The sequence below is a fragment of the Vibrio sp. HDW18 genome (assembly GCF_011306175.1).
Taxonomy (GTDB): Bacteria; Pseudomonadota; Gammaproteobacteria; order Enterobacterales; family Vibrionaceae; genus Vibrio; species Vibrio chanodichtyis.
The window spans coordinates 1,210,129-1,267,799 of the sequence record NZ_CP049913.1 but is presented as its reverse complement, the minus strand read 5'-3'; the positions used below and the strand labels follow the sequence as shown (position 1 = coordinate 1,267,799).

At 49.6% G+C, this 57,671-nt stretch carries 48 protein-coding genes, 4 tRNA genes, 3 rRNA genes, 2 pseudogenes and 1 riboswitch (2 of these 58 only partly in view); of the genes and pseudogenes, 24 read left to right on the top strand and 33 right to left on the bottom strand.

The window, feature by feature from the left end; all coding sequences use genetic code 11:
* The 6 genes from mioC to rpmH all read right to left on the bottom strand — a co-directional run.
* Positions 1-432, bottom strand: partial view of an FMN-binding protein MioC gene (gene mioC, locus G7083_RS06130; RefSeq protein WP_166014000.1) — the 5' portion only. The gene continues 3 nt to the left of window position 1, outside the view; only the first 432 of its 435 coding nucleotides appear in the window; the start codon lies at positions 430-432; its stop codon lies off the left edge, out of view.
* A gap of 9 nt (positions 433-441) precedes the next feature.
* Positions 442-1,803, bottom strand: coding sequence for a tRNA uridine-5-carboxymethylaminomethyl(34) synthesis GTPase MnmE (mnmE, locus tag G7083_RS06125; RefSeq protein ID WP_166013999.1), 1,362 nt, complete (start codon positions 1,801-1,803; stop codon positions 442-444).
* A gap of 93 nt (positions 1,804-1,896) precedes the next feature.
* The gene (gene yidC, locus G7083_RS06120; protein ID WP_166013998.1) at positions 1,897-3,522 is read right to left on the bottom strand and encodes a membrane protein insertase YidC; all 1,626 of its coding nucleotides are present in this window, start codon (positions 3,520-3,522) and stop codon (positions 1,897-1,899) included.
* 2 nt (positions 3,523-3,524) lie between these two features.
* A complete protein-coding gene (yidD, locus tag G7083_RS06115) occupies positions 3,525-3,782 on the bottom strand; it encodes a membrane protein insertion efficiency factor YidD (RefSeq protein ID WP_166013997.1) in 258 nt (85 codons plus the stop codon).
* Positions 3,749-4,072 carry a ribonuclease P protein component gene (gene rnpA, locus G7083_RS06110; protein WP_240911933.1) on the bottom strand — a complete coding sequence of 108 codons (324 nt, stop codon included), beginning with the start codon at positions 4,070-4,072 and terminating at the stop codon, positions 3,749-3,751. The genes yidD and rnpA overlap by 34 nt, the downstream gene beginning before the upstream one ends.
* Positions 4,073-4,117: 45 nt before the next feature.
* On the bottom strand, positions 4,118-4,255 hold the full coding sequence (gene rpmH / locus G7083_RS06105) for a 50S ribosomal protein L34 (RefSeq protein ID WP_166013995.1): 138 nt from the start codon (positions 4,253-4,255) through the stop codon (positions 4,118-4,120).
* A 573-nt stretch (positions 4,256-4,828) separates the two neighbouring features.
* On the opposite strand from rpmH, the gene dnaA reads away from it, so the two are divergent.
* Genes dnaA through gyrB form a run of 4 tightly spaced genes read left to right on the top strand, consistent with a single transcriptional unit; the run spans position 4,829 to position 10,933 of the window.
* On the top strand, positions 4,829-6,232 hold the full coding sequence (gene dnaA / locus G7083_RS06100; protein WP_166013994.1) for a chromosomal replication initiator protein DnaA: 1,404 nt from the start codon (positions 4,829-4,831) through the stop codon (positions 6,230-6,232).
* A gap of 52 nt (positions 6,233-6,284) precedes the next feature.
* On the top strand, positions 6,285-7,385 hold the full coding sequence (dnaN, locus tag G7083_RS06095; RefSeq protein WP_166013993.1) for a DNA polymerase III subunit beta: 1,101 nt from the start codon (positions 6,285-6,287) through the stop codon (positions 7,383-7,385).
* Positions 7,386-7,403: 18 nt separating this feature from the next.
* On the top strand, positions 7,404-8,504 hold the full coding sequence (gene recF / locus G7083_RS06090) for a DNA replication/repair protein RecF (RefSeq protein ID WP_166013992.1): 1,101 nt from the start codon (positions 7,404-7,406) through the stop codon (positions 8,502-8,504).
* An 11-nt stretch (positions 8,505-8,515) separates the two neighbouring features.
* The gene (gene gyrB / locus G7083_RS06085; protein WP_166013991.1) at positions 8,516-10,933 is read left to right on the top strand and encodes a DNA topoisomerase (ATP-hydrolyzing) subunit B; all 2,418 of its coding nucleotides are present in this window, start codon (positions 8,516-8,518) and stop codon (positions 10,931-10,933) included.
* A 73-nt stretch (positions 10,934-11,006) separates the two neighbouring features.
* Here the strand turns inward: gyrB and G7083_RS06080 are convergent, their stop codons facing one another.
* The 3 genes from G7083_RS06080 to glyQ all read right to left on the bottom strand — a co-directional run bounded on the left by G7083_RS06080 (position 11,007) and on the right by glyQ (position 15,588).
* Positions 11,007-12,263, bottom strand: coding sequence for a valine--pyruvate transaminase (locus G7083_RS06080; RefSeq protein ID WP_166013990.1), 1,257 nt, complete (start codon positions 12,261-12,263; stop codon positions 11,007-11,009).
* A gap of 311 nt (positions 12,264-12,574) precedes the next feature.
* Positions 12,575-14,656 (bottom strand): glycine--tRNA ligase subunit beta, encoded by a 2,082-nt coding sequence (gene glyS, locus G7083_RS06075; RefSeq protein ID WP_166013989.1) that lies wholly within the window; start codon positions 14,654-14,656, stop codon positions 12,575-12,577.
* Between the two features lie 14 nt (positions 14,657-14,670).
* Entirely contained in the window at positions 14,671-15,588 is a 918-nt protein-coding gene (gene glyQ, locus G7083_RS06070; protein WP_166013988.1) for a glycine--tRNA ligase subunit alpha, read from the bottom strand.
* A gap of 204 nt (positions 15,589-15,792) precedes the next feature.
* Positions 15,793-15,902, top strand: a riboswitch (yybP-ykoY riboswitch).
* 91 nt (positions 15,903-15,993) lie between these two features.
* Between glyQ and G7083_RS06065 the strand changes: the two genes are divergently transcribed.
* Together G7083_RS06065 and G7083_RS06060 are read left to right on the top strand one after the other, a co-directional pair.
* Complete coding sequence (locus G7083_RS06065; protein WP_166013987.1) at positions 15,994-16,548, top strand: TMEM165/GDT1 family protein; 555 nt, start codon at positions 15,994-15,996, stop codon at positions 16,546-16,548.
* A gap of 132 nt (positions 16,549-16,680) precedes the next feature.
* The gene (locus G7083_RS06060) at positions 16,681-16,932 is read left to right on the top strand and encodes a hypothetical protein (RefSeq protein WP_166013986.1); all 252 of its coding nucleotides are present in this window, start codon (positions 16,681-16,683) and stop codon (positions 16,930-16,932) included.
* Between the two features lie 88 nt (positions 16,933-17,020).
* Here the strand turns inward: G7083_RS06060 and tusA are convergent, their stop codons facing one another.
* The 7 genes and pseudogenes from tusA to ilvG form a co-directional block, all read right to left on the bottom strand.
* Positions 17,021-17,272 (bottom strand): sulfurtransferase TusA, encoded by a 252-nt coding sequence (tusA, locus tag G7083_RS06055; RefSeq protein ID WP_166013985.1) that lies wholly within the window; start codon positions 17,270-17,272, stop codon positions 17,021-17,023.
* Positions 17,273-17,362: 90 nt separating this feature from the next.
* Positions 17,363-18,343, bottom strand: a complete 981-nt coding sequence (locus tag G7083_RS06050) for an MDR family oxidoreductase (protein ID WP_166013984.1) — start codon at positions 18,341-18,343, stop codon at positions 17,363-17,365.
* Between the two features lie 167 nt (positions 18,344-18,510).
* On the bottom strand, positions 18,511-20,043 hold the full coding sequence (ilvA, locus tag G7083_RS06045; protein ID WP_166013983.1) for a threonine ammonia-lyase, biosynthetic: 1,533 nt from the start codon (positions 20,041-20,043) through the stop codon (positions 18,511-18,513).
* 3 nt (positions 20,044-20,046) lie between these two features.
* Positions 20,047-21,888: a dihydroxy-acid dehydratase gene (gene ilvD / locus G7083_RS06040; RefSeq protein ID WP_166013982.1), complete on the bottom strand. Its 1,842-nt coding sequence runs from the start codon at positions 21,886-21,888 to the stop codon at positions 20,047-20,049.
* 9 nt (positions 21,889-21,897) lie between these two features.
* Positions 21,898-22,835 (bottom strand): annotated as a pseudogene (gene ilvE / locus G7083_RS06035) (branched-chain-amino-acid transaminase).
* Positions 22,836-22,846: 11 nt separating this feature from the next.
* Positions 22,847-23,131, bottom strand: coding sequence for an acetolactate synthase 2 small subunit (ilvM, locus tag G7083_RS06030; RefSeq protein WP_166013981.1), 285 nt, complete (start codon positions 23,129-23,131; stop codon positions 22,847-22,849).
* 11 nt (positions 23,132-23,142) lie between these two features.
* Positions 23,143-24,789, bottom strand: a complete 1,647-nt coding sequence (gene ilvG, locus G7083_RS06025; RefSeq protein WP_166015001.1) for an acetolactate synthase 2 catalytic subunit — start codon at positions 24,787-24,789, stop codon at positions 23,143-23,145.
* Between the two features lie 651 nt (positions 24,790-25,440).
* On the opposite strand from ilvG, the gene G7083_RS06020 reads away from it, so the two are divergent.
* A complete protein-coding gene (locus G7083_RS06020; protein ID WP_166013980.1) occupies positions 25,441-26,964 on the top strand; it encodes a YifB family Mg chelatase-like AAA ATPase in 1,524 nt (507 codons plus the stop codon).
* Positions 26,965-27,056: 92 nt separating this feature from the next.
* Here the strand turns inward: G7083_RS06020 and G7083_RS06015 are convergent, their stop codons facing one another.
* From G7083_RS06015 to G7083_RS06000, 4 genes are all read right to left on the bottom strand, one after another.
* Positions 27,057-27,662 carry a thiol:disulfide interchange protein DsbA/DsbL gene (locus G7083_RS06015; protein WP_166013979.1) on the bottom strand — a complete coding sequence of 202 codons (606 nt, stop codon included), beginning with the start codon at positions 27,660-27,662 and terminating at the stop codon, positions 27,057-27,059.
* Between the two features lie 45 nt (positions 27,663-27,707).
* The gene (locus G7083_RS06010) at positions 27,708-28,694 is read right to left on the bottom strand and encodes a serine/threonine protein kinase (protein WP_166015000.1); all 987 of its coding nucleotides are present in this window, start codon (positions 28,692-28,694) and stop codon (positions 27,708-27,710) included.
* Positions 28,695-28,741: 47 nt separating this feature from the next.
* The gene (gene ccoG / locus G7083_RS06005; RefSeq protein WP_166013978.1) at positions 28,742-30,163 is read right to left on the bottom strand and encodes a cytochrome c oxidase accessory protein CcoG; all 1,422 of its coding nucleotides are present in this window, start codon (positions 30,161-30,163) and stop codon (positions 28,742-28,744) included.
* 301 nt (positions 30,164-30,464) lie between these two features.
* Positions 30,465-30,731 (bottom strand): DUF1040 family protein, encoded by a 267-nt coding sequence (locus G7083_RS06000; protein WP_166013977.1) that lies wholly within the window; start codon positions 30,729-30,731, stop codon positions 30,465-30,467.
* 624 nt (positions 30,732-31,355) lie between these two features.
* Here G7083_RS06000 and G7083_RS05995 point away from each other — a divergent pair.
* Positions 31,356-32,006, top strand: a complete 651-nt coding sequence (locus tag G7083_RS05995; protein ID WP_166013976.1) for a hemolysin III family protein — start codon at positions 31,356-31,358, stop codon at positions 32,004-32,006.
* Between the two features lie 20 nt (positions 32,007-32,026).
* On the opposite strand, the gene G7083_RS05990 is transcribed toward G7083_RS05995, so the two are convergent.
* The 5 genes from G7083_RS05990 to def are packed head-to-tail and all read right to left on the bottom strand — an operon-like array spanning position 32,027 to position 37,732.
* On the bottom strand, positions 32,027-33,472 hold the full coding sequence (locus G7083_RS05990; protein WP_166013975.1) for a TrkH family potassium uptake protein: 1,446 nt from the start codon (positions 33,470-33,472) through the stop codon (positions 32,027-32,029).
* 15 nt (positions 33,473-33,487) lie between these two features.
* Positions 33,488-34,864 (bottom strand): Trk system potassium transporter TrkA, encoded by a 1,377-nt coding sequence (gene trkA / locus G7083_RS05985; RefSeq protein WP_166013974.1) that lies wholly within the window; start codon positions 34,862-34,864, stop codon positions 33,488-33,490.
* Between the two features lie 58 nt (positions 34,865-34,922).
* Positions 34,923-36,203: a 16S rRNA (cytosine(967)-C(5))-methyltransferase RsmB gene (gene rsmB, locus G7083_RS05980; protein WP_166014999.1), complete on the bottom strand. Its 1,281-nt coding sequence runs from the start codon at positions 36,201-36,203 to the stop codon at positions 34,923-34,925.
* A gap of 54 nt (positions 36,204-36,257) precedes the next feature.
* On the bottom strand, positions 36,258-37,205 hold the full coding sequence (gene fmt / locus G7083_RS05975) for a methionyl-tRNA formyltransferase (protein ID WP_166013973.1): 948 nt from the start codon (positions 37,203-37,205) through the stop codon (positions 36,258-36,260).
* A 17-nt stretch (positions 37,206-37,222) separates the two neighbouring features.
* Complete coding sequence (def, locus tag G7083_RS05970) at positions 37,223-37,732, bottom strand: peptide deformylase (RefSeq protein ID WP_206212121.1); 510 nt, start codon at positions 37,730-37,732, stop codon at positions 37,223-37,225.
* A 138-nt stretch (positions 37,733-37,870) separates the two neighbouring features.
* Between def and G7083_RS05965 the strand changes: the two genes are divergently transcribed.
* Genes G7083_RS05965 through G7083_RS05950 form a run of 4 tightly spaced genes read left to right on the top strand, consistent with a single transcriptional unit; the run spans position 37,871 to position 41,161 of the window.
* Positions 37,871-38,971: a LysM peptidoglycan-binding domain-containing protein gene (locus G7083_RS05965; RefSeq protein WP_166013971.1), complete on the top strand. Its 1,101-nt coding sequence runs from the start codon at positions 37,871-37,873 to the stop codon at positions 38,969-38,971.
* Positions 38,971-40,086 (top strand): DNA-processing protein DprA, encoded by a 1,116-nt coding sequence (dprA, locus tag G7083_RS05960; protein WP_166013970.1) that lies wholly within the window; start codon positions 38,971-38,973, stop codon positions 40,084-40,086. Before G7083_RS05965 ends, dprA begins: the two co-directional genes overlap by 1 nt.
* A 2-nt stretch (positions 40,087-40,088) precedes the next feature.
* Complete coding sequence (locus tag G7083_RS05955) at positions 40,089-40,565, top strand: DUF494 family protein (RefSeq protein WP_166013969.1); 477 nt, start codon at positions 40,089-40,091, stop codon at positions 40,563-40,565.
* A gap of 11 nt (positions 40,566-40,576) precedes the next feature.
* Entirely contained in the window at positions 40,577-41,161 is a 585-nt protein-coding gene (locus G7083_RS05950; RefSeq protein WP_166013968.1) for a type I DNA topoisomerase, read from the top strand.
* 88 nt (positions 41,162-41,249) lie between these two features.
* On the opposite strand, the gene G7083_RS05945 is transcribed toward G7083_RS05950, so the two are convergent.
* On the bottom strand, positions 41,250-42,383 hold the full coding sequence (locus G7083_RS05945; RefSeq protein WP_166013967.1) for a 5-(carboxyamino)imidazole ribonucleotide synthase: 1,134 nt from the start codon (positions 42,381-42,383) through the stop codon (positions 41,250-41,252).
* 3 nt (positions 42,384-42,386) lie between these two features.
* Positions 42,387-42,872, bottom strand: a complete 486-nt coding sequence (gene purE / locus G7083_RS05940) for a 5-(carboxyamino)imidazole ribonucleotide mutase (RefSeq protein ID WP_166013966.1) — start codon at positions 42,870-42,872, stop codon at positions 42,387-42,389.
* A 169-nt stretch (positions 42,873-43,041) separates the two neighbouring features.
* Between purE and G7083_RS05935 the strand changes: the two genes are divergently transcribed.
* From G7083_RS05935 to G7083_RS05920, 4 genes are read left to right on the top strand one after another with little or no spacing between them, the layout of a single operon-like run.
* The gene (locus G7083_RS05935) at positions 43,042-43,599 is read left to right on the top strand and encodes an L-threonylcarbamoyladenylate synthase (protein WP_166013965.1); all 558 of its coding nucleotides are present in this window, start codon (positions 43,042-43,044) and stop codon (positions 43,597-43,599) included.
* Positions 43,600-43,629: 30 nt separating this feature from the next.
* Positions 43,630-44,550, top strand: coding sequence for an oxygen-dependent coproporphyrinogen oxidase (gene hemF / locus G7083_RS05930; protein WP_166014998.1), 921 nt, complete (start codon positions 43,630-43,632; stop codon positions 44,548-44,550).
* 60 nt (positions 44,551-44,610) lie between these two features.
* On the top strand, positions 44,611-45,447 hold the full coding sequence (gene aroE / locus G7083_RS05925; RefSeq protein WP_166013964.1) for a shikimate dehydrogenase: 837 nt from the start codon (positions 44,611-44,613) through the stop codon (positions 45,445-45,447).
* Positions 45,444-45,719 (top strand): DUF1488 domain-containing protein, encoded by a 276-nt coding sequence (locus tag G7083_RS05920; RefSeq protein WP_166013963.1) that lies wholly within the window; start codon positions 45,444-45,446, stop codon positions 45,717-45,719. The genes aroE and G7083_RS05920 overlap by 4 nt, the downstream gene beginning before the upstream one ends.
* Here G7083_RS05920 and G7083_RS05915 read toward each other — a convergent pair.
* Positions 45,700-46,251 (bottom strand): gamma carbonic anhydrase family protein, encoded by a 552-nt coding sequence (locus G7083_RS05915; RefSeq protein WP_166013962.1) that lies wholly within the window; start codon positions 46,249-46,251, stop codon positions 45,700-45,702. The two genes, G7083_RS05920 and G7083_RS05915, sit on opposite strands and share 20 nt — an antisense overlap.
* Before the next feature lie 508 nt (positions 46,252-46,759).
* Here G7083_RS05915 and G7083_RS05910 point away from each other — a divergent pair.
* The 7 genes from G7083_RS05910 to G7083_RS05880 all read left to right on the top strand — a co-directional run bounded on the left by G7083_RS05910 (position 46,760) and on the right by G7083_RS05880 (position 52,158).
* A 16S ribosomal RNA gene (locus G7083_RS05910) occupies positions 46,760-48,317 on the top strand.
* 62 nt (positions 48,318-48,379) lie between these two features.
* Positions 48,380-48,456, top strand: a tRNA-Ile gene (locus G7083_RS05905).
* 8 nt (positions 48,457-48,464) lie between these two features.
* Positions 48,465-48,540, top strand: a tRNA-Ala gene (locus G7083_RS05900).
* 286 nt (positions 48,541-48,826) lie between these two features.
* Positions 48,827-51,713, top strand: a 23S ribosomal RNA gene (locus tag G7083_RS05895).
* 111 nt (positions 51,714-51,824) lie between these two features.
* Positions 51,825-51,940 (top strand): 5S ribosomal RNA (gene rrf / locus G7083_RS05890).
* The 16S, 23S and 5S rRNA genes sit together here with 4 tRNA genes alongside, the layout of an rRNA operon.
* A 33-nt stretch (positions 51,941-51,973) precedes the next feature.
* Positions 51,974-52,050, top strand: a tRNA-Asp gene (locus G7083_RS05885).
* A gap of 31 nt (positions 52,051-52,081) precedes the next feature.
* Positions 52,082-52,158, top strand: a tRNA-Trp gene (locus G7083_RS05880).
* Between the two features lie 53 nt (positions 52,159-52,211).
* Here G7083_RS05880 and G7083_RS05875 read toward each other — a convergent pair.
* The 3 genes and pseudogenes from G7083_RS05875 to ilvY form a co-directional block, all read right to left on the bottom strand.
* Positions 52,212-52,781 (bottom strand): annotated as a pseudogene (locus G7083_RS05875) (IS630 family transposase); the annotation flags it as partial.
* Positions 52,782-52,794: 13 nt separating this feature from the next.
* A protein-coding gene (locus G7083_RS15095) for an IS630 family transposase (protein ID WP_240911899.1) occupies positions 52,795-53,830 on the bottom strand; the annotation gives its coding sequence in 2 pieces (ribosomal slippage) (positions 52,795-53,370 and positions 53,372-53,830; 1,035 coding nt in all).
* Between the two features lie 80 nt (positions 53,831-53,910).
* Positions 53,911-54,804, bottom strand: a complete 894-nt coding sequence (gene ilvY / locus G7083_RS05855) for an HTH-type transcriptional activator IlvY (protein ID WP_166013960.1) — start codon at positions 54,802-54,804, stop codon at positions 53,911-53,913.
* A gap of 138 nt (positions 54,805-54,942) precedes the next feature.
* On the opposite strand from ilvY, the gene ilvC reads away from it, so the two are divergent.
* Positions 54,943-56,427, top strand: coding sequence for a ketol-acid reductoisomerase (ilvC, locus tag G7083_RS05850; protein WP_166013959.1), 1,485 nt, complete (start codon positions 54,943-54,945; stop codon positions 56,425-56,427).
* Positions 56,428-56,554: 127 nt separating this feature from the next.
* Here ilvC and G7083_RS05845 read toward each other — a convergent pair whose 3' ends face one another.
* Both G7083_RS05845 and vexB read right to left on the bottom strand, forming a co-directional pair.
* Positions 56,555-56,806 (bottom strand): accessory factor UbiK family protein, encoded by a 252-nt coding sequence (locus tag G7083_RS05845; RefSeq protein ID WP_166013958.1) that lies wholly within the window; start codon positions 56,804-56,806, stop codon positions 56,555-56,557.
* A gap of 119 nt (positions 56,807-56,925) precedes the next feature.
* Positions 56,926-57,671: the end of a multidrug efflux RND transporter permease subunit VexB gene (gene vexB / locus G7083_RS05840; protein WP_166013957.1), read on the bottom strand. It continues 2,365 nt past the right edge of the window; 746 of the gene's 3,111 nt are visible here — the last part of the coding sequence; its start codon lies off the right edge, out of view; the stop codon is at positions 56,926-56,928.

The following is a 57,671-nucleotide window of genomic DNA, read 5'->3' as shown; positions in this document are numbered from 1 at the left end:
AAAACGATTGATCACCCGCTTGAGCCAAGCCTCAGCAGCATCTTCTGGTACTGAGTGCTGTTGAATATCGATACTAAAGCAGTTGGCTAGGGGCTTCGCACCAATGTCACTCAGTAGTTGGTAAGCATGTTTACCGGCAGCACAGAAGGTATCATAGCTGGAGTCACCAATCGCTACCACGGCATAGCGCAGGGCAGCGGTATTCGGTGGGGTATCCTGCAATGCTTGAATAAATGGCTGAATATTATCGGGGTATGCCCCGGCACCATGAGTTGAGGTTATCAGCAGCCAAGTGCCTGTGGTAGGGATATTATTCAAGCTTGGCTGATTATGAATTTGCGTTTCAAATCCCTGTTGTTGTAAAAGATCACTGAGGTGGTCACCCACATATTCCGCACCGCCTAGGGTGCTACCGGTAATGATATGAATCATAGCGTTACTCTATTTACCAATACAGAATGATGAAAAAATGCGCCCCAGTAGATCATCAGAACTGAACTCGCCGGTAATCTCATTGAGGTGCTGTTGGGTGATTCGTAGCTCTTCAGCCAGTATCTCACCCGCCATAAAGCCTTCTAATTGTTGTTGGCCAATCTCTAAATGCTCAGCGGCGCGTTCAAGAGCATCAAGATGGCGACGACGTGCCATAAAGCCGCCTTCTTGGTTACCCGCAAAGCCCATGCACTGTTTGAGGTGTTCGCGTAGCGCATCCACGCCCTGACCGGTTTTGGCGGATAGACGGATCAAGGTCGGTTGATTGACATGGCAGATCCCAAGTGGTTCACCGGTTTGATCGGCTTTATTACGGATCACGGTGATGCCAATATTCTCCGGTAGCTTATCGACAAACTCTGGCCAAATATCTTCGGGAGTACTTGCTTGTGTGGTCGTGCCATCGACCATAAACAGTACGCGATCAGCTTGTTGGATTTCTTGCCAAGCACGTTCAATACCAATTTTTTCTACCGCATCCGCCGCATCGCGTAGTCCAGCCGTGTCGATAATGTGCAGTGGCATTCCATCAATATGGATATGTTCACGCAGCACATCGCGGGTGGTTCCGGCAATATCGGTGACGATAGCGGATTCCTTACCTGACAGCGCGTTGAGTAGGCTGGATTTACCGGCATTCGGGCGACCGGCAATCACCACCTTCATGCCTTCGCGCATAATCGCCCCTTGATTTGCTTCACGACGAACAGCAGCCAAGTTATCGATGATGGTTTGTAGATCGGCGGAAACTTTACCATCGGCGAGAAAATCGATCTCTTCCTCAGGGAAGTCGATAGCGGCTTCAACATAAATTCGTAAATGGATCAGTGATTCAACCAGCTTATGGATCCGTTTGGAAAACTCACCTTGTAGCGATTGCAGCGCGGATTTTGCGGCTTGCTCTGAGCTGGCATCAATCAAGTCTGCAATCGCTTCGGCTTGGGTTAAATCCAGTTTATCGTTAAGGAAAGCGCGCTCGGAGAATTCTCCAGGTCGGGCTGGACGCACCCCATTAATCTGCAAAATCCGTCGGATCAGCATATCCATCACCACAGGTCCGCCATGACCTTGCAGTTCCAATACGTCTTCACCAGTAAACGAATGAGGGTTTGGGAAAAAGAGTGCGATGCCCTGATCGATCTGCTGAGCATGCTGATCTATAAATGGTAAGTATTCGGCGTAACGCGGGCGCAGGGTGCGCCCAGTTACGGTTTGTGCTACGTGGGCTGCCAGTGGGCCTGATACACGGATAATGCCGACCCCACCACGGCCGGGGGCCGTAGCTTGCGCGACAATGGTATCTGTTGTCATAGTGTTACCTAAACCGGAGTGAATTAGCGTTATTGTAATCAGCGCTCAACAAAAAGGCGACCTTTTGGCCGCCTCTTTATTACTTAATCAAACTTACTTGGTGTGTAAGCCTTTCTTCTCCAGCGCTTTATAAATCAGCGTTTGCTGGATCAGCGTTACGATGTTGGATACCAGCCAGTACAGTACCAGACCTGATGGGAACCACAGGAAGAAGAAGGTGAACATCACAGGCATGAAGGTCATGATCTTCTGCTGCATTGGGTCGGTGATCGTGGTTGGGCTCATTTTTTGGATAACGAACATACTTGCGCCCATCAGCAGTGGCAAGATGTAGTAAGGATCTTGCGCTGATAAGTCATGAATCCAGCCAAAGAAAGGTGAATGGCGTAGCTCAACCGATTCCATTAGTGCCCAGTATAGCGCGATGAAAATCGGCATTTGTAGAAGGATAGGTAGGCAGCCACCGAGTGGGTTAACCTTCTCTTTCTTGTACAGCTCCATCATCTCTTGGCTCATGCGTTGGCGATCATCACCAATTCGCTCACGCATCGCTTGCAGTTTAGGTTGCAGCATGCGCATTTTGGCCATGGAAGTGTATTGGGCTTTGGTCAGTGGGTACATCGCACCACGCACAATAAAGGTGAGGCAGATAATCGCCACGCCCCAGTTGCTGACAAAGCTCTGGATCACCGATAGTAACCAGTGCAGTGGTTTGGCAATAAACCACAGCCAACCGTAATCAACCACTAAGTCTAAGTTAGGCGCAACAGCGGCCATTTGGTCTTGTAGCTTTGGACCGACCCATAGACTGGCTTTGAACTCGGCCTGCTCGCCATCGGCAATGGTTTTATTTGGTGTGCGGATCCCCATGTCGCCTAAATTATTAATCACACGTGAATAAAGTTGAGCTTGTGGCTCATCACGTGGGATCCAAGCGGCAGCAAAGTAGTGCTGGATCATCGCGACCCAGTTAACCGAGACATTATTCGGTGCGCTCAGATTGCGATCTTTCATATCGTCAAAGCTGTATTTCTTATAACGCACATCGCTGGTCGAGTAGGCACCACCACGGTAAGTTGGCATCGCTAAGTTACCACCAGAATCAAGCAGATTTTGGCGCAAATGAGCATACATACCTAAACTAGCAGGGTTACCAGAGTGGTTTGCGACATCAAACACCACATCCACCGCATAACTGCCACGCTTAAGGATGAAGGTTTTGGTGTAATCAATACCATTGGCTTGATAAGTCATTGGAATGCGTAGCTCATCTTGACCTTCGGCCAAGGTAAAGCTATCGGCACTGATTTGGTAAGCAGGGCGGTTATTGCTGGTGACATCAATCCCTTGCGGGCCAACTAAACCACTCTGTGCTACAAATTGATGCCCTTGGCCGCTTTCTAGCAGCACAAAATATTCAGGCTCATCAAGCTCTTGAGTATATTGATTCAACTGTGCATTGACGATATCACCGCCAAGCGTATCAATAGACAGAGTTAGCACGTCATTGGTCACTGTAATGATCTTTGCTTGTGCCGCGACATTCTGGGTAGGCGCTGGATCTAACTCATCTGAATATGAAGGAGCAGAAGCTGCGCCAGTGGATTGAGCCTGTTGTGTCGCTTGTGGTAGCGGATTCTTCGCTGCTTGCCATTGTTGGAATAGCAGGAAAGAAACTAACGCCAGAGCGATTAACAAGATATTACGTTGAGAATCCATCGTTATTTATCTCTGTCTTGTTTTTGAACTGGAGGAACGGGGTCAAAACCCCCTTCATGCAAAGGGTGGCATTTTAATAGACGTTGAGTGGATAACCAACATCCTTTTATAAAACCGTGAGCTCGCAACGCTTCTATTGCATAGGTAGAGCAAGTCGGAGTGAATCGACAGCGTGGGCCGATAAGAGGGCTAATGAACCACTGGTAAAGTTTTACAATACCAATGGCTAACCACGAGAAGGGCGAGAGAGGCGTTGCCATAGTTTATCAAGCAAGTTAAACAGTTGTTCATTGCTCAAATCTTGCGCGCTCTTTTTCGCAATGACAACAAAATCTTTATTAGGTAGCTGATTTTGATGTAAACGAAAGCTTTCCCTACATATCCGTTTGAATCGGTTACGGCCTACAGCAGTTTTAATCTGCTTTTTCGGAACTGCAAGTCCCAAACGTGGATGAGCAAGAGAATTAGTGCGAGCGATAATCGTGAGATGAGGCGAACCAGCACTGTGAGCTTGCTGGAAGACTGTTTGATAATGTTCGGGAGTTAACAGACGTAACTCCCGATTGAATGCGTACGTACTCAAAATAATTCGGAATTATTTTGACAGGCGCTTACGGCCTTTTGCACGACGTGCATTCAGAACTTTACGACCGTTCGCAGTCGCCATGCGAGCACGGAAACCGTGGTTACGCTTGCGCTTCAGAACTGAAGGTTGAAAAGTGCGTTTAGACATGTTGTTACCTTTACTGATCAGTAGTTTTAGGTTCTTAGTTAACCCGGCGTGGGCATTATGGTCTTCACTGAAGACGCCGACGCCTCTCAACAAAGAGGCGGAATTGTAATCACTGTCACAAAAGCTGTCAATGATTGGCTTTCCCCAGTCTGAACCGACGCTATAAGCGAATTCATTCTGGTTGCCGCTTTATTTGCGGTTGGCCGATTATACGGGCAAACCACAAAATCTCAAGGATCCTTAACGGATCCAAATGTAATAAAGCGATTTAGGCTTCAGCTCACGCAATATAATAGAGGAAGAATTTCGCGATCAAACCAATAAATAGTCAGTTATTAACAACAATCGAACAGGAATAGAAAAGTGGGGATAACTCGTTAGGATCCTAAGCAATGTGGATCATTATGTGGGTAGTGCGAGTAAAATGTGTGAGGATCTCACCGATTTACCCGAAAACAATGTGAATAACTTAGATCTTATTCACTGGATCATCGATCCAGCGCTGGCGATCTGAGTTATCAACAGGTAGAATCGACCCTCTTTACCGATCGTTGATTTTTGAGTGAGGGAATCGTGTCATCTTCGCTATGGTTGCAATGTTTGCAACGGCTTCAGGAAGAGCTACCTGCCGCAGAATTTAGTATGTGGGTGCGTCCGCTCCAAGCGGAGCTCAATGACAATACTCTCACTTTATTTGCGCCTAACCGCTTTGTATTAGATTGGGTGCGCGATAAGTATCTCAATAGTATCAATCGCTTGCTGCTAGAATTTAGTGGTAACGATGTGCCTAGCCTGCGCTTTGAAGTGGGTAGTCGCCGCGTGGTAGCAGTAAAGCCTGCTCCGGTGCGCACTGCCGCCGATGTGGCTGCAGAGTCTTCAGCTCCGGCCCAGCTTGCTCAGCGTAAACCGATCCATAAAACGTGGGATGACGACAGCGCAGCGGCCGATATTACTCACCGCTCGAATGTGAACCCGAAACACAAGTTCAATAACTTCGTGGAAGGTAAATCTAACCAGCTCGGTTTAGCGGCAGCGCGTCAAGTATCCGATAACCCTGGCGCGGCTTATAACCCACTATTTTTGTACGGTGGTACGGGTTTAGGTAAAACGCACTTGCTGCACGCGGTGGGCAATGCGATTGTCGATAACAACCCGAACGCTAAAGTGGTGTACATGCACTCCGAGCGTTTCGTACAAGATATGGTAAAAGCATTGCAAAACAATGCGATTGAAGAATTCAAGCGCTACTACCGCAGTGTTGATGCCTTGCTGATCGATGATATTCAATTTTTTGCTAATAAAGAGCGCTCGCAGGAAGAGTTCTTCCACACCTTTAATGCGCTGCTGGAAGGCAACCAACAGATCATTTTGACGTCTGATCGCTATCCAAAAGAGATCAATGGTGTAGAAGATCGTCTCAAATCACGTTTTGGCTGGGGTTTAACGGTAGCGATCGAGCCTCCGGAGCTAGAAACTCGCGTCGCGATTTTGATGAAAAAGGCCGAAGATCACCAAATTCATCTGCCTGACGAAGTGGCCTTCTTTATTGCTAAACGTCTGCGCTCTAATGTGCGCGAGTTGGAAGGAGCACTCAATCGGGTGATCGCTAACGCCAATTTTACCGGTCGACCGATTACGATTGATTTTGTACGTGAAGCGTTGCGGGATTTACTCGCACTGCAAGAAAAGCTGGTCACCATTGATAATATTCAGAAAACGGTGGCCGAATACTACAAAATCAAAGTCGCCGATCTGCTCTCAAAACGTCGTTCGCGTTCCGTAGCGCGCCCGCGTCAATTAGCCATGGCACTGGCTAAAGAGTTAACTAACCACAGCTTGCCAGAAATTGGTGATGCTTTTGGTGGGCGTGACCACACCACAGTATTACACGCATGCCGTAAAATTGAACAATTGCGCGAAGAAAGCCACGATATCAAAGAAGATTACTCGAACCTGATCCGTACGCTTTCCTCTTAATTGGCGCTATGGTTTAGTGTACTTTGCTTTCACTTTCGTTGAAGAGAAGACGATGAAATTTACCATTGAACGTAGCCACTTAATTAAACCATTGCAGCAAGTATCTGGCACTTTGGGTGGCCGTGCTAGCTTGCCGATCTTGGGTAATTTGTTGCTCAAGGTGGAAGATAATCAACTATCAATGACCGCGACGGATCTGGAAGTTGAATTGCTAAGCCGCGTCACCCTAGAAGGTGAATTTGAAGCCGGTAGCATTACCGTGCCAGCCCGTAAGTTTTTAGATATTTGCCGTGGTTTGCCAGATAGCGCAGTGATTACTGTGCTGCTCGAAGGCGATCGCATTCAAGTGCGCTCAGGTCGTAGCCGTTTCTCGCTGGCCACGCTACCAGCCAGTGATTTTCCAAATATCGAAGATTGGCAAAGTGAAGTGCAAGTGTCACTCACCCAGGCCGAGCTACGTGGTCTGATTGAAAAAACCCAGTTTTCAATGGCTAATCAAGATGTACGCTATTACTTAAATGGTATGCTATTTGAGATTGAAGGATCGACTTTGCGTTCCGTAGCAACCGATGGTCATCGTATGGCGGTGGCGCAAGCTCAGCTTGGTGCGGATTTTGCGCAAAAACAGATCATTGTGCCGCGTAAAGGGGTACTCGAGCTGGTCAAATTGCTTGATGCGCCAGAGCAGCCAGTGGTACTGCAAATCGGCAATGCTAACTTGCGAGCAGAAGTGAACCACTTTGTTTTCACTTCTAAGCTGGTTGATGGCCGTTTCCCGGATTATCGCCGTGTATTACCGCAACATACCAGTAAAACGCTTGAAGCGGGGTGTGATGAATTACGCCAAGCTTTTTCGCGTGCCGCGATCCTGTCCAATGAAAAATTCCGTGGCGTGCGGGTCAATTTAGCCGATAACGAAATGCGGATTACCGCCAACAACCCAGAGCAGGAAGAAGCTGAAGAGTTGCTGGATGTGAACTTTGATGGCGATTCGATCGAGATTGGCTTTAACGTCAGCTACATTTTGGATGTGCTCAATACCTTGCGTTGCGACCAAGTGCGTGTGTCAATGTCGGACGCGAATGCCAGCGCTTTGGTGGAAAATGTCGTGGATGACAGTGCCATGTATGTGGTGATGCCGATCCGTCTTTAAAGGTGTAATCCAGTTGCCATGCCGCTTTCTCGGTTAGTGATCCAACAGTTTCGTAATATTAAAGCCTGTGATATTCGCCTATCAGCAGGCTTTAACTTTCTTATTGGGCCAAACGGCAGCGGTAAAACCAGTGTGCTTGAGGCGATTTATCTGCTTGGTCATGGCCGCTCTTTTAAAACCGCACTGACGGGGCGGATCATTCAAAACGAGTGCCGAGAACTGTTTATCCATGGTCGAATTTGTGAGCATGGTTTGAGCTCTGATCAATTTGAGCTACCGGTTGGCATTAATAAGCAGCGTGATGGCTCAACAGAGGTTAAAATAGGCGGCCAAACTGGGCAGAAGCTGGCGCAATTAGCGCAAATTTTGCCATTGCAACTGATTCATCCGGAAGGCTTTGAGCTGCTGACCGATGGACCGAAACAGCGCCGTGCTTTTATCGATTGGGGGGTGTTTCATACTGAACCCGCCTTTTATGAAGCATGGGGGCGGTTTAAGCGGCTGACCAAGCAGCGCAATGCGCTATTGAAAAGCGCGCACAGCTACCGTGAACTGAGTTATTGGGATCAAGAATTAGCCAATTTGGCGGAGCAGATTGACCAGTGGCGAGCCCATTATGTCAATCAATTGAAAAATGTGGCAGAGCAGTTATGTCGCGCATTTTTGCCAGAATTTGAGATTGATTTAAAGTACTATCGAGGTTGGGAAAAAGATCAGCCTTATCAATCAATTCTGCAAAAAAACTTCGAAAGAGATCAGCAATTAGGCTACACCTTTAGCGGCCCTAATAAAGCCGATTTGCGGATCAAGGTCAACGCAACCCCAGTCGAAGATGTGTTATCACGGGGGCAATTGAAATTAATGGTGTGTGCGTTGCGAGTTGCGCAAGGTCAGCACCTTACTGAGTTAACCGGCAAGCAATGCATTTATCTTATCGATGATTTTGCTTCCGAATTGGATAGCCTACGTCGCCAACGTTTGGCAGATAGCCTTAAAGGGACGGGGGCGCAGGTTTTTGTAAGTTCTATTACCGAAAGCCAAGTGGCGGATATGTTGGATGAGTCCAGTAAAACTTTTCATGTTGCCCATGGTGTAATAGAGCAAGGATCAATAGAGTGAGAGAGTAACTCATGTCGAACAATTACGATTCATCGAGTATTAAGGTACTGAAGGGGCTGGATGCAGTACGTAAGCGTCCGGGTATGTACATCGGCGACACGGATGATGGCACCGGTCTGCACCACATGGTTTTTGAGGTGGTGGATAACTCAATTGATGAAGCGTTGGCAGGTTACTGTAAAGACATCGTGGTGACTATCCACGAAGACAACTCAGTGTCAGTCAGCGATGACGGTCGTGGTATTCCGACTGAAATGCATCCTGAAGAGCAAGTTTCGGCGGCAGAAGTGATCATGACCGTACTGCACGCCGGCGGTAAATTTGATGATAACTCCTATAAAGTCTCCGGCGGTCTGCATGGGGTTGGGGTTTCGGTGGTTAACGCCTTGTCGGAAAAAGTCCAACTGACGATTTATCGTGGTGGCAAAATCCATTCACAAATCTATCACCATGGTGTGCCACAAGCGCCACTCGCCGCAGTCGGTGAGAGTGAGCGTACCGGTACTACGGTACGTTTCTGGCCAAGTGCTCAAACCTTTACCAATATTGAATTCCATTATGACATTCTTGCCAAGCGCTTGCGTGAGCTGTCATTCCTCAACTCTGGCGTGTCGATCAAGTTGGCCGATGAGCGTGAACAAGATAAAAAAGACCACTTTATGTATGAAGGTGGTATTCAAGCGTTTGTTTCTCACTTAAACCGCAATAAAACCCCAATCCATGAAAAGGTATTCCACTTCAATCAAGAGCGTGAAGATGGTATCAGTGTCGAAGTGGCGATGCAGTGGAACGATGGTTTCCAAGAGAACATTTACTGCTTTACCAACAATATTCCACAGCGTGATGGTGGTACCCACTTAGCCGGCTTCCGTGGAGCTTTGACCCGTACGTTGAACAACTACATGGACAAAGAAGGTTTCTCGAAGAAAGCGCAAGCCGCGACTTCCGGTGATGATGCCCGTGAAGGTTTGACGGCGGTCGTGTCGGTCAAAGTGCCAGATCCTAAATTCTCTAGCCAAACCAAAGACAAATTGGTTTCTTCTGAAGTGAAATCAGCGGTTGAATCGGCGATGAATGAGAAACTGGCGGACTTCTTGGCGGAAAACCCGAGCGAAGCGAAACACGTCTGCTCCAAGATTATTGATGCGGCGCGCGCACGTGAAGCGGCACGTAAAGCCCGTGAGATGACTCGTCGTAAAGGTGCGCTTGATTTAGCCGGCTTGCCGGGCAAATTGGCCGATTGTCAGGAAAAAGACCCAGCATTATCTGAACTGTATATTGTGGAAGGAGACTCTGCGGGTGGTTCAGCTAAGCAAGGCCGTAACCGTAAGAATCAAGCGATTCTGCCGCTGAAAGGTAAAATTCTTAACGTAGAAAAAGCGCGTTTTGACAAAATGCTCTCTTCGCAAGAGGTCGCGACACTGATCACCGCGCTGGGTTGTGGTATTGGCCGTGACGAGTACAACCCAGATAAACTGCGTTATCACAACATCATCATCATGACCGATGCGGACGTCGACGGCTCGCACATTCGTACCTTGCTGTTGACCTTCTTTTACCGCCAAATGCCAGAGCTGATTGAACGTGGTTACATTTACATCGCGCAGCCACCACTCTACAAAGTGAAAAAAGGCAAGCAAGAGCAGTACATCAAAGATGAAGATGCGATGAACCAGTACCAAGTAGCACTAGCAATGGATGGCGCAGCTTTGCACGTTAATCCGGATGCTCCTGCGTTAGCGGGTGAGCCGCTTGAGAAGCTGGTGCAGCAATACAATGCCGCGATCAAGTTGGTGGAACGTATGAGTCGCCGTTACCCGTATGCGCTATTGCATGAATTGCTGTACGTACCACGTATCAGTGCTGGGTTGTGTGTTGACCAAACGGCGGTGCAAGCTTGGACCGAGCGTCTGGTTGAGCAACTGAATGCCAAAGAAGTGGGTGCCAGCCAATACAGTGTACTGGTTGAGCACAATGCTGAGCTGAATGTGTATCTGCCAAAAATTCAGGTGCGTACTCACGGTGTGACCCATGAATACTTATTGAGTGCTGATCTGATCAACTCGAAAGAGTACGCCAAACTGGCTGATCTGTCACAAGCGTTAGATGGCCTGATTGAAGCGGGCGCATTCATTAAGCGTGGCGAGCGCGTGCAACCGATCACCAGCTTTGCTGCAGCACTGGAGTGGCTGATCAAAGAGTCACGCCGTGGCCTGTCGATCCAACGCTATAAAGGTCTGGGTGAAATGAATCCAGATCAGCTGTGGGAAACCACGATGGATCCAGATACGCGACGTATGATGCAAGTGACGATTGAAGATGCGGTGGGCGCAGATGAACTGTTCACCACTTTGATGGGCGATCAAGTTGAGCCACGCCGTGCGTTTATCGAAACCAACGCCTTGAAAGTGGCTAACCTCGACGTCTAATCCAGCGCCCGTTAAGTGCTATAAATTAAGCCCGCGAAATTCGCGGGCTTTTTGCATTGCTCAGTTTGGGTGTTTAGACGTTGGCCTGTTGATACGCTTTTTGTACTTCTTCAGCGATGATCGCGATGCCTTGTGCCATTTCGGCTTCATTTTGCACATAGTTCATGCGCAAACATTGATGGGCGTGTGGCCACTCTTGTGGTTGGCCGATAAAGAAGTATTCGCCCGGTACGATCAGCACCCCACGCGCTTTCAAACGTTGGTACAGCTCCATGGTGGTGATCGGCAGCTCATCAAACCACAGCCAGAGGAAGATCGCCCCTTCCGGTTTATGGATGCGAAAACGCGGATCATCAATCGCACTTTGCAGCAGTTCTAGCGCATGTTGCGCTTTTTGGCGATAAAACGGTTTGATCACCTGCTCGCTAAGTCTTAGCAGATCGTCTTTTTCTATCATTTGTTGTACCAGTGCAGGGCCCATACTACCCGGCGCGAGGCTAATGATACCATTCATGTTGGTCAGCGCTTGGGTGACCGCTTGATTGGCGATCACAATCCCACAGCGCAGGCCGGGTAAGCCCAGCTTGGACAAGCTCATGCACAAGATGGTGTTGTCATTCCAAAACGGTTCAACGTCTTCAAAAATGATATTGGGGAAGGGCACGCCGTAAGCATTGTCGATGATTAACGGCACACCGTATTCACGCGCTAATTGGTCGAGTTTGTGGATTTCCTCTTCGGTTAACACATTACCGGTTGGGTTGGTGGGGCGTGAGACACAGATAGCTGCGACCGACTCATCGACTTTCAGCTCAGAAAAATCCACATGGTATTTGAACAGTCCTTGATCAAGCCGCTCAATCTCTGGGCGGTAGGAGACAAAAATATTTTCATCAATGCCCGCATCTGCGTAGCCAATGTATTCGGGTGCCAGTGGTAGCAGTATTTTTTTGTGTGAACCATCGGGCTGTTTACCCGCCAGCAAGTTAAATAGGTAGAAAAAGCCGCTTTGGCTACCGTTGGTCAGGGTAATGTTTTTTTCGCTGATCTCCCAGCTATAGGTTTCGCGTAGCAGCTTAGCCAGCGATTTCACAAACACATCTTTGCCTTGTGGCCCATCATAATTGGTCATCGCATGCAGCAGTGAGCCATCGGACAACATGTCGGCACTGGTGTGGTGAAAGTAATCGAGCATGGCAGGAATCGCGGCAGGGTTACCGCCACCGAGCATGATCGCGCCAGGGGTGCGCAGACCATCATTCAAATCATCCATTAACTGGGTAATACCGGAATAGCGATTAAACTTTTCGCCAAAAGAGGAATAGTGCATTGCTCGACTACCTAATGATTGTTGTGTCTGTGAAAGATATACCGGTGGGATCTCCGCCGTTTAGAGTAGTGTTTCAACATAGCGCAATGTTTTTAACTGGCAAAGCACTATTTTTGAATCCCATTCCGACTTGAAGCTGCAGCGGTGTTGGCTACGTTCCTTCACCCCAATCACATAGCGTATCTATGCTCATGGGGATTCACTCACTTGCCGCCTACCTGCAACTCCAAGTTGTTTGGGAGCGCGATGAAAAACAAAGCCCAACTCATAGGAGTTGGGCTTAATCTTAGTCAGATCAAAGCAGGGCGAGCTTATTTTTGCAGCAGCGAAATGTCGGCAATTTGCAAGAACAGGTTACGCAGCTTGTTAAGCAGGGTGAGACGGTTCTGCTTCAGCGCTTGATCGTCGGCCATTACCATCACGTTGTCGAAGAAGGCATCAACAGGCGCGCGCAGGCTAGCGAGCTTGCTCAGCGCTTGTTGATAGTCACCGGTTGCGAACGCAGGTTCTAACGCTTCAGCCATGATTTCAACGGCTTCCGCTAAGGTTTTTTCGGCGTCTTCTTGCAGCAAAGCCAGATCGATTTCTGCGGCTAACTCACCATCGTACTTAGCCAGAATGTTGCCTACCCGCTTGTTAGCGGCGGCCAGTGCTTCGGCTTCTTCAAGTGCACGGAAGTGTGATACCGCTTTGACGCGTTGATCAAAATCCGCCGGTTTGGTTGGGTTACGCGCCAGCACCGCTTGGATGATATCGCTGCTAAAGCCGGCATCTTGGTACCAAGTTGGGAAGCGGCCGAGCATAAACTCAATCACTTGCAGCTCAACGTTGGTATTGGTCAGGCGGTCACCGAACAGAGATTTGGCTTTGGCGATCAAATCGACCAGATCCAACGGGTAGCCGTATTCAACCAGAATACGCAGCACACCGAGTGAAGCACGGCGCAGCGCAAAGGGGTCACTGCCTTTCGGCGCTTGGCCGATACCAAAAATACCAACGATAGTATCGAGTTTATCCGCCATCGCAACCGCCGCAGAAACGCCACGGCTTGGCAGTGCATCACCGGCGAAACGTGGCATGTACTGCTCGTTCAGTGCAACGGCTACTTCTTCAGCTTCACCATCGTGACGCGCATAGTGCATACCCATTACGCCTTGGGTGTCGGTAAATTCAAACACCATCGAGGTCATGAGATCGCATTTGGCCAGTAGGCCAGCGCGCTTAGATTTTTCAACGTCAGCACCGATCTGCGCGGCGATGTAGCCAGCCAGTTCAGTAATGCGGTCGGTTTTGTGTTTAATGGTGCCGAGTTGCTGTTGGAAAATCGCGTTTTCCAGCAGAGCTAAGCGATCGACCAGCGGACGCTTACGGTCGGTATTGAAGAAGAATTCCGCATCCGCTAGACGTGGACGCACCACCTTCTCGTTACCTTCGATAACGTGGCGAGGCTCTTTCGATTCGATGTTGGAAACGAAGATGAAATTCGGCAGCAGTTTCTTGTTGGCGTCATCGATCTGGTGCGAATAAACCGGAAAGTACTTTTGGTCACCTTTCATGGTGTACACCAGAGCTTCGGCCGGAACTTTGAGGAATTTTTCTTCAAATTTCGCGGTCATTACCACAGGCCATTCAACCAATGAGGTCACTTCTTCCACTAATGCATCATCCAGATCGGCGATCCCGCCCAGTTGTTGCGCTGCTTGTTGCGCGCCTTCAATGATCAGCGCTTTACGCGTTGCGTAATCGGCGATGACTTTGCCGCGCTGTTCAAGGATTGCTGGGTACTGCTCAGCCGATTCGATGGTGAACTCCGCTTCGCCCATGAAACGGTGGCCGCGTACGATGCGATCCGATTTCACGCCCAAGATTTCACCTTGGATCAACTCGCTACCAAACAAGATAGTCAGGGTTTTGACTGGACGGATAAATTGAGTCTCTTTATCGCCCCAACGCATTGGTTTGGCAATCGGCAGGTTAGCCAGCGCTTTGGCGGCCATCTCCACCACCACAGATGCGGTTTGTTGGCCTTGTACTTGCTCTTTAAACAGCAGCCATTCACCTTTATCAGTGACTAGGCGATCGGCTTGTTCTACCGTAATACCATTGCCACGAGCCCAACCTTCGGCGGCTTTGGTTGGCTTGCCATCGGCATCAAATGCCACGTTGACCGCAGGGCCACGTTTTTCTACCACGCGATCGGGTTGACTTGTAGCCAAATTGGCCACTTTGAGAGCCAAGCGGCGTGGTGTGGCAAACCAAGTCACGCCTTGGTGTGCGATGTCGGCGGCGGCTAGCTCAGCGGCAAAATTGGCCGCAAAGGCTTCAGCCAGTGTGCGCAGTTGCTTTGGTGGTAACTCTTCTGTGCCTAGCTCAATTAAAAATTCTTTTGCCATGAGTGCGGTTCCCCTTACTTCTGTTGTGACGGCTTACACATAGGGAAGCCCAGCGCTTCACGGGATGCGTAATAAGCTTCGGCGACCGATTTAGTGAGGTTGCGAATGCGCAGAATGTAGCGCTGGCGCTCAGTGACTGAGATCGCTTTGCGTGCATCGAGCAGGTTGAAGGCGTGCGCCGCTTTCAAAATCCGCTCGTAGGCTGGCAGTGGCAGTGGCTTTTCAAGCTCCAGCAGGTGTTGGCACTCTTTTTCGCACTGGTCGAAGTAAGTGAACAGGAAATCCACATCCGCATGTTCAAAGTTGTAAGTGGATTGCTCAACTTCATTTTGGTGGTAGATGTCACCGTAAGTCACTTTGCCAAGTGGGCCATCGTTCCAGGTCAGATCATAAACTGAATCGACGCCCTGAATGTACATCGCAAGACGCTCAATACCGTAAGTGATTTCACCGGTGACTGGTTTACACTCAAGGCCGCCCACTTGTTGGAAGTAAGTAAATTGAGTCACTTCCATGCCGTTCAGCCACACTTCCCAGCCCAGACCCCAAGCACCTAAGGTTGGGTTTTCCCAGTTGTCTTCCACAAAGCGGATATCGTGCACACAAGGGTCAATTCCCAGTACACGTAGTGAACCTAAGTACAGCTCTTGGATATTGTCTGGTGAGGGTTTGATGATCACCTGAAACTGGTAGTAGTGTTGCAGACGGTTTGGGTTTTCACCGTAGCGGCCGTCGGTTGGGCGGCGTGAGGGTTGAACGTACGCGGTCGCGATAGGTTCAGGGCCTAATGCTCGTAAGCAAGTCATCGGGTGAGAAGTACCTGCACCCACTTCCATGTCGAGTGGTTGCACAATAGTACAGCCTTGTTGGGCCCAATAATCCTGCAGCGCGAGGATCATACCCTGAAAGGTTTTGATGTCGTATTTTTGCATAGTCAGGTTCGCGCGATTCTTCTGTCTGAATTGATAAAAAATAACACTGGAGTATACCCAGTTATTGGCTGACAAAGTAGAGCAAATCTTGCTGATTTATTGGGCAGATTGCGCTTTTATCGCTGCATGCTGGTTATTAGCGGGTAACCAGTGTATTAAGCTGGAGACAAAAGGTTGCACTCGGAACGCGATGTGGCTAAAATCCGCCCCGTCTTTGGGGAGTAGCTGGTCGTTAAGTGGTCAACTTAGCGATTCACACATCAACATATTTGGTACTCAATGACCATGGTGTGTGAGACTTGAGCCTTCAGGTTTAGCAAGACCTTAGACAAACAACACGAACTGGGATAGGGCGTGGTTGTTTGTCTATGGTTGCATAATAATCCCTATCCCGAAGAGCATGTCATGAGCGTTTTAGCAATTTCCATCACTACTGTTGCATTAGCCGAGATTGGCGACAAAACCCAACTGTTATCCTTGTTACTGGCGAGCCGTTATCGTAAGCCGATCCCGATTATTGCCGCGATTTTTCTGGCTACGATCGCCAATCACGCCTTGGCGGCTTGGCTCGGCGTGGTGGTTGCAGACTATCTCTCGCCGGAGATCTTAAAATGGGTGTTGGTGGTCAGTTTCCTCGCGATGGCGGGGTGGGTGTTGATCCCGGATAAACTAGATGAAGAGGAGTCTATCTCCAATCGCGGTCCATTTATTGCCAGTTTTATCGCTTTCTTTGTGGCAGAAATTGGTGATAAGACCCAGATAGCTACCTCAATTCTTGGTGCACAGTATGCTGATGCTCTGAGTTTTGTCATTTTGGGCACGACGATTGGTATGTTGTTAGCTAACGTACCTGTGGTGCTGATTGGTAAGCTTTCGGCCGACAAACTGCCATTGGCATTGATCCGTAAAATTACAGCGCTGCTGTTTTTTGCTTTGGCTATCGCTGCTGGGTGCTATTAATCTGCACTGGGCAGTGCGATCTGGCTATGTCGCGTTGCACAGCGTGATCGACTGCCCATCCTAAGCCTGCATCTCGTGCTAGGGTTGTGTCGAGATCCATCTGAGAATCAACGGACACAAGGAGCAAGCCGTATGCTGACCCGCTATATGGGCATGAGTGCCAAAAGCCAAAGTTATTTATTTACCTTTGGCTTAATTTTGACCCTGCTAGGGATGACCTTAACCAATTTATGGATGCCAATGGTGATTGGTGCGCTTGTGATGACCGCCTTAGCGGTCGAAGCTTGGATCCGAGTGGCGCATATTATTCCGCTGCACGATCAAGTGCGTGAAATCAAACAGCAACTCCATCAGCTACAAGCGGAGATCCACCGCGTCGAATAGAGGTTGATTAAAACCATAACGGCAAGGTGGCCGGTTCGGTGGTCTTGCCGTTATGGGTCTATTTAAGCTTGGTTGATTCAGCGTTGATCTATTCAACTAGGCCTTTTTTAATCAAATATTGATACGGCAGAGTATCGGTGATGGCACCGAGTAATTGATGATCCATAAAGCGGCAAAAACTCGGAATATCCCGCGTGGTCGAGGGATCATCTGCCGTGACCAATAAAATCTCCCCATCTTGCATAGTGCGCATGGTTTTCCGAACCATCATCACGGGCTCTGGGCAGCGTAATCCTTCTGCTTCTAGGGTATGTGTGGCAATGTGCGGATTAAAATTCATGCTAAAACCTGCTGGGTATCACAATTAGGGCGTAGATATTACTGGTGAAGAGAAAATATTCAATCCTCAACGCACAAACTCACCGACAACTTACAGTTTGACCACTATCCGACCAGTCACTTGACCATTGGTGATAGCGGCGGCGTATTCCGCTACTTGTGCTAAGTCGATTTGGTGGCACGCTTGCTCAAAGTAACTGGCAGGAAGCAATTCGACCAGTTTTTGCCACGCCGCCACGCGTTTTTCCAATGAGCAGTTAACCGAATCTACCCCTTGTAGGCGTACGTTACGCAAAATAAAGGGCATCACTGTGGTCGGCAGATCGAAACCGCCCGCTAAACCACAGGCCGCTACCACACCGTGGTAATTCATTTGTGCCAAGATGTTAGCCAGCATCTGGCTACCAACCGTATCGATTGCTCCAGCCCACTGCTGTTTTTCCAATGCACGAGCTGGCTCGGCAAACTGGTCACGCTCAATGATACGACTCGCGCCGAGTTTAGTGAGTAGTGGACCATTCTCGGCCGCTCGCCCAGTCACGGCTACCACTTGATAGCCCAATACCGCTAGCAAGGTTACGGCTACGGAACCAACCCCGCCACTGGCTCCTGTAACTAAGATTTCGCCATCTTCAGGTTGAATGCCACCATCAAGTAGTGCTTGCACGCACAGCATGGCGGTTAAACCTGCGGTGCCAATCATCATCGCTTGTTGGCTGGTTAAGCCTTGTGGCAGCGGTACTAACCAATCGGCCTGTAAACGTGCTTTCTGTGCCATCCCGCCCCAGTGGTTTTCACCGACGCCCCAGCCGGTCAGTATGACTTGATCGCCCGCTTGGTAGCGTGCATCTTGTGATCTGAGCACTTTACCGGCTAAATCGATGCCTGGCACCATAGGAAAATTACGAATGATTTTGCCTTTACCAGTGATGGCGAGCCCATCTTTATAGTTGAGAGATGAGTAATCGACCGAGATCAGTACATTACCATCAGGTAATTGTTCCTCATCAATCGTGTTGATAGTGGCGATGGTGCGTTTATCTTGTTGGTTTAAGATTAATGCTTGAAACATGGGATTCTCCATTCATGGTCAGCGTTGGCTCTAGTCTAGTCTTGATTGGACTATGAATTAAATGAAAGTTAAGCATGATCGCTATGCTTCATGTGCATAGTTTTGTTCTAGGTATGGTTTGAGGCTGTAGAACATAACAAAAGCCCCACCATAAGGTGGGGCGGAGACTATTTCGCGAGGAAAAAACGGTAGGCAGGATTATCGGTTTCATCTTTATAACGATAACCGAGTTCAACCAAGTGTTCCGAGAAGCGGCCTAAATCTGGCGTATCCAATTCAAAACCGCACAATACCCGGCCGTAGTCGGCACCGTGGTTGCGGTAGTTGAACAAGCTGATGTTCCAGTGAGTACCGAGCATGCTTAAGAATTTGAGCAGTGCGCCGGGGTATTCGGGAAACTCAAAGCTGTATAACCGCTCAGTCAGAGGTTTGGAAGGGCGTCCACCAATCATGTAGCGAATGTGCAGTTTGGCCATTTCGTCATCGGAGAGATCTTGTACCGGATAACCGGACTGGCGTAACTCATGGATGATCGATTTCAATTCTTCCGGTCCACCGATTAAGCGCACCCCGACAAAAATATTGGCCAGTTTATCGTCACTATAGCGGTAGTTAAATTCGGTTACCGCTCGATTGCCGATAATATGACAGAATTCGAAAAAGGCCCCTTTGCGTTCCGGAATGGTCACCGCGAGTAAGCCCTCTCGCTTTTCCCCCAGCTCACAACGCTCAGAAACATAGCGTAAGCCATGGAAATTGGTATTGGCACCAGAAAGCACCGTGCCGAGCTGTTTGCCTTTCAGCTGCTGCTGTTCGGCAAATTTTTTCAATCCAGCTAGCGCCAGTGCGCCAGAAGGTTCCGCGATGGCGCGCGTATCTTCAAAAATATCTTTCACTGCGGCACAAATCTCATCACTGGAGACGGTGATGTGGCCATCGAGATATTGTTGGCACAGGCGAAAAGTTTCATCGCCAATCCGTTTCACCGCCACGCCATCAGCAAACATGCTGACTTGATCGAGCACGACCGGTTTGCCGGCATCTAAGGCGGCTTTCAGGCAGGCCGAGTCTTCCGGTTCAACCGCGATCACTTGAATTTCTGGCATCAACTGTTTGACCAATACCGCCACCCCAGCGGCTAAACCGCCGCCGCCGACCGGCACAAAAATGTAATCGAGATGACCATTTTGTTGCAGCATCTCCATACCAATTGTACCTTGGCCAGCAATCACCAACGGATGATCGAACGGCGGCACAAAGGTGTAGCCTTGCTGTTTGGCGAGGCGTTCCGCTTCGGCTTTGGCCTCATCAAAATTATTGCCATGCAGCAGCACTTCACCGCCAAAACCACGCACCGCTTCGACTTTGATGTCTGGCGTCGTGCGTGGCATGACAATGGTGGTTTTGATGCCGAGTTTGCTGCCCGATAGCGCCATGCCTTGCGCATGGTTACCGGCTGAAGCGGCGATCACGCCGGCGTCTTTTTGCGCTTGGCTTAAATGTGCCACCATGTTGTAAGCACCGCGCAGCTTAAAGGAATGCACAGGCTGGCGATCTTCCCGCTTGATTTGTACCTGGTTGGCAATCCGTGCCGAAAGGCGCGGCATGCTTTGCAAAGGGGTGATAGTGGCCACTTCATAGACTGGAGAGCGTAAGATTTGGCGCAGATAATCTGCGCCCGTTGGTTGCGTTTGTTCCATTATTTAGCCCTCAAGTTTCGACTTATCGCGTACCGCGCCTTTGTCGGCACTGGTCGCCAAACTAGCGTAAGCTTTGAGTGCCAGTGACACCGGTCGTTGGCGATCAACCGGTTTCCAGCCGAGTTGATCTTGCTCAGCGCGTCGGGTAGCCAGCTCTGCCTCACTGACTTGGAGCGTGATCGATCGGTTGGGAATGTCAATCGCGATGCTATCACCATTGCGCACTAAACCTATGCTGCCACCATTGGCGGCTTCGGGTGAAACATGCCCAATCGATAGGCCGGAGGTGCCACCCGAGAAGCGCCCATCGGTGAGCAGTGCACACTGTTTACCCAGTCCCATTGATTTGAGGTAGGTAGTTGGGTAAAGCATCTCTTGCATGCCTGGTCCACCTTTCGGGCCTTCATAACGGATCACCACCACATCACCCGCTTGCACTTGACCACCCAGAATACCGGATACCGCCTCTTCTTGGCTTTCAAACACGACCGCGCGGCCACAAAATTGCAGAATGCTGGCATCCACCCCTGCGGTTTTGACAATGCAGCCATCGAGTGCCAAATTGCCTTTTAGCACTGCCAGCCCACCATCTTGGCTGTAAGCGTGGGCTTGATCGCGGATACAACCGGTTTGGCGATCGTCATCGACCGTCTCCCAGCGGCAATCTTGTGAGAAAGCTTGGGTGGTGCGAATTCCAGCAGGGCCGGCGCGGAACAAGGCGTTGATCGCGTGATCTTCGCTCTGTTTCACATCGTATTGTGCCAACTGTTCACGTAGCGAAAGACCTAATACCGTACGGGTTTGATCGTTAAGTAAGCCTGCCCGTTGCAACTCGCCCAAAATTCCCATCACACCACCGGCGCGGTGCACGTCTTCCATATGGTATTTCTGGGTTGATGGTGCCACTTTACATAAGTGTGGTACTTGGCGAGATAGGCGATCAATATCAGCCATATCAAAGCCGATTTCGCCTTCCTGTGCTGCGGCTAACAGGTGCAATACGGTGTTGGTCGATCCACCCATGGCAATATCCAGCGCCATCGCGTTTTCAAACGCGGCTTTGCTGGCAATATTGCGTGGCAAAACTGCGGTATCATCGTGTTCGTAGTAGCGCTTGGTGAGTCCAACAATCCGTTGCCCAGCGCTTAAAAAGAGCTGTTTGCGATCGACGTGAGTGGCGAGGAGTGAGCCATTTCCCGGTTGAGAGAGGCCGAGCGCTTCGGTGAGACAGTTCATTGAGTTAGCGGTAAACATTCCTGAGCACGAGCCACACGTGGGGCAAGCCGAACGCTCGATCTGTTCACTTTGTGCATCGGAAACCTTGGGATCCGCGCCTTGCATCATCGCATCAACTAGATCGAGCTTGATGATCTGGTCAGAAAGCTGGGTTTTGCCCGCCTCCATCGGCCCGCCAGAGACGAAAATGGTCGGAATATTGAGGCGCATTGCCGCCATCAGCATTCCCGGGGTAATTTTGTCACAGTTGGAGATGCACACCATCGCATCGGCGCAGTGGGCATTGACCATATATTCAACCGAATCAGCGATCAGCTCACGAGAAGGCAGTGAATAGAGCATACCGCCATGTCCCATCGCGATACCATCATCGATCGCAATGGTATTGAACTCTTTGGCAATCCCGCCGCTGGCTTCAATTTCACGTGCGACCAGTTGACCGAGATCTTTTAAATGGACATGGCCGGGAACAAATTGGGTGAAGGAGTTGACCACTGCAATGATCGGTTTACCAAAATCTTGCTCTTTGACGCCAGTGGCACGCCATAATGCGCGTGCCCCCGCCATATTACGCCCGTGAGTGGTGGTGGCGGAACGATACTTAGGCATGGAAACTCCTTATTGCGCAGCTGGGTAAACGTAATCCAACCAGCCCCACTTATCTTCGGTGCTGCCGTTGAACAGGCCAAAATAAGCGTTTTGGATGGCTTTGGTGATCGGACCGCGTTTGCCCGCTCCGACGGTAATTTTGTCGACGCTGCGTACCGGTACCACTTCGGCGGCGGTGCCGGTCATGAAAATCTCGTCGGCCAGATACAGCGCTTCGCGGGAGATATTGGCTTCACGCACTGAGTATCCCATGTCACGAGCAAGGGTGATGATCGAATCACGGGTGATGCCCGGTAGGATCGAGCTGGTGGTTGGGGGGGTGAGTAATTCACCATTTTTGACCACGAAAATATTTTCGCCCGCACCTTCTGAAAGATAACCATCGACACTCAGGGCGATGCCTTCTGCGTAGCCGTGGCGACGTGCTTCACCACCCACCAACAGTGAAGAGAGGTAGTTACCACCGGCTTTAGCGGCGGTGGGAATAGTATTCGGCGCAGCACGGTGCCAACTAGACACCATCGCATCCACGCCATTTTCGAGCGCTTCGTCACCCAGATAAGCCCCCAAGGGAACGCGGCAATCATCAGATCCATTTCTGTGCCCGTTGGTGGACACACACCAAGACCGACGTTACCCACGTACGCCAGTGGACGAATGTAGGCGCTATCGAGTTTGTTGGCGCGCAAGGTTTCACGGGTCGCTTCCATAATGGTTTCCATCGAGTAGGGGATCGGGAAGCGATAGATTTTGGCAGAATCAAGCAGGCGCTGCGCGTGTTCGCGGTGGCGGAAGATTATTGGGCCTTTTGGCGTGTTGTAGCAGCGCACACCTTCAAACACCGAAGTGCCATAGTGCATTGCATGGGTCAGTACGTGAACGGTCGCCTTTGCCCATGGGATCATTTCACCATTGAACCAAATATAATCAGCAGTTTTTGTTGCCATGATTGCCTTCCTTATGCATAAAGTTTTTGCTGTAAATTGTTGTTGGGGAGCTCGTCATTGCGGATCACGGTGACTTCCACCGAGCGTACATCCCACAGTTTTTCAATTTGATTGGTCAAGGTTGAGATTGGACGGTCACTGTCGACAATAATCTCAACGCTGGCGATTTTGCTGGCGTGGTTTTGGGTCGCCGCGACTTGCTTGATCACAAAGCCACGATGCCGTGTTACGCGCAGTACGCGCTCCAATAACACGGGTTTATCATCGGCTTTAATATCGAGTAGATAACGTTGCATGTGGCTTCTCCCTAAGTATTCTCAAGCATGTCAGTATTGGATGCGCCCGGTGGTACCAATGGCCACACGTTCTCTTCTTCATCAATCTGTACATGCAGCAGATAAGCGGTCGGGCTGGCAAGCATTTCACGCAGCGCAGGTTCCACTTCTTGTTTGCGGCTGATGGTTTTACCTGGGATGTTGAAGGCTTTGGCCAGCATTACGAAATCTGGATTGTCATCCAAAATCGTTTCGCTGTGGCGACCATCAAAAAATAGCGATTGCCATTGACGCACCATGCCTAAACGTTGGTTATCCAGTAGCACTATTTTGACTGGGATCTGGCGTCGCTTGAGCGTGCCGAGTTCTTGCACATTCATCATAAATGAGCCGTCGCCGCTGATCAGGATCGATTGATCGTCAGGCCTTGCCACGGCTGCGCCCATCGCTGCTGGTAAGCCAAAGCCCATGGTGCCAAGGCCAGCAGATGAGATGAAGTTTTGTGGTGCGCGCGGTTGAATGTGCTGCGCAGCCCACATTTGGTGTTGGCCAACATCGGTGGAGACGATCGCGCTATCTGGCATGAGGTCGGACAGTTGCTTAAGCAGCAGTGGGGCATAGATTTTTTCGCCCGGATGATCGTAACTCCATTTTAATTCATGGCGCAGGCTGGCACTGTAATTGAGCCATGGTGCGATAGTGTGAGGCAGCTTAAGTTGCGGCAAAATCTGCTGAATATCGCCACGCAGTGCGGCGTGCGCATGGCGCAGTTTATTGAACTCGGCGGCGTCAATATCAAGGTGGATCACTTTAGCGTGGGGGGCAAAGGTATCGAGCTTTCCGGTCACTCGGTCATCGAAACGCGCGCCTACCGCGATCAATAAATCACACTCTTGCACGATCAAGTTGGCCGCTTTGGTGCCATGCATGCCGAGCATGCCGAGATAATGCGGGTCGTGCCGTTCAATCGTACCTAACCCTTTGAGAGTGCTCACCGCAGGCATTGGATTGTCGCGCAAAAATGCTCGTACTGTGTTGGTTGCATGTGCCAGTTGGACGCCGCCACCGACGTACAATACCGGACGTTCACTTTGCGCGAGCAGAGCTTGCGCGGCAGCTAATTGTGCACCATCCACTTGTGGCATCGCTGGCGGAGTAAAATTGGGTAAACGAGATACGGGAACTTGGCCAAGTTGCACATCTTTGGCGATATCAACCAGTACCGGGCCTGGTCGGCCAGTTTGCGCTACTTGAAAGGCTTCCGCCAGGGTTGGCGCAAGCTCACTTGGGTTGGTGACTAAATAGCTGTGCTTGGTGCAAGAGAGTGACATGCCGATCACATCCATCTCTTGAAAGGCATCTGTGCCGATATGTGAGCTGGCGACTTGGCCAGTAATCACCACGATAGGTATCGAATCCAACAGTGCATCGGCGAGTCCGGTCACCAAATTGGTTGCACCAGGGCCTGAGGTCGCCATACACACCGCGACTTGCTGGGTTGAACGCGCCATACCAATCGCGGCCATCGCCGCACCTTGTTCATGACGACACAGGATATGCTCGACACCACCATCGTATAGCGCATCATAAATCGGCATGATTGCGCCACCGGGGTAACCGAACACGGTTTTAATGCCCTGTTGTTGTAATGCTGCAACGACTAATTGTGCGCCAGTCATCGTGCCTCCTTGCGGCAACAATTGCTGTTGCTGCGGGTGTTGTGTTTGCACTTCATGTGCTGCTCCCATGCTTCCTGTTGATTCTGAACGCGACTCTTGCGACGGGCAGCTGAACGGCAACTGCCCGTGGTGAGAGATTATCCCTATCCTGCTTGACGCTACAGTGGTGTGAGTGAAGTGGATTCCCAATCGTATAACTTGTTTATTGCTATGTTCATGGTGATCAATTCACTTGCTGTCTATCTGCAACGCTAAGTTGTTTGGGGACACAAGGTCAGAATGTATTTTTTTGTACTGTCTAAATGGTAAAAAACCCCGGACTTTTCAGTGCGGGGGTTTTTGGATTTGTTTGGTTATCTTTCGTCCACTCGCCCCTGCGTCGTCACCAGAATGACCACGATAATTAGGTTAATTAGAGCGTTAATGCGAGTGTTCAAATTCATAGTCAATTCGTACTTTAGGTTGAACTAATATCTTACCAATCGTTTTGTGTCTCTAGTGTTAACACACATGTTCGTTACATGACAAGCAAAAACTCATTCTTTTTTCACATTATTATTCGATCTCATCAGGCTATATAACCTGTTCTGCACGGTTTATCGCCACTGTTGCTAGTGGTGCCGGCGGTTTAAATCAACCTAGAGGGATGTCATGGGACTTGCGATTATTCACAGTCGGGCCAGTATTGGTGTGCAGGCTCCTCCGGTCACGGTTGAGGTGCACATCAGTAACGGAATGCCCGGTTTCACATTAGTCGGTCTGCCAGAAACCACCGTTAAAGAATCACGCGATCGGGTGCGCAGCGCGATTATTAATTCCCGCTTTGAGTTTCCAGCCAAAAGAATAACCGTCAATTTAGCGCCAGCGGATCTGCCTAAGGAAGGAGGGCGATTTGATTTGCCGATCGCGCTGGGCATTTTGGTCGCTTCAGAGCAAATTGCACGAACTAAGCTGGAAAGTTACGAATTTATTGGTGAACTGGCGCTATCGGGGAAGATTCGTCGCGTAAAAGGGGTGTTGCCTGCCGCCTTGGCGGCCAACCAAGTGCGGCGTAGCCTAGTAGTGCCGCATGCCAATGGCGATCAAGCGGCGTTGGTTACGGGTGCAGCGCATAAATCAGCGCACAGTTTGCTTGAAGTGTGTGCCGATCTGTGTGGCCAACAGAATTTGTCGCTGTTTCAAAGTGCGCCGAGTGAGCAGCCACTGCCAAGCAGCCGTGATTTACAAGATATTATTGGTCAGCAGCAGGGAAAACGCGCGTTAGAAATTGCCGCCGCTGGCAGCCATAATTTGCTGTTTTTAGGTCCTCCCGGCACCGGAAAAACCATGTTGGCGTCACGTTTGTGTGATTTATTGCCGCCCATGAGTGATCAAGAAGCGATCGAAACCGCCTCAATTGCTTCGCTGACTCAGCAGGAGATTAACCAACACAATTGGAAATTGCGGCCGTTTCGCGCTCCCCATCACTCCAGTTCCATGGCGGCATTGGTTGGTGGCGGTACGATTCCGCGTCCTGGCGAAATATCGTTAGCGCATAACGGGCTATTATTTTTGGACGAAATGCCAGAGTTTGAACGCAAGGTGCTCGATTCGCTGCGTGAGCCATTGGAGTCGGGCGAGATTGTGATTTCTCGTGCGCAAGGTAAAACCCGTTTTCCAGCTCGTTTTCAGTTGGTTGGCGCGTTAAACCCCAGCCCAACCGGTTATTATCAAGGTAGCCAAGCGCGGGCCAATTCACAGACGATCTTGCGCTATTTAAGTCGGCTCTCTGGCCCGTTGTTGGATCGGTTTGATATGTCGATTGAGATCCCAGCGTTGCCGAAGGGAACGTTGGCTCATGGCGGCGATCGTGGTGAATCGACCGCGATGGTGCGTCAGCGTGTGATGGCGGCGCGTGAGCGAATGTTAGATCGCGCTGGCAAGGTAAACGCTTTGCTGCAAAGCCGTGAGATTGATCGTGATTGCCCATTGCTGAAGGCGGATGCTGAGTTTTTGGAGAGTGCCTTGCATCGACTTGGTTTGTCGATCCGCGCTTACCACCGGATTATCAAGGTGGCACGTACTATTGCTGATTTGCAGGGGGAAAAGCAGATCACGCGGGCTCATTTGGCAGAAGCGCTCGGTTATCGCTCGATGGATCGCTTGCTTAGGCAGCTTAGTGCGCAGAATGTGTAATTTTGGTATATCAGCGAATGATGAGCATCCAACTTAGCGAGCGCTTGGCTCGCTAAGTTTTTAGCACAGAACGCTTAGTGTTTTTGCAGCACTTAGTGTTTTTGGGTCAGTAGGTAGTTGACCAGTGCGAAATATTCATCCAGTGAGGCAACGGATTGGCCTTGTACTAAGTAGCGGTTGTTGACCACTACCGCAGGCACACCCGTTAAGCCATTATCTTGGAACAGCTTATCAAAACGACGCACCATCGAATCGACCGCAAAGCCGTTATAAGCCGCATCAAATTTTGCAGCATCGACACCTTGATCTAGGAAAATTTGACGCAGTTCTGATTCATCTTTTGGTGGCTTACGTTGGCTATGGATGCGGTTAAATAGTACTGGCACCATTTGCTCTTCGATATCGAGAGCTAGCATGGTGGCGTAAGCTTTGCTCATCACCTTACCCATGTTACCGCCCATGAAAGAGACATGATTTTTGTGTAATTTAACGCCTTCTGGTAGCTGCTGTTTTAATTGGGCGATGATCGGTTCAAAGCTACTGCAGTGTGGACAGTAGAATGAAAAAAATTCATTGACCACAGGGGTTGAGGAAACCGGAGTCTTCAGCACTTGGTAATGCTCGCCCGCTTTAAATTGAGTCGCATAGGCTGATACGCTTAACATCAGGGTTGCAACCAGTGCAAACAGCTTTTTCATGACTTTCTCCATTAAATTGATGGTGCTTAAAATAATTGTGCTTGCTTACCACTGCGACTGCAGTGATAGCGGAGGGGCTTGCAGGGCGACAATCTGCTCTTGGAAAGCGAGAATTTGACTTTCCCAGTATTTGGCATCCTTAAACCAAGGAAAGGCGACCGGAAAGGCCGGATCTTGCCAGCGTTTGGCGAGCCATGCCATATAGTGCACCATGCGTAGACCACGTAGTGGCTCGATTAGTTTCAATTGCTGCGGGTTAAAATCGCAAAACTCTTGATAGCCTTCCAGCAGAATGTCCAATTGCAGTAATTTTTCTTGGCGATCACCATGCAGTAGCATCCACAAATCCTGTACTGCAGGGCCGCTGCGCGCGTCATCCAGATCGACAAACATCGGACCATCACGCCACAGTATATTGCCGGGATGACAATCGCCGTGTAGGCGGATGTGAGACTGATTCGCTGGCCAGTGTTGCTGTATCTCATTGATTAACAAATCGAGTTGCTCAAAAAAGCCACGTTGTAAATGCGCGGGAATGCAGTGACTGTATTCCAGAATATGCCGCGGTTGATAGAGGTACTCATCCAGAGACAGAGTTGGGCGGTGATGAAATGATTTGCTCGCCCCCACCTTGTGAATCCGGCCAAGAAAGCGCCCGACCCACTCTAAATGCTGCTCATTATCCACTTCATATTGGCGTCCACCCATGCTGTTAAATAGGGCGAAACGGTAACCCTGATGGTGATGTAATGTGGCACCGTTGATCTCTAGTGGAGGGACAACGGGGATCTCTTGTTGTTGTAGCTCCAGTGCGAAATCGTGCTCTTCTTGGATCTGTTGATCGCTCCAGCGTTGTGGCCGATAAAATTTGACCACCAAGCGGCGTCGCTGTTCATCGCTAAACTGGTAGACGCGGTTTTCGTAACTGTTGAGTGGTAAAAAACCAGATTCTGCACGAATACCGATACTTTCCAGCGCGAACCAGATCAGATCGGGCGTTAAAGCATTAAAGTGAAAAGTAGCTTGGGTCATCAAATCATCAGGACTCATTACTGAGCCCTTTACCATGCGGGTGATTGTCAGAGCGGCTGAATAAACCGGCTCTCGACTTCAAGGGTAAATGGGTGGCTTATATCGTGCAGTATAAACTGAATTGTGGTTACCGCAGAGCTGAGATTTTCTGGTTCGACCCCAAGGGCCATCGGCAGATTGAGCATCTCGCCCGGCTGCACCACCACAGTTTGCTTGCCATACCATGAGACCTGATCCAGTCCGGTGACAGATAGCTGGTAAGTTTGCACTTGCTGAGTTTTATTGATCACTTTCAGCGTGTAAGTATTTTCAATTTCACCCGAGCTGTTGGTTCTAAACAGTTGGCTGCGATCTCTTAGCACGCTAAGGCCTGCTGGATCGATATTGACGATTTGCACGAACAATAGACCGAGCATCACGCACAATACACCAGCATAGCCGAGTAGTTTGGGGCGCATGATTTTGGTGGGTTTACCGCGCAGCCGATGTTCAGAGGTGTAACTGATCAACTTTGTGGCGTAGCCCATTCGCTGCATTGTATGGTCGCAGGCATCGATGCAAGCACCGCAGTTGATGCACTCATATTGTAGGCCGTTGCGAATATCGATTCCGGTTGGACAGACCTGCATGCACAGCTCACAGTCGACGCAATCACCTAAACCTTGGGCTTGGCGATCGGTGGTGCGGGTGCGTGGACCACGTGTTTCGCCACGTGCCGCATCATAGCCGACAATCAAGGTGTCTTTATCAAACATCGCGGATTGAAAGCGTGCATAAGGGCAGATGTGAATGCACATAATTGAGCGCATCCATCCCGCATTACCATAAGTGCAGACGGTAAATAACAATACCCAAAATAGCGGCCAGAACTCGGCATTGAAGGTCAGCACATCGACTGCCAATTGGCGAATCGGTACAAAATAACCGACAAAAGTCAGCCCGGTTAGCAAGGCAATCGCTAACCAAGCGCCATGTTTGATGGTTTTGCGCAGCGCAAGGGATAGGGTGAGGCGGCCGCTGTCTTGCAGACGTCTTTTATTAGCACTGCCTTCGAGTTTTTCTTCAAACCAGAGATAGACAAATGTCCAGACCGTTTGGGGACAGAGATAACCGCACCAGACTCGGCCTAACCAGGTGGTGATAAAAAAGAGAGCGAAGGCGGCGATGATCAGCAGCAGCGCGAGTAACGTCAGATCTTGTGGGTAGAGGGTGGTGCCAAACAGATTAAATTGCTGATGCGTGATATCGAGTAAAATCGCCGGCCGATCACCATAAGTGAGCCATGGCAGCAGACCAAACAGCAGCAGGAGTAAGCCACCAGCATAACGGCGCAGTTGTTGGTAGCGACCGCGACTGTGACGAACATAAATGTGATGATTGGGGTTCACGCGCGCGGGTCTGGAGTGGCGCGCTTTGCGATCCTGCTCAGGCACCGCGATCGGTTTGACATCGATTTTATCCTGACTCATGGCGCGATCCTTGTTGGCATAAGCACAATAGTTAACCACCTATTTAAAGCACTAATTTATGGTCTCACACCAACCTAAGGCAATCGCGAGTTGGCGATTAAGTATAGTGTTAATCTGCAGATCTTGGTGGTCGTGACTCATCGTGTCATCAGCACTGTTATCCCCTACGGTGACTGCACTACGGTTACCGCATTGCGGTGACTGAGTTAACCCGGTGTAAAAAAAGCGGCTGACGCCGCTGGGTAGATATTTTGAATGGTGTGACACAGGTTTAAGCGGCCAATCACCGCTGGATCATTGGCTATTGAATGATACCGCGCGCACGGAGAATCGCGGTTTTGAAATCATCCTGATAATCTTTTTTTAGCCCTGGGATAGCTTCATCTTTGGCGCTATTGCGCATTTTTAGATGGTAGATCAGCACATCATCGGTCAAATCTTGCAGATCGCCTTGATAGCCGGCTTCTTGCGCCAGTTTGAGCAGAAATTGGATCAGATTGAGCTCGGAATCTTTGTGCCATTCAGGCTCCAGCAGTTGCAGTAGTTCTTCTACGCGATGGCATTGCATGACTTTCTCCACAGTTATTATAGTGATTTGTGACTAAAGGTAGCAAAAGCGCTCGGCAATACCAATTGATCGGTAAAAAAAAGTGAATCGTTAAAAAAATTAGTGCCAAAAGCGTCTTGCACGCCAAGAGCGCGCATAAAAAAGCGCAGCTAAACTGCGCTTTTCGCTTAAGCTGCCTGACCGATTTTGGTTTCAGGAAAGGTGGTTAATACCTTTCTTTCAACCAAGGTGGGCGCGGTGGCTGTTTTTTTGCCAACCGGAGCCATGGCAAAGCCACTACGGCGACGCATTGCACTACGATTGGTATTTGAAAACCTGACGGTTGTTGGGCGCATAACATAACCTAACTGTCAGGCATATCCATTGCCGAGAGTAAACCCTGAATCATTACTCGTCGCACTTGAGTGATGAACATCATTGGGCACGACTGCTTTTGGCGCTGGCCGATCCGAATCATGAATCAGGAATAGCGATATGTGTTCATATCGCTTACAGAATAGCACTTGCAGTTTGAATGGTCGATAGTTGACCAGCTTAGTAATGAGCATAATGATTAACTTTAGCTAACGCGTGTAAGCTCAATGTGCAATACTAGCGGCCAATGGTATGATTGAGTGAAATGAAATGTTGAATCGTTATCCGTTCAGAGAGGAGATCGCCAACGCGATCAGTCACGGGCTTGGGCTGATTTTGGGGATCGTCGGTTTAGTGTTATTGCTGGTAAAAGCCAACGCCCAGCACGCAGATAGTTTGACCATCGTCAGTCTGAGTGTTTACGGCAGCAGCATGATCGTGCTGTTTTTAGCGTCGACTCTGTATCACGCTATCCCTTATCAACGGGCAAAACGCTGGTTAAAAACCTTTGATCACTGTGCGATTTATTTATTGATTGCCGGAAGTTACACCCCGTTTTTGTTGGTCAGTTTGCGCACTCCGCTGGCGGTGGGATTGATGATCGTCATTTGGTCGCTGGCTTTGATCGGCATCTTAGGCAAAATCGCTTTTATTTATCGCTTTAAAAAATTGTCGTTGCTGACTTATCTCACTATGGGGTGGTTATCCTTGTTGGTGGTGTATCAGTTAGCGATTCACCTTGCTGTCGGCGGATTAACCTTGTTGGCGGCGGGCGGAATCATCTACTCGCTGGGGGTGATTTTTTACGTGGCTAAGCGCATTCCTTACCACCATGCCATTTGGCACGCCTTTGTGCTCGTTGGCTGCACCTGCCATTTTTTAGCGATTTATTTGTACGTCGAGCCGATTGCTGCTGGCTAGTGAGCATGTTCGCATGGTGGCTAGTGACGCCAAAACGCCGGGAAAAACAGCACCAATATGGTCAGGATTTCCAAGCGTCCCATTAGCATTCCTAAACTTAATAGCCACTTGGCGGCATCCGGGAGCGAGGAAAAATTCCCCGTCGGACCAATCACGCTTCCCATCCCGGGGCCGACGTTAGCCACCGCCGTCACTGCGCCAGAAATGCTGGTGATTGAGTCTAATCCCATGGCCGATAACGCTCCCGCTAGCACCACGATAGTAATAAAGTAAGTGAGTGCAAATGCTACCACCGAGCGGATGATCTCTTCATTGACTGGGCGTTGGTTATAGCGCTGAATAAAGATGCCGGATGGATGGATAAGATTAAGCAGTTGTTTTTTGAGGAGCGCCATCGCGATTTGAAAACGGAACACTTTGATGCCGCCGGACGTTGAGCCCGAGCAGGCACCGGCCATTAATAAAAAAGCAAAAATGGTCGAAGGCAGCGCACCCCAGGCGGTGAAGTCATCCAACCCAAAGCCGGTGGTGGTCATCACTGAGACGATGTTAAACATCGCGACACGCAGTGCATCGCTTATCTGATAGCCGTTTTTTAGCCATAACCAGCTGGCAACCATTAAGCTGGAGATGAGTACCACCCAGAAAAATCCGCGCACCTGTTCATCGCTCAGTAGCGAGCGCGGGCTTTTTTTACGCAGAACTTGTACAAACAGCAGAAACGGCAGCCCGCCAAGAAACATAAATAAGGTGCCAACCCAATGTGCACCATGGGAAAAGCGATTCATAGAGCTGTCGCTAGTCGAGTAGCCCCCGGTCGAAAGGGTGGTGAAAGCGTGATTAATCGCCTCAAAGGGGGTCATGCCCGTGGCGAGATAGCTCATAAAACATAAGATGGTCAGCACCAGATAGACCGCCATAATGTTTTTGGCCACCGTTTTGGCGCGTGGGCTGCTTTTATCCGACTTATCCGATGATTCGGTTTGGAATAGCTTCATGCCGCCGACGTTGAGCATCGGCAGCACAGCAACCGCCATCACAATAAATCCGACCCCGCCCAGCCATTGCAGTATTGAGCGCCAGAGCAGGATGCTCGGTGGCATCGCATCTAAGCCACTGAGTACTGTTGAACCCGTGGTGGTGAGTCCTGACATAGTTTCAAAATAGGCATCGGTAAAACTGATGTGGTTGATCAACACAAAAGGTAGCGCAGCAAATGCACTGGCGATGGTCCAGACTAAGCTGGTGATCAAAAACATATCGCGGACATTGAGTCGAAAGTGTTGGGTACGGCCAACGCTCAAACAAGCAAATGCTACTACATGGGTAATGATCACCGCTTGGGCAAAATCGAGGAAACCGCCACTGCCGGTCACAAACGCCACTAGTGTCGGTACATACATAAATAGGGCAAGCTTAGACAGCACCAACCCAATAATAAAAGCAATCGGCCGTAAGTTGAGCATAGCGCCAACCTTTATCTATAAGAAGAATGGACTCGGCTGGAATAGGGCTTCCACGTCGGGCACGTATTTTTTATCGACCAAGAACATCACCACATGATCGCCTTGCTCAATGGCGGTGCGGTCATGGGCTATCAGCACCTCTTCACCACGTACGATCGCGCCAATCGTGGTCCCGGGTGGCAGTTTGATATCTCCAACGGCGCGTCCGACCACTTTTGAGGTGGTTTCATCGCCGTGCGCCACCGCTTCAATCGCCTCTGCCGCGCCACGGCGCAGTGAGGAAACGTTAACAATATCGGCTCGCCGCACGTGAGTCAGTAGCGCGGAAATAGTCGCTTGTTGTGGTGAAATTGCCACATCAATCACCCCGCCTTGTACTAAGTCAACATAGCCGCTGCGCTGGATCAACACCATGGCTTTTTTAGCGCCCATCCGTTTGGCGAGCATAGCCGACATAATGTTGGTTTCATCTTCATTGGTGAGGGCGATAAACACATCGACTTGATCGATGTTCTCTTCCGACAGCAACTCTTGATCGGCGGCATCACCACAAAACACGATAGTATTGGCGAGCTCTTCCGATAGCTGTTCGGCGCGTTGGTCATTACGTTCAATCAGTTTAACACTATAGCTGTGCTCTAGCCGCTTGGCTAAGCTGGCCCCAATGTTACCGCCACCCACAATCATGATCCGTCGATACGGTTTTTCTAGGCGCTGTAATTCACTCATCACCGAGCGAATGTGGTTACTGGCGGCGATGAAAAACACTTCGTCATCGGCTTCGATAATGGTCGAACCTTGCGGGCGAATTGGTCGGCCTTGACGGAAAATAGCGGCAACCCGAGTGTCGATGTGCGGCATGTGATCGCGCAGTGCAGCAAGCGCGTTGCCGACCAGTGGCCCACCATAATAGGCTTTGACCGCCACTAGACTGACCTTTTCTTCTGCAAAGCTGACCACTTGTAACGCTCCCGGATACTGGATCAAGCGTTCAATATAGCTGGTGACCAGCTGCTCTGGAGCAATCAGGTGGTCGACTGGCACCGCTCCAGATTGAAACAGGGCTTCTTTTTCGGCCAGATATTGTGGTGAACGAATACGCGCAATCCGGTTCGGCGTATTAAACAGAGTGAAGGCAACTTGGCAGGCGGCCATATTGGTTTCATCGGTATTGGTGACGGCGACCAGCATATCCGCATCTTGCGCACCCGCTTCGCGCAGCACATCCGGATGGCTGGCGTGGCCATTGACCACGCGCAAGTCATATTTATCTTGTAGATCACGCAGCCGTTCAGCACTTTTATCTACTACTGTGATGTCATTGTTTTCACCAACTAAGTTTTCGGCCAGTGTGCCGCCGACTTGTCCGGCGCCAAGAATGATGATTTTCATAACCTGTTCTCTTTGTTTACTCAGCCCAAGACAAGCAGGCTTGCCTTGGATTTGCACATCACAGTTGTTTTTTCAATACCGCGTAATAGAAGCCATCCATCGCTTGTTCACCGGGCAAAATTTGACGGCCAGGCTGGCTAGGATCGGAATCGATCAGGCTTGCATTGGGAGTGCGTTGCAAGAACGCTTTAACCTGTAAACTGTTCTCTTGTGGCGTAATCGAACAGGTCGCGTACACCAACGTACCACCGGGTTTTAATTGTTGCCACATGGCATCTAAAATTTCGCGCTGCAGCTCAGCAAGAGCAGTAATATCGTTAGCGCGACGGAGCCATTTGATGTCTGGATGGCGACGAATTACCCCGGTGGCTGAACAAGGGGCGTCGAGTAAGATGCGATCAAACTGTTCGCCTTGCCACCAATCTTGCGGATAGCGTGCATCACCACAAATCACTTGTGCCTTAAGCTGTAAACGCTGCAAGTTGTCTTGTACCCGTTTTAAGCGAGTTTGGTCACAATCAATCGCCACCACTTGGCTATTTGGGGTGCGCTCTAGGATATGTGCCGTTTTACCACCCGGTGCGGCGCAGCAATCTAAAATCAGCTCTCCGGCTTGTGGCGTGAGATAGTTGATGGCCAGTTGCGCTGCGGCATCTTGTACCGAAACCCAACCTGCGGCAAAGCCCGGCAGTTGTTGCACATCATAAGGCGTACTTAAGCAGAGTGCATCTGCTGCTTGCGAGTGCGGCTGGCTAGCAATACCCGCTTGCTCAAGCAGCGCTTGATACTCAGCACGCGTATGGTGTTGATGGTTGACCCGCAGCCACATCGGCGCTTTGCTGTTATTGGCTTCCACAATTTGTGGCCACTGCTCAGGATAGCTCTCTTTGAGCAGTTTGAGTAACCAACCAGGGTGACCGTAGCGTCCGGCATCATGGCTGGTGGCTTGTGCATCTAAGCGATCTTGATCGCGCTGGTAGTTACGCAGCACGGCGTTAATCAGACCACGTAGGCGCGGGCCTTTGAGATCTTGTGCGCCTTCGACCGTTTCACCGACGGCAGCATGGGCAGGAATGCGCATAAAACTCAATTGGTACAAGCCGACCAAAATCAGGAAGTGAAAGACCCGTTGCTTGCCTTTTAATGGTGTTTCCATCAGCGCTTGGCTGATCGATTCTAAACGGGGCAGTTGGCGTAATACGCCATAGCAGATCTCTTGCAGGAGCGCATGATCGCGTGGCCGAACTTGCTGCTGAGCGATAGGCAAAGCATTGGAGAGTGATTGGCCTAAATCAACCACTTGGTACAGAGCCGACGCGGCGGCGGCGCGAATATTCATCATAAAATCGAAACCAAAAAAATAGGCCCCAGCGCTATCGGCTAGGGCGAACCATTAACTGAGCTGGCTACCGACACTAAACCAGTCGGCGCGCGCATTAAGAATATCGGTCACAGGCAAGGCTTTTTTGCCTGGGATTTGTAGGCTTTCCAGCACCAAAACTTGGTGTCCGGTTGCTATATAAATGCCACTTTTATCCGCTTGCAGGATGGTGCCCGGCGTTTGGCTTACTACTCGATCTTCAACCCGAGCTTGCCAAACTTTGACGCTGTTTTCGGCGACCTCAAAATGGCTCATCGGCCACGGATTAAAGGCGCGGATACAGCGTGCAATGTGCACAGCATCGTCACTCCAGTTGATGCGTGCCTCTTCTTTACGGAGCTTATGCGCATAATTAGCTTGTGCATCGTCTTGCGCTACCGCGACTGCGGTGCCTTGCGCGATTTCGCTTAAACAGTCGAGCAGTGCCTGTGGGCCGAGTCCAGCCAGCTTGTCATACAGGCTAGCGCTGGTATCGTGCGGCTCAATCGGCAAACGAGCAATGTTGAGCATCGCACCGGTGTCGAGTCCAACATCCATTTGCATAATGGTCACGCCGGTTTCACTATCACCGGCCCAAATCGAGCGTTGGATTGGTGCTGCACCACGCCAACGCGGCAAAATTGAGCCATGCACGTTAATGCAGCCGAGTTTTGGTGTGTCGAGCACAACTTTCGGGAGTAACAAACCGTAGGCGACCACGACCATCAGATCGGCATTGAGATCGGCAAGTTGCTGCTTGGCCTCTGGCGATTTGAAATTTTCTGGCTGATAAACCGGGATTTGATGTTCTAGCGCCAGTGTTTTCACTGGACTGGCGGTCAGTTTTTTACCGCGTCCCGCTGGGCGATCGGGTTGGGTATAGACCGCGATGATGTCGTGCCCCGAAGACAACAACGCCGCCAAATGACGGGCGGCGAAATCCGGAGTACCTGCAAACACAATACGGAGTGATTGGCTCAAGCTTACCTCACAGTAAATTATTTTTTCTGGTTGAAGCGTTTGATTTTCTCTAGCTTCTCTTTAATACGGTTACGTTTCAGCGGTGACAGATAATCGACAAACAGTTTACCGGCTAAATGGTCCAGTTCGTGCTGAACACAAATCGCTAGTAGATCGTCTGCGATGAAGCGATAGGGTTGGCCATCTCGGTCTTGCGCTTGCACTGTTACTTGTGCCGCACGTGGCACAAGTGCACGAGCCCCCGGCACGGACAGACACCCCTCTTCTATACCGTCTTCCCCTTGGCTGGCAATGATTTCTGGATTAATTAGCACCATCGGCTGATCGCGCGTTTCAGAAATATCAATCACCACAATTCGTTGATGAATATCGACCTGGGTTGCCGCCAAACCGATGCCTTGCTCGGCATACATGGTTTCCAACATGTCATCGACAATTTGTTGGATGTGCGGCGTGATGGTCGCGACCGGTTTGGCCACGGTACGCAGCCGATCATCAGGGAAGGTTAGTACTTGCAATACAGACATATACACTCGAAATGTTGAACTGTGCCGAAACAGCTTAATGCGTGTTGGTTCAATTCTAGACATTTTATGATCCAAATGACAGCATCCGGACGTGATTTCTCCACCACCCAGTTCTCTTTCGACCAAGGAAGCAAGGTCATGGCACGATTAACCCGCTATATTGCTTGCGCGTTATTACCCTTCACTTTATGCAGTGCACCGGTAATCGCCGAGCCGCAAACATCACTAACACTCAAACACAATGCGCCACAAACGTATACTGTGGTCAAAGGCGATACTCTGTGGGATATCTCGGCATTGTATCTGGATAGTCCATGGTTATGGCCGAGGCTTTGGCAGGCCAACCCAGAGATCAATAATCCGCATTTAATCTACCCTGGCGATAAATTGACCCTATTTTGGCGCGATGGGCAACCGGTGCTGAGTTTAAAGCCGATGGTAAAACTTAGTCCGCAAGTGCGAGTGGTGACAAAGCAAGCGGTACCTACGGTGCAAGAGAGTTTGGTGTTACCTTATCTGCAGTCGGATCGCTTGATGAGTCCCGCGGTTTTGCAAGATAGTGCGCGGGTGATAGGTTCCAGTGATGAGCGTAAATATCTGACCAAGCAAGAGCAGTTGTATATCACAGGTGTTCACAGCGAGAAAACGTGGGGAATTTATCGCGAAGTTGCCCAATATCTGCGGCAAGATGAGGTGATGGTGGTGCTGCGTTTGGTGGCGCTAGGTGAGTTGGTGATGACTAACACGCATTTCAGTGGTTTGACGCTGTTCGAGCAGACGCAAGAGATCCTGCGCAATGATATTGCGTTACCAGAAGTTGACCTTGCACAGCGCGCTCTTTCTACCACTTTCTATCCACAACCTGCGCCAGAGGGAAGCCAAGCCCAGATCCTTGGTTCATTAGAAGGCAGTCAGTATGCCGGGCAAAACCAAGTGGTGGTGATTGACCAAGGTCGTGATGATGGTTTGGTGCAAGGCAGCATGTTTGAGCTTTATCAGGCCGGAGCAAAAGTCAACACCAAGCAGGCTGATTCAGAGGTGCAGTTGCCGAATTTAAAGATTGGCAGTTTGATGGTGATCCGCCCTTATGCGCGTTTTAGTCTGGCGTTAATTACCCACAGTTTAGCGCCGATCAGTCAGGATATTTTGGCGCTTGCCCCTGAGGCCGCTACACCATCCTCAATCGCGGATCGAGGGGATGTGGCCACACCCATTCCCCCACTTGATGATGCGGGTTAATGAAGGATCACGATTTAGCCACTTGGCTAGCGCTGTGTTTTACCCCCAAGCTGGGGAGCAGAACACTCTCTTATCTATTGGCTACTCAATCGCCAGCTCAGCTGTCAACCTTCACGCCTCAGCAATGGTTGGCGCGTGGCCTTAAACCAGAACAGTTAGCCTTTTTAACCACTCGCGCCGCCGCGCAAGCTGAGCAGAGCTTGCTATGGCGTAGCGCTGCCGATCACCGCTACATAGTGACCCCACATTGCTCGCACTATCCTCGTCTATTGAAAGAAATTGCAGCGCCGCCTCCGGTGCTGTTTATCGAAGGTCAGTTACCCGCCTTGCACGATCCTGCACTGGCGATTGTCGGTAGCCGCAATGCCAGTATTGACGGACGACAAATTGCGCGTCAGTTTGCGGCCGAGTTGGTTCAATCCGGGTTGGTGGTAGTCAGTGGATTAGCGCTCGGGATTGATGGACATGCGCATGATGGCGCTTTGCAAGCCAAGGGGCAAACGGTGGCGGTATTGGGCTCTGGGTTAGCGCAAATCTACCCCAAACAGCATCAAGCTTTGGCGGAGCGAATTATTGCCCAAGGCGCATTGGTTTCTGAGTTTGCACCGCATGCTGCACCGCGGGCCGATCACTTTCCACGCCGCAACCGTATCATTAGTGGTTTGTCACTGGGGGTGGTGGTCGTGGAAGCGGCGGAAAAAAGTGGTTCGCTGATCACCGCCCGTTATGCTGCCGATCAAGGGCGTGAAGTTTTTGTGGTGCCCGGATCGATTTTCAACGCCGCCAGTCAGGGCAGTAATCAACTGATCCGACAAGGGGCGTGTTTAGTGCAAAGCGTGCAACAGATCTATCAGGAGCTCAAAAATCCACTCTCTTGGTTACTCTCTGAACAAGCATCGTGCCAAGCGACACTTTTTTGTGCCAGCCACAGTGATGAAGAATTGCCATTTCCCGAGCTGTTAGCTAACGTAGGGGTAGAAGCTACACCCATTGATATTCTGGCAAGCCGGACTAAAATTCCGGTGCAGGAAATCATGATGCAGCTCTTGGAGTTAGAACTCCTTGGGCATGTGGTTGCAGTACCTGGTGGCTATATTAGAAAGGGGAGAGGCTAGCTATGATGATGGATATTTTGATGTATCTGTTCGAAACCTATATCCATAGCGATGCTGAGTTGCAAGTGGATCAGGACCATCTGGAAGATGAACTGCTGCGCGCAGGTTTTCATCAGCAAGATATTTATAAAGCCCTCCATTGGTTGGAAGATTTGGCGGCGTTGCAACAAACCGATACCCAAACGGCGATCGCGAAAAGTGCCCCGACCTCAATGCGCATTTACGCTGCCGAAGAGATTGAGCGGCTTGATCTTGAGTCGCGTGGTTTCTTGCTTTTTCTTGAGCACATTAATGTGCTAACCGCAGAAACGCGAGAGATGGTAATTGATCGTGTGATGGGATTAGAAACCGAGGAGTTTGAACTAGAAGATCTCAAATGGATCATTTTAATGGTGCTGTTCAACGTTCCGGGCAATGAAAACGCCTACACCTTGATGGAAGAGTTGCTGTATAGCCAAGAGCAAGGCGTGTTGCATTAAGTGGGTGATAGATGAAGCGTAAAATTGACCCCCAACTGTTCACGGCTCACGAACAGGCGCTACCAAGCTCACCTTGTCCTCAATGTGGTGCAACCTTGCAGTTGCGTCATGGTAAACATGGGCCTTTTTTAGGCTGCAGCGCTTACCCAGAGTGTGATTACATTCAGTCGCTGCATCACAATGATGCTCAAGTTCTCAAGCCGTTAGGCGTGGCTTGCCCAGCATGTGGCCATGAATTGGTGCTACGCCAAGGCCGTTATGGCATGTTTATTGGTTGTAGCGACTATCCGCAGTGTCATCATATTGAGTCGACCGACAGCCCCCATCAACCAAGCGAGCCTGTATTAGCCATCACTTGTCCTGAATGCGCTCAAGGTCATCTGATTGAGCGCCAATCTCGCTTTGGTAAACGGTTTTATGCTTGTGATCGTTACCCTAAATGCAAATTTGCACTCAATGGGACACCACAGGCTCAAACCTGTACCCAGTGTGGTTTTTCGGTAATGATGGAGAAGAACAGCGCTGCTGGGATGCGTTTTCAGTGTGCGAATCGCAAATGTGGCCATATTCAAGCGGTTGCTACAGGGGTGAATTGATTCACCGTAGGGCTAACCCCATTCTCATTTTCAGCGTATCAACCATCAAGCCGCGTTAAACGCGGCTTGATCACCAGAGCAGATCTGGTTAATGCTCGATCTGATTAGCAGCCAGATGCAGTGCTGGAAAGGCTTCTGCATCAAGTAGCGCCGCTAGCTGGCATAGTTTACGCTGCAGCTCACCGGTGTAATCGGCGGTCACATTGATGTGACCCATCTTGCGTCCAGCGCGCTTCTCTTTGCCGTACCAATGTACATGACAACCTTCGAGAGCCAACACAGCGCTTGCCAATTGGTCTTCACCGAGAATGTTGATCATCGTGGTTTCACGGACCAATTTGGTACTGCCTAGTGGCAAACCACACACCGCGCGTAAGTGATTTTCAAACTGACAGGTTTCTGCGCCCTGTTGGGTCCAGTGGCCCGAGTTGTGTACCCGCGGCGCAATTTCGTTAACTAACAGTTGCCCCTGCACGTCGAAAAACTCCAGCGCTAATACACCAACATAGTTGAGTTGATCGGCGACAGCTTGAAACATCGCGTGCGCTTGTGCTTGTAGCTCTGGTGCGTCAATCGCAGTCGATAGGCTGAGCACGCCTTGAGTGTGCACATTTTCGGCCAAGGGATACACCACGATATCGCCGGCTAAGTTACGCGCACCAACTAGTGAAACTTCACGATCAAAGGCGACAAACTGTTCGGCAACAATCGCTTGTTGTGGGTTGGCCGCTAAGTATTGTGCTAATTGTTGCCAAATCTCTTCGATTTGTGAATGGTGCTTTAAGCGCCATTGGCCTTTACCATCGTAGCCGCCAAGGGCACTTTTTAGCACCATAGGCAGCCCAATGTCAGTCACCGCTTGTGCGAAATCAGCTTGAGTGCGGATAATCGCATAGTCTGCGTTGGCCACTTGAGCGCGATCCAATAACGCTTTTTCTAGACGGCGATCGCCACCAATTTTGATAGCTTGCGCACTTGGGTAGAGTTTTCCGCTACTCGCACACAGATCAAGAATAGGATGTGGAATATGCTCAAACTCGGCGGTGATCACATCCACTTGCTCAATCGCGTGCTGTAACCCATGTCCCAGCACCTGTTGGGTTAATGGATGGACAATTTGTTCTGAGCCGACATCAAAAGCGATGGTGGTAATATTGAGCGGAGCTCCTGCCAAAGACATCATTCGCGCGAGCTGACCTGCGCCTAGTACTAACACACGCATCGGTTACTCCTCGCGAGGGTCTGGGTTATCCAGCACCAATTGAGTTTGCTGAGCGCGGAACGCTTCAACTCGGCTCATCACTTCAGGTTGATGCACGCCGATAATTTGTGCCGCGAGTAATCCGGCATTGGCAGCACCGGCTTCGCCAATCGCTAGCGTGCCGACCGCTATACCTTTAGGCATTTGCACAATCGAGTATAACGAATCGAGTCCAGACAGTGCCCGTGACTGGACTGGTACGCCTAAAACCGGCAGGCAGGTAAATGCCGCGGCCATACCTGGTAAGTGAGCTGCACCGCCAGCACCAGCGATGATGACTTGCAGACCTCGCTGTTTGGCGCTGGAGGCATAATCAGCCAGTAGTTGAGGAGTACGGTGTGCAGAAACCACTTTGGTTTCATACGCCACACCTAAGTGGTCGAGCATTTCTGCTGCATGCTTCATGGTTGGCCAGTCTGACTTAGAACCCATGATAATACCGACGGTCATCTCAAACTCCTTCAGTGTTGTAAATTGAGCGACGAGCGCTTATTGCCGCGCATTATACGAGGATTTTTACCTCAAGCAAACGTTTGCTTTTTGTGGTTGTTCAGAAATACTGGTCAATTGCTCTGCGATTCGTACACTGAACAGAATAGAGCGATGAGGAGTTGAATAAGTGGATAATCTGCAACAAGCGGTCGATGCGCTACGCAGCGGTGGCGTGATCGCTTATCCGACAGAAGGTGTGTTTGGTTTAGGGTGTGATCCGGATAATCAAACGGCCATGCTACGTTTATTGGCGATTAAGCAGCGCCCTGTAGAAAAAGGGGTAATTTTAATTGCGGCTAACTATCAGCAACTGCAACCTTATATTGATGAAACCCAGTTAAGTGCTGAGCAGCTAGCGCAAGTCTTGGCATCTTGGCCCGCGCCTTTAACTTGGGTGATGCCAGCTAGTCGCCACACCCCAAGCTGGGTTCGTGGTCAGTTTGATACTGTGGCGGTGCGGGTTTCAGCTCATCCACTGGTACAACAACTGTGTGTCGCGTTTGGTAAACCTTTAACTTCAACCAGCGCTAATCTGAGTGGTCAGCCAGCATGTGTGACGCAACAGCAAGTCATCGCACAGCTTGGGGAGCACATCAGTGTTGTGGTGGAAGGTGAAACCAGTGGCCGGAGTGGTCCGAGTGAAATTCGTGATGCTCGCAGCCTACAAATATTAAGACAGGGATAACCCTGCGCAGGAGAGAAAGTGAAGTCTACTATTGTTCAACCGGCGATTGATAAACAGGCGGTACAACATTTTTTACGGCAGTTGCAAGATAGTATTTGTCAGCAACTGGAGGCGGCGGATGGTCAAGCGCTGTTTATTGAAGATCAGTGGCAGCGAGAGGCGGGTGAAAAATTAGCGGGAGGCGGCCGCACGAGGGTGATGCGTGATGGTGCGGTTTTTGAACAAGGTGGCGTGAATTTTTCGCACGTCTTTGGTGAGCAAATGCCCGCTTCTGCCACTGCGCACCGGCCAGAGTTAGCCGGGCGTCGCTTTGAAGCGATGGGGGTCTCGTTGGTGATGCATCCGCATAATCCACATGTTCCCACCTCCCATGCTAATGTGCGTTTTTTTATTGCCGAAAAAGAGGGTGAAGCACCTATTTGGTGGTTTGGTGGCGGTTTTGATCTAACGCCTTGCTATCCAAGACTTGAGGATTGCCAAGCTTGGCATCAAACGGCGAAAAATATCTGCGCGCCTTTTGGCGCGGATGTCTACTCTGAGCATAAAGCGTGGTGTGACCGTTATTTTTACCTGCCCCATCGTAATGAAACTCGTGGCATTGGCGGGTTATTTTTTGATGATCTCAATCAGTGGCAGTTTGAGCGTTGTTTTGAATATTTGCAAGCAGTGGGTGCTGGATATACCGAGGCGTATCTGCCTATCGTTGAACACCATAAAGCCACCCCGTTTGGTGAGCGCGAGCGTCAATTTCAGCTTTATCGTCGTGGTCGCTACGTTGAATTTAACTTGGTATTCGATCGCGGTACGTTATTTGGTTTACAAACGGGTGGGCGTACTGAGTCAATTTTGATGTCAATGCCACCTTTAGCGCGCTGGGAATATAGTTATCAACCCGAAGCAGGAACGCCTGAAGCGCTGCTGAGTGAGTTTTTAGTTGCGCGAGATTGGTGACGCGTTAGGTTTCCAGTGATAGGGTCATCTCAGTGACCCATTGATGACGTAGGCAAGGATATGGCTTCTCAAATTGATCAGTATGTCGTGTTTGGTAATCCCATCCAGCACAGTAAATCGCCCTTTATTCATACTTTATTTGCTCGGCAAACCCAGCAGTCGATGACTTATACTGCTCAATGTGTCGCGCTGGATGGATTTAGTGAGGCTGCTCGCCACTTTTTTGCACAAGGCGGGCGAGGGTGTAATGTCACCGTGCCATTTAAGGAACAGGCGTATCATTTAGCTGGGCGGCTCACTGAGCGTGCTTGTTTGGCTGGTGCGGTCAATACGCTTAAAAAACTCGACGATGGTGAAATCTTGGGCGATAACACTGATGGTGCTGGCCTAGTGCAAGATTTGCTGGCTCGATCGGTATCACTGTGTGGTGCGCGCATTTTGTTGATTGGTGCTGGCGGCGCGGCGCGTGGTGTGCTTAAGCCTCTGCTTGATCAACAGCCCGCATCAATAACCATCACCAATCGAACCCTGGCTAAGGCGGAGCAACTGGCGGCGCTGTTTTCTTTATACGGCGAAGTGGATGCACAACCTTTTGCGAAGCTAGATCAGAGCTATGATGTGATCATCAACTCAACCTCGGCCAGTTTGAGCGGTGAACTTCCGGCGATTAGCCCCACGATCTTTTCTCCTCATTCAGTATGTTATGACATGATGTATGGTCAGAGCTTGACGGTATTTAATCAATGGGCGTTGCAACATGGTTGTACTCAGGTGATGGATGGTTTAGGCATGCTGGTGGGACAAGCGGCAGAAAGTTTTATGCTTTGGCGTGGCCTGCGTCCGGGAACACAACAAATTTTGCGTGAATTGCGTAAAAATCTAGCTGGTGGGATATGAATCAATCAATCTTATTCTCTGATTTACACCATTGGGATGAAGCGAAACAAGCGGTGGTCTTTTTTGCTCAGCAAAATGGGGCATTAATTGAGTGTCTTGCTGCTCGGCAAGTTTTACAAGCCTTAGCAGCAAGGGAGTTAACTGCCCCACAAGAGATCGTCTGGGCATTTGAACAATGGCGTTTTGACCTAGAGGAGATCGCTGAACAGGCGATTGAAGAGGAAATGTTTAATCTTCTAGGCCAAATTGAGATCACTCGTGAGCCGATTTAACCTCTCTGATATAGTCATTTTTGCTCTGCACATAATTGGCCGCTGATTGGAGTAGAAAAGCGCGTTCTTGTTCAGTCAGAGATCGCGCTTGCTTTACTGGGCTGCCTAAATAGAGAAAGCCGCTGATCAGCCGCTTGCCGGGAGGGACTAAACTTCCGGCCCCGACCATCACATCACTTTCAATCACCGCTCCATCTAATACAATCGATCCCATGCCAACCAAAACGCGATCGTGTATTGTGCAGCCGTGTAGCATCACTTTATGCCCAACGGTGACATCATGGCCTATCAATAAAGGATGGCCATCAGGGTTTGCCGAATTCTTATGGGTCACATGCAATACTGACCCGTCTTGAATATTGCTGCGTTTGCCAATTCGGATATGGTTGACGTCTCCACGAGCCGCGACTAAGGGCCAAATGCTGGCATCATCATCCAGCTCAATATCGCCAACAATCACGGCGCTAATATCCACATAAACGCCAGTCCCCAATTTTGGTTCAATGCCCTTATAGCGACGAATCGAGCTCATAGTTGCTCCTTTTTATAGTCAATCTGGTGTGAATAGAGAGTTTAATCACCAATAAATGGTGAATTACGGCTAAACTATCATCACTTGGTCGAATGGTTAAAAAAAACCTCAAAAAGTCCTTGCTAATGTAATCAGCTTCCCTATAATGCGCCCTCACTGACACGGCAGACGCCGCAAGGCTTTCGGGCCAGTCAGCTAGGCAAAACGCTTCGATGCAAAAGATGAAAAAAGTGTTTGACACTGACCATTATCTCGCTAGAATGCACAGCCTCTTCGGTAAGAAAGCCGAAGCAAAACGCTCTTTAACAATATAAACCAATCAATCTGTGTGGGCACTCGTTGATGATGATCTCAAAAAGATTAATCAATGAACTGAGTGACCAAACGAGACGCAAGTCTTGGCACAGTCAATTCATTATCGTTCTGTTGGAACGATAATAGCTTTGAATTACTAAGGTAATTTAAAGTCAGTATTCATTGAGCCGAAGCGAAAGCTTCAAAAAACTTTTAATTGAAGAGTTTGATCATGGCTCAGATTGAACGCTGGCGGCAGGCCTAACACATGCAAGTCGAGCGGCAGCACAGAGGAACTTGTTCCTTGGGTGGCGAGCGGCGGACGGGTGAGTAATGCCTGGGAAATTGCCCTGATGTGGGGGATAACCATTGGAAACGATGGCTAATACCGCATGATGTCGTTTTCTATAAACGAAGATGACCAAAGAGGGGGACCGTAAGGCCTCTCGCGTCAGGATATGCCCAGGTGGGATTAGCTAGTTGGTGAGGTAATGGCTCACCAAGGCGACGATCCCTAGCTGGTCTGAGAGGATGATCAGCCACACTGGAACTGAGACACGGTCCAGACTCCTACGGGAGGCAGCAGTGGGGAATATTGCACAATGGGCGCAAGCCTGATGCAGCCATGCCGCGTGTATGAAGAAGGCCTTCGGGTTGTAAAGTACTTTCAGTCGTGAGGAAGGTTGTAGCGTTAATAGCGTTATGATTTGACGTTAGCGACAGAAGAAGCACCGGCTAACTCCGTGCCAGCAGCCGCGGTAATACGGAGGGTGCGAGCGTTAATCGGAATTACTGGGCGTAAAGCGCATGCAGGTGGTTTGTTAAGTCAGATGTGAAAGCCCTGGGCTCAACCTAGGAGTTGCATTTGAAACTGACAAGCTAGAGTACTGTAGAGGGGGGTAGAATTTCAGGTGTAGCGGTGAAATGCGTAGAGATCTGAAGGAATACCGGTGGCGAAGGCGGCCCCCTGGACAGATACTGACACTCAGATGCGAAAGCGTGGGGAGCAAACAGGATTAGATACCCTGGTAGTCCACGCCGTAAACGATGTCTACTTGGAGGTTGTGGCCTTGAGCCGTGGCTTTCGGAGCTAACGCGTTAAGTAGACCGCCTGGGGAGTACGGTCGCAAGATTAAAACTCAAATGAATTGACGGGGGCCCGCACAAGCGGTGGAGCATGTGGTTTAATTCGATGCAACGCGAAGAACCTTACCTACTCTTGACATCCAGAGAATCTAGCGGAGACGCTGGAGTGCCTTCGGGAACTCTGAGACAGGTGCTGCATGGCTGTCGTCAGCTCGTGTTGTGAAATGTTGGGTTAAGTCCCGCAACGAGCGCAACCCTTATCCTTGTTTGCCAGCACGTAATGGTGGGAACTCCAGGGAGACTGCCGGTGATAAACCGGAGGAAGGTGGGGACGACGTCAAGTCATCATGGCCCTTACGAGTAGGGCTACACACGTGCTACAATGGCGTATACAGAGGGCAGCGATACCGCGAGGTGGAGCGAATCTCAGAAAGTACGTCGTAGTCCGGATTGGAGTCTGCAACTCGACTCCATGAAGTCGGAATCGCTAGTAATCGCAAATCAGAATGTTGCGGTGAATACGTTCCCGGGCCTTGTACACACCGCCCGTCACACCATGGGAGTGGGCTGCAAAAGAAGCAGGTAGTTTAACCTTCGGGAGGACGCTTGCCACTTTGTGGTTCATGACTGGGGTGAAGTCGTAACAAGGTAGCGCTAGGGGAACCTGGCGCTGGATCACCTCCTTACACGATGATTATCGTGATGAGTGTCCACACAGATTGATATGGTTTAGATTTGAGCATGAAGTGGGTCTGTAGCTCAGGTGGTTAGAGCGTACGCCTGATAAGCGTAAGGTCGGTGGTTCGAGTCCACTCAGACCCACCACTAACGATGGGGTTATAGCTCAGCTGGGAGAGCGCCTGCCTTGCACGCAGGAGGTCTGCGGTTCGATCCCGCATAACTCCACCATCTTTAAGCGTTTTCGCTGAGAATGTTTAAAAATGGTTCTTGATGAATCTTGCTCTTTAACAATTTGGAAAGCTGACAAAACAACAAATTCGTTTGTTGTTTGTAAAGTTCTCAATGTTTATCGAAAGATAAACACCAACAACACATTCAAGTGTGCTTGGTATCGAATAAGGCTAAGGTCTTGTTCAAAATTTGAGTCCGGCAAAATCTGTCTCGCACTCATGTAAATAAACGCGAGACAACTTAGGTTGTTTAAACAACAACCCGAAACTCCTTCGGGTTGTATGGTTAAGTGACTAAGCGTACACGGTGGATGCCTGGGCAGTCAGAGGCGATGAAGGACGTACTAACTTGCGATAAGCGCAGATGAGGCAGTAAGAGCCGTTTGAGTCTGCGATTTCCGAATGGGGAAACCCAGCTGCATAAGCAGTTATCACTAGATGAATTCATAGTCTAGTGAGGCAAACCGGGGGAACTGAAACATCTAAGTACCCCGAGGAGAAGAAATCAACCGAGATTCCGGTAGTAGCGGCGAGCGAACCTGGATTAGCCCTTAAGCACTCGTTGAAGTAGGTGAACAAGCTGGAAAGCTTGGCGAAACAGGGTGATAGCCCCGTAACCGACGCTTCATCGAGCGTGAAATCGAGTAGGGCGGGACACGTGATATCCTGTCTGAATATGGGGGGACCATCCTCCAAGGCTAAATACTCCTGACTGACCGATAGTGAACCAGTACCGTGAGGGAAAGGCGAAAAGAACCCCTGTGAGGGGAGTGAAATAGAACCTGAAACCGTGTACGTACAAGCAGTAGGAGCACCTTCGTGGTGTGACTGCGTACCTTTTGTATAATGGGTCAGCGACTTATATTCAGTGGCAAGGTTAACCGTATAGGGGAGCCGTAGCGAAAGCGAGTCTTAACTGGGCGTTCAGTCTCTGGATATAGACCCGAAACCGGGTGATCTAGCCATGGGCAGGTTGAAGGTTGAGTAACATCAACTGGAGGACCGAACCGACTAATGTTGAAAAATTAGCGGATGACTTGTGGCTAGGGGTGAAAGGCCAATCAAACTCGGAGATAGCTGGTTCTCCCCGAAAGCTATTTAGGTAGCGCCTCGGACGAATACTACTGGGGGTAGAGCACTGTTAAGGCTAGGGGGTCATCCCGACTTACCAACCCTTTGCAAACTCCGAATACCAGTAAGTACTATCCGGGAGACACACGGCGGGTGCTAACGTCCGTCGTGGAGAGGGAAACAACCCAGACCGCCAGCTAAGGTCCCAAAGTATTGCTAAGTGGGAAACGATGTGGGAAGGCTCAGACAGCTAGGATGTTGGCTTAGAAGCAGCCATCATTTAAAGAAAGCGTAATAGCTCACTAGTCGAGTCGGCCTGCGCGGAAGATGTAACGGGGCTAAGCAATACACCGAAGCTGCGGCAATATCTTTTAGATATTGGGTAGGGGAGCGTTCTGTAAGCCGTTGAAGGTGAACTGTAAGGTTTGCTGGAGGTATCAGAAGTGCGAATGCTGACATGAGTAACGACAAAGGGGGTGAAAAACCTCCTCGCCGGAAGACCAAGGGTTCCTGTCCAACGTTAATCGGGGCAGGGTGAGTCGACCCCTAAGGTGAGGCCGAAAGGCGTAATCGATGGGAAACGGGTTAATATTCCCGTACTTTTGACTATTGCGATGGGGGGACGGAGAAGGCTAGGTGGGCCAGGCGACGGTTGTCCTGGTTCAAGTGCGTAGGCTTAAGAGTTAGGCAAATCCGGCTCTTTGTAAGGCTGAGACACGACGTCGAGCTGCTACGGCAGTGAAGTCATTGATGCCCTGCTTCCAGGAAAAGCCTCTAAGCTTCAGATAGTCAGAAATCGTACCCCAAACCGACACAGGTGGTCGGGTAGAGAATACCAAGGCGCTTGAGAGAACTCGGGTGAAGGAACTAGGCAAAATGGTACCGTAACTTCGGGAGAAGGTACGCTCTTGATGGTGAAGTCCCTAGCGGATGGAGCTGACGAGAGTCGCAGATACCAGGTGGCTGCAACTGTTTATTAAAAACACAGCACTGTGCAAAATCGCAAGATGACGTATACGGTGTGACGCCTGCCCGGTGCCGGAAGGTTAATTGATGGGGTTAGCGCAAGCGAAGCTCTTGATCGAAGCCCCGGTAAACGGCGGCCGTAACTATAACGGTCCTAAGGTAGCGAAATTCCTTGTCGGGTAAGTTCCGACCTGCACGAATGGCGTAATGATGGCCACGCTGTCTCCACCCGAGACTCAGTGAAATTGAAATCGCTGTGAAGATGCAGTGTACCCGCGGCTAGACGGAAAGACCCCGTGAACCTTTACTACAGCTTGGCACTGAACATTGAACCTACATGTGTAGGATAGGTGGGAGGCTATGAATCGATGACGCTAGTTGTCGTGGAGCCGTCCTTGAAATACCACCCTTGTATGTTTGATGTTCTAACTTAGGCCCCTTATCGGGGTTGAGGACAGTGCCTGGTGGGTAGTTTGACTGGGGCGGTCTCCTCCCAAAGAGTAACGGAGGAGCACGAAGGTGGGCTAATCACGGTTGGACATCGTGAGGTTAGTGCAATGGCATAAGCCCGCTTAACTGCGAGAATGACGGTTCGAGCAGGTGCGAAAGCAGGTCATAGTGATCCGGTGGTTCTGAATGGAAGGGCCATCGCTCAACGGATAAAAGGTACTCCGGGGATAACAGGCTGATACCGCCCAAGAGTTCATATCGACGGCGGTGTTTGGCACCTCGATGTCGGCTCATCACATCCTGGGGCTGAAGTCGGTCCCAAGGGTATGGCTGTTCGCCATTTAAAGTGGTACGCGAGCTGGGTTTAGAACGTCGTGAGACAGTTCGGTCCCTATCTGCCGTGGGCGTTGGAAGATTGAAGGGGGCTGCTCCTAGTACGAGAGGACCGGAGTGGACGAACCTCTGGTGTTCGGGTTGTGTCGCCAGACGCATTGCCCGGTAGCTAAGTTCGGAATTGATAACCGCTGAAAGCATCTAAGCGGGAAGCGAGCCCTGAGATGAGTCTTCCCTGACAGTTTAACTGTCCTAAAGGGTTGTTCGAGACTAGAACGTTGATAGGCAGGGTGTGTAAGCGTTGTGAGGCGTTGAGCTAACCTGTACTAATTGCCCGTGAGGCTTAACCATACAACACCCAAGGGGTTTTGATGGACTCAATAAGCTAAGCGCATAGAATGTGTGTGTGAGAATGAAAACAGCTTTCCAGATTATTCTCTAGAAATAGAGAGAAAGAATTTGCTTGGCGACCATAGCGTTTTGGACCCACCTGACTCCATTCCGAACTCAGAAGTGAAACGAAACAGCGTCGATGGTAGTGTGGGGTTTCCCCATGTGAGAGTAGAACATCGCCAGGCTTTTAATTTAGCACCAAGCGCTAACCAGACAGCGGAGCGGTAGTTCAGTTGGTTAGAATACCGGCCTGTCACGCCGGGGGTCGCGGGTTCGAGTCCCGTCCGCTCCGCCACTTATTAAAAGTTTTAGCTTGTAAAAGTTACAGGGGTGTAGCTCCAATTGGCAGAGCAGCGGATTCCAAATCCGCGTGTTGGGAGTTCGAATCTCTCCACCCCTGCCATATTTGAACCTCAGCAGAAATGCTGAGGTTTTTGTTTATACCAATCTGGAAAATTAACTGGTCAGCTCTATCCACCTTCTCGAACACATCTGTCTGACTCTGGCCGAGCATTTCAAAAAACTATTCCAAGCCCGACATACTTTGGATACAATGTCTTCGTAATCCGTAAAAGACTGGTTGGCTAGATAGTGTTGTCTTAACCAACTCCATACTTGTTCTATTGGATTCAACTCAGGGGAATAGGGCGGGAGTTTGATGACACTGAGGTTCTGAAATTCATTGGCAATATCTTCTGTGTGCCAGCTTGCACCATCCATAATGACCACTGCGTGACGACCTTTTTCGGTCACCGCGGAGATCTGCCTAAGATGCTCAACCATAAGGTCCTTGTTAACCCAAGGAACGACCATCGCCTCGCCAATGCCTCTAGCGGGACAGACAGAACCAAACAGATACGCATATTCAAATTGTTGTTGCTTCACGGCTCTGGGACGTGTTCCTTTCTCTGCCTATAACCGTGTGGTGGTGTTTTGTTGCCCAAATCTGGCTTCATCCTGAAACCAGACATCAACCCGTTCTAAAGCGATATGTCCTGGGATCTTCAGGATCGTTTCAATTTTATACCAATCTGGAAAATTAACTGGTCAGCTCTATCCACCTTCTCGAACACATCTGTCTGACTCTGGCCGAGCATTCCAAAAAACTATTCCAAGCCCGACATACTTTGGAGACAATGTCTTCGTAATCCGTAAAAGACTGGTTGGCTAGATAGTGTTGTCTTAACCAACTCCATACTTGTTCTATTGGATTCAACTCAGGGGAATAGGGCGGGAGTTTGATGACACTGAGGTTCTGAAATTCATTGGCAATATCTTCTGTGTGCCAGCTTGCACCATCCATAATGACCACTGCGTGACGACCTTTTTCGGTCACCGCGGAGATCTGCCTAAGATGCTCAACCATAAGGTCCTTGTTAACCCAAGGAACGACCATCGCCTCGCCAATGCCTCTAGCGGGACAGACAGAACCAAACAGATACGCATATTCAAATTGTTGTTGCTTCACGGCTCTGGGACGTGTTCCTTTTTCTGCCCATAACCGTGTGGTGGTGTTTTGTTGCCCAAATCTGGCTTCATCCTGAAACCAGACATCAACCCGTTCTAAAGCGATATGTCCTGGGATCTTCAGGATCGTTTCAATTTTAAATTTTTTTAAAATCGTCTTGGATTTGCTGGGATTGACGAGGATGTTTGGAGCGAGAAGTTACCCAAGAGAACCCCATGTGCTCGAGCAGGTAATAGATAGAATCAGGGTGGTAGTGCTGGCCAAATTCTTTCACGATATAAGCGTGGATGTCGGCCCCAGTGAGTCGTCCGCCTAGTGTATCATTGGCTTTATCTTTGATGTATTGGCTCAATTGCTCTCTTTGCTTGGATGTTAAGAATGGTGGTCGTCCCGTTCTTGGTTTTTCCTTGAGGCCTTCTAATCCTTCCTCAAGAAAAGTGTGAACCCACCGATTAACACTGGTTCGGCTGACCTTAAGAAACTTGGCGATTTGGGTGCGAGAGTGCCCATCTTTGAAATGGTCGAGGGCCAGCAGTCTCATTTTCATCTGAATAGATTTCTGCTGGCTTGCGAGCTTTTTAAAGTCGATATTATTGAGGCTGTCCATAGTGAATAAGTTCTATCGTTGAATGCCCTCAATTAGATCATATTTTTTCTTTGATTGGTATGAGATGCTCCCTCAGTTTTTTAATTCACAATCTTTTGATTAGTTGAAATTACCCGCCATAATGCTTGAACTAGAGGATTATCTAGTTGCGAGCGTTTGCAGCAAACTCCGAGTTTGAAGGGATTGATTGGCACAAAGTTTAAGCGCTGAATTTTATCGCGAACAGGACTGTTGTTGATCACCACATCTGGCGCGATTCCCACCCCATACCCTAAAGCAACTAAGCTGACAATCGCTTCATGGCCTGCGATTTGTGCGTAGATATTAGGTTTAATCTTCATTTGCTTAAACCAAGCATTCGCTCGCTCACGAGCTGTCCCCGATTCTGGAATCACAAATGGAATTTCATGCCAATTGGGCTGCTGTTTTTTTAATGCATCGCTAAAGCTACTGCTACCACGCGGAGCGATAATCGAGAGTGGAATTTCACCGATGGTTGCGAATTCAATTCGATTTGGCAACGATTCTGGCATTGCGGCAATCGCAATATCCGCTTCATCATGTAGGATTTTATCGATGGCTTGAGCAGGATCGCCGGTCAATAATTTAAACTCAATATAAGGGTGCTGGAGGCGAAATGCGCTGAGGAGATCCGGTAGATGGCTATAGCTTGCGGTGACAGAGCAAAAGAGTTTTATTTCGCCACGTAACTCTTGGCCACGCTCATTGAGCTGGGTGCTGAATTGTTGCCAATCGTTAATCATACGTACTGCCACGGGAAGTAACTGATGAGCGATCGGAGTCAGTTCAACGCTGCGGTTATCACGCAGAAATAGCGTATGATTTAAATCTTGTTCAAGCTTTTGGATTTGTCGACTTAAAGCTGAGGGGCTGAGATGCATTGCTGCTGCGGTATGACTGAAGTTTTTGCTGCCACACAGATGGATAAAAATCTGTAACGTTTTGATGTTCATAACACAATTCCATGTTGCATCTATTGCAATACTTGGTTGTGAATATATCACTTTATGCAATCTTGTCGCTCACTTAGTATGAGTTTATTCGGTCATATCACACCGACTTAACGGAATCACTTATTAAGGAGCATCCACATGGCAAACTATTTCAATACACTGAATCTGCGTGAACAGTTGGATCAACTGGGACGCTGCCGCTTTATGGCTCGTGAAGAGTTTGCCAGCGCAGCGGACTATCTGGTTGGTAAGAAAATTGTAATTGTGGGCTGTGGTGCGCAAGGACTGAATCAAGGTCTGAATATGCGCGATTCGGGTCTAGATGTTAGCTATGCCTTGCGCCAAGTGGCGATCGATGAGCAGCGTCAGTCATTCAAAAATGCTAAAAATAATAGCTTCAAAGTGGGCAGTTACGAACAACTGATCCCTGATGCTGATTTGGTGATTAACTTAACCCCTGATAAGCAACATACCAGTGTGGTCAATGCGGTGATGCCACTGATGAAGCAGGGGGCGGCGCTCGGATATTCACACGGTTTTAATATCGTGGAAGAGGGCATGCAGATCCGTAAAGATATTACCGTAGTGATGGTTGCGCCAAAATGTCCGGGCACAGAAGTTCGTGAAGAGTATAAACGTGGCTTCGGTGTTCCGACACTGATTGCTGTACACCCTGAAAATGATCCACAAAGTGAAGGGTGGAAAATCGCTAAAGCGTGGGCGGCTGCAACGGGCGGCCATCGTGCAGGTTGTTTGGCGTCTTCTTTTGTGGCAGAAGTGAAATCAGACTTGATGGGTGAGCAAACCATTCTGTGTGGCATGCTGCAAGCAGGTTCAATCGTTTGTTACGAGAAAATGCTGGTTGAGGGTATCGAACCTGGTTATGCCGGTAAATTGCTGCAATTTGGCTGGGAAACGATTACCGAAGCACTAAAGTTTGGTGGCATTACCCATATGATGGATCGTCTCTCTAATCCAGCCAAAATTAAAGCGTTTGAACTCTCTGAACAGCTCAAAGACTTAATGCGTCCGCTGTATAACAAGCATATGGATGACATTATTTCTGGCCACTTTTCCAGTACTATGATGGCGGATTGGGCCAATGATGATAAGGAACTGCTTGGCTGGCGTGCTGCCACCGCTGAAACTGCATTTGAGAACTACCCTGCGAGCGATGTGAAAATTACTGAGCAAGAATATTTTGATCGCGGTATTTTGATGATTGCCATGGTGCGGGCAGGGGTTGAGCTTGCGTTTGAAGCGATGACTGCCTCAGGCATTATTGATGAGTCGGCTTACTATGAATCTTTGCATGAGCTGCCATTGATTGCTAATACTGTGGCTCGCAAACGCTTATATGAAATGAACGTGGTTATCTCTGATACGGCGGAATACGGTAATTATCTGTTTGCAAACATCGCAGTACCACTATTGCGTGAGCAATTCATGCCCAATGTAGGTGTCGATGTGATTGGCAAAGGTTTGGCTAGCACATCAAATCAAGTCGATAATGCCACTCTGATTGAAGTCAACAGCGTTATTCGTAATCACCCGGTTGAGTATATTGGTGAAGAGCTGCGCGGTTATATGAAAGATATGCAGCGTATCGCGGTGGGTGATTAATCTCGTTATCGGTTTTCCGCCAGCAAACACAACAACACCATATAATAAAAACCAACAAGGCTTAGTCTACTGACTAAGCCTTTTTTGTATACGCTATCAGCTAAAATTGGAGGTGTGTTTACCGTGTTTATTTAGCGGCGAGTTTGGCTTCAAGCTCAGCCATTTTTTGTTCTAACTCGCTAAGCTTTTGGCGAGTGCGCAATAACACTTGGGTTTGCACATCAAATTCTTCTCGATTGACGACATCGAGTTTGTTGAGTTGGCCTTGGATGACTTGGCGTACTTTCTGTTCTACATCTGCGCCTAATTCTTTGACCGGTTGTGGCATCGCTTCATGAATTTGCTTGGCGATCTGCTCGAGTTTTTTCGCATCAAACATACTGATTACTCCTGTTAGGTTGGCAATATTCTATGCAATTCAGCCGACAATGTCGTTAGATTCGGCAATAAAAAAGGCCATCGAAATGGCCTTTTGTGAGTGGGTGATGAGAGATTGGATTACAGTTGACGGTGTGCCGCTTTCACTTCATCCATCCGTGCCAATTTCTCAAGATCTTTATCTTCGACAAAGATCGGCAGTGGTTTGTGTTTTTCAGCCAAGTAGCTGTAAATCACTGGCAGTACAAACAGAGTAAACAGAGTACCGATGGCCAAGCCTGAAACAATCACGATACCGATACTGAAGCGTTGAGCCGCACCAGCACCAGTGGCGTACATCAGCGGGATCAGACCGGCGATCATCGCAGCGGTGGTCATCAGAATCGGACGTAAACGTATTTTGGCTGCATGCATGACCGCATCAATACGATTCAGTTTGTTATGTAACTGCTCTTCTTTAGCGACCTCACAAATCAAGATACCGTGCTTGGTGATCAAACCAACCAGGGTGATCAAACCAACTTGCGAGTAGATATTCATGGTGGCCGTACCCCAAGCGAGTGCGATTAATGCACCACAAATCGCCAGCGGCACCGAAACCATGATCACCAGTGGATCTTTGAGAGATTCAAACTGAATCGCCAATACCAAGAAAATGATCGCCAATGCCAAGCCAAAGGTCGCATATAGCGCGCTGCCTTCTGTCACATACTGACGTGCTTCACCCATGTAATCATGGCTGTAGCCTTTCGGTAGCTTATTGCTGGCGAGATTTTCAAACCAGTCGATCGCATCGCCCATTGCAGTACCCGGTGATGGTACAGCACCGACGGTGGCTGAGTTGAGCTGGTTGAAGTGTGGTAAAG

Coding starts and splice junctions, on each gene's coding strand:
- G7083_RS05920 (WP_166013963.1), top strand. CDS start 45,444: ATGAATCAATCAATCTTATTCTCTGATTTACACCATTGGGATGAAGCG.
- G7083_RS05950 (WP_166013968.1), top strand. CDS start 40,577: ATGAAGCGTAAAATTGACCCCCAACTGTTCACGGCTCACGAACAGGCG.
- mnmE (WP_166013999.1), bottom strand. CDS start 1,803: ATGACAACAGATACCATTGTCGCGCAAGCTACGGCCCCCGGCCGTGGT.
- rpmH (WP_166013995.1), bottom strand. CDS start 4,255: ATGTCTAAACGCACTTTTCAACCTTCAGTTCTGAAGCGCAAGCGTAAC.
- G7083_RS05990 (WP_166013975.1), bottom strand. CDS start 33,472: ATGCTCAACTTACGGCCGATTGCTTTTATTATTGGGTTGGTGCTGTCT.
- yidD (WP_166013997.1), bottom strand. CDS start 3,782: ATGGCAACGCCTCTCTCGCCCTTCTCGTGGTTAGCCATTGGTATTGTA.
- G7083_RS06020 (WP_166013980.1), top strand. CDS start 25,441: ATGGGACTTGCGATTATTCACAGTCGGGCCAGTATTGGTGTGCAGGCT.
- dprA (WP_166013970.1), top strand. CDS start 38,971: ATGAAGGATCACGATTTAGCCACTTGGCTAGCGCTGTGTTTTACCCCC.
- glyQ (WP_166013988.1), bottom strand. CDS start 15,588: ATGCAAAAATACGACATCAAAACCTTTCAGGGTATGATCCTCGCGCTG.
- G7083_RS05995 (WP_166013976.1), top strand. CDS start 31,356: ATGTTGAATCGTTATCCGTTCAGAGAGGAGATCGCCAACGCGATCAGT.
- ccoG (WP_166013978.1), bottom strand. CDS start 30,163: ATGAGTCAGGATAAAATCGATGTCAAACCGATCGCGGTGCCTGAGCAG.
- ilvM (WP_166013981.1), bottom strand. CDS start 23,131: ATGCAACGTTATCTACTCGATATTAAAGCCGATGATAAACCCGTGTTA.
- ilvY (WP_166013960.1), bottom strand. CDS start 54,804: ATGAACATCAAAACGTTACAGATTTTTATCCATCTGTGTGGCAGCAAA.
- G7083_RS05955 (WP_166013969.1), top strand. CDS start 40,089: ATGATGATGGATATTTTGATGTATCTGTTCGAAACCTATATCCATAGC.
- G7083_RS06000 (WP_166013977.1), bottom strand. CDS start 30,731: ATGCAATGCCATCGCGTAGAAGAACTACTGCAACTGCTGGAGCCTGAA.
- trkA (WP_166013974.1), bottom strand. CDS start 34,864: ATGAAAATCATCATTCTTGGCGCCGGACAAGTCGGCGGCACACTGGCC.
- purE (WP_166013966.1), bottom strand. CDS start 42,872: ATGACCGTCGGTATTATCATGGGTTCTAAGTCAGACTGGCCAACCATG.
- G7083_RS06065 (WP_166013987.1), top strand. CDS start 15,994: ATGAGCGTTTTAGCAATTTCCATCACTACTGTTGCATTAGCCGAGATT.
- G7083_RS06060 (WP_166013986.1), top strand. CDS start 16,681: ATGCTGACCCGCTATATGGGCATGAGTGCCAAAAGCCAAAGTTATTTA.
- G7083_RS06015 (WP_166013979.1), bottom strand. CDS start 27,662: ATGAAAAAGCTGTTTGCACTGGTTGCAACCCTGATGTTAAGCGTATCA.
- def (WP_206212121.1), bottom strand. CDS start 37,732: ATGTCTGTATTGCAAGTACTAACCTTCCCTGATGATCGGCTGCGTACC.
- tusA (WP_166013985.1), bottom strand. CDS start 17,272: ATGAATTTTAATCCGCACATTGCCACACATACCCTAGAAGCAGAAGGA.
- G7083_RS05945 (WP_166013967.1), bottom strand. CDS start 42,383: ATGCGTGTGTTAGTACTAGGCGCAGGTCAGCTCGCGCGAATGATGTCT.
- G7083_RS05915 (WP_166013962.1), bottom strand. CDS start 46,251: ATGAGCTCGATTCGTCGCTATAAGGGCATTGAACCAAAATTGGGGACT.
- dnaN (WP_166013993.1), top strand. CDS start 6,285: ATGAAATTTACCATTGAACGTAGCCACTTAATTAAACCATTGCAGCAA.
- aroE (WP_166013964.1), top strand. CDS start 44,611: ATGGCTTCTCAAATTGATCAGTATGTCGTGTTTGGTAATCCCATCCAG.
- ilvA (WP_166013983.1), bottom strand. CDS start 20,043: ATGGAACAAACGCAACCAACGGGCGCAGATTATCTGCGCCAAATCTTA.
- recF (WP_166013992.1), top strand. CDS start 7,404: ATGCCGCTTTCTCGGTTAGTGATCCAACAGTTTCGTAATATTAAAGCC.
- G7083_RS06050 (WP_166013984.1), bottom strand. CDS start 18,343: ATGTTTCAAGCATTAATCTTAAACCAACAAGATAAACGCACCATCGCC.
- G7083_RS05845 (WP_166013958.1), bottom strand. CDS start 56,806: ATGTTTGATGCGAAAAAACTCGAGCAGATCGCCAAGCAAATTCATGAA.
- gyrB (WP_166013991.1), top strand. CDS start 8,516: ATGTCGAACAATTACGATTCATCGAGTATTAAGGTACTGAAGGGGCTG.
- G7083_RS06010 (WP_166015000.1), bottom strand. CDS start 28,694: ATGACCCAAGCTACTTTTCACTTTAATGCTTTAACGCCCGATCTGATC.
- glyS (WP_166013989.1), bottom strand. CDS start 14,656: ATGGCAAAAGAATTTTTAATTGAGCTAGGCACAGAAGAGTTACCACCA.
- G7083_RS05965 (WP_166013971.1), top strand. CDS start 37,871: ATGGCACGATTAACCCGCTATATTGCTTGCGCGTTATTACCCTTCACT.
- yidC (WP_166013998.1), bottom strand. CDS start 3,522: ATGGATTCTCAACGTAATATCTTGTTAATCGCTCTGGCGTTAGTTTCT.
- rsmB (WP_166014999.1), bottom strand. CDS start 36,203: ATGAATATTCGCGCCGCCGCCGCGTCGGCTCTGTACCAAGTGGTTGAT.
- ilvG (WP_166015001.1), bottom strand. CDS start 24,789: ATGACTGGCGCACAATTAGTCGTTGCAGCATTACAACAACAGGGCATT.
- G7083_RS06080 (WP_166013990.1), bottom strand. CDS start 12,263: ATGCACTATTCCTCTTTTGGCGAAAAGTTTAATCGCTATTCCGGTATT.
- ilvD (WP_166013982.1), bottom strand. CDS start 21,888: ATGCCTAAGTATCGTTCCGCCACCACCACTCACGGGCGTAATATGGCG.
- ilvC (WP_166013959.1), top strand. CDS start 54,943: ATGGCAAACTATTTCAATACACTGAATCTGCGTGAACAGTTGGATCAA.